Raw genomic sequence first — 57,477 nt, forward strand, 5'->3', positions numbered from 1 at the left:
TTCTTCGTCGTCGTCCGCATGCGGATTGAAGCCGAATTTGGCGAGGACGTCGGCGACGCTGGTCTGCGAAGCTTGCGGCTGCGGCGCGACCGGTTCTTCCGGTTCGGCTTCTTCCTCAGGCTCTTCTTCGTATTGGTTTTCGCTGTGGCTAGGAGCGTAGCTCGCCTGCGGTTCGCTGAGCTGCTGCGACATGCTCTCCAACTCTTCGATTCGACGGGTCAGCTCTTCTTCACGCTGCGACCAGCCGCGCGACAAAACTTGCAGACGCTCGTTGGCGTCAGCCACGTCGCGCTGCGCTTTTTCCTGCGCTTCGATCGCTTCGGTCGAGGCGGACCCGCCGTTGGCCGCGAGATCGCGATTTTCTTGTTCGAGCGTTTCCAACTGCTGTTGCAACTCCGCGATCTTCGCTTCGTTCGACTCGCTGGACTGTTGCAGTTCGTGCCGCAGTTGTTCGATCTCAGCGTGTTGTTCGGCGTTTGAGGTCGAATGCTGATTCATCGTCTCCGCAGCCGAAACGCTATGGGCCTGCAGGTTGCGGTTTTCTTGTTCGAGAGACTCTAGCTGTTGCTGCAACGCAGCAATCTTCGCTTCGCTTGCCTCAAGCGTCTGCTGCAATTCGTGTCGCAGTCGTTCGGTCTCTTCGTCGTCGTGCGTTTCGGCGGGGTCGGATTTGGTCGTCGGAACTGCGGCCTCAGGATTCATCGACTGACGGACGATTTCGACCAGGCGATGCATCCGGCGACGATTCCGTCCGCGGATTTCTCCCAGCTGTTTTTCCAGCGACAGTACGCGACGTTCGTTGTGGGGAGCGGCTTCGAGATTGGGATCGGGATCGATGCGGAAGCTGACCGCGCCGATCGTGATCAGGTCGCCGGAGACCAAGGGCGACTCGACGACGCTTTGGCCATTGACGAAGACTTCGCCGTCGATGCGCTGCAGGGCCATGCCGGCCGATCCACGCCAAATGACGCAGTGACGCGGACGAATCCCGGCGGCGGCCAGGCGAAGCGAACAGCTAGCTGCCGAACCAATCACGCATTTGGTCCGCTCCAGGCGGACAGTCTGACCATCACGTTCGGTCCCCTCGACGCGGAGGACGAGCGGGCTCAGCGGTTTGCCAAGTAAGGGAGATTGGTGCAGATCGACTTGCGTGACCATGACGGCGCCTATCGCTTCGACTAAGGCTCTGGAGGGTCGCTGTCCGCTTGAATTGGGAAGTAAATCAAGCAGCGACAAGGGGATATAGCTCACACCAGGGGGCTGGTCAAAGAACCGGGCGAATCAGGGCAGGGGAGTCGCCCCAAGAAAACAGGGGGAATTCGAAAAAACGGCTCGAATCGGTTTCTCCGATTGGCCGATTACGGTTACACGCTGCGGCGAAAGTGTCCTCAGAAAAAAATGAGAGAGATTCGCAAGCAAAATTTCTCGTTGAAATCAACGAGAATCAATGAACAGAACCCCTTTCTGCCGCGTAATTTAATATGGTTAAGAGATTTTAAGGCAAGACCTGGAAGAATTTGGAATTTGAAGACTTCCCCTGTTCCGAACCGGTACTATATTTTCGTTACGCATGAAACCGTGAGTTCGACCCCCTCGATAGGATGGTTAATCAGCGGCAACGAGAATGGGCAAGTCCAAATACGGAAGCTGGCGGCCAGGAACAGTCGAAGTAAATCCTCCTGACCGGTTTCCGCCACATGAAGGTGACCACAATGGGTAAATCTCGAACGGACTTCATTGATAAGACCAAGGAGATCTTGTTGAAGCGCCGTGACGCGCTCCGCAAGGCCCTGGCGGGCGACTTGAGCATGCTGAAAGAGCTCGAGCAAACCGCTGGCGACGTGGTCGATTTCGCTCTTGATAGCGCTCAGGACGAATTGAGTTCGCAACTAGCGGAAGTAGAAAGCCGCGAATTGGCTCAAATCGATAAGGCGCTCGAGCGGATTCGCAGCGGTTCGTTTGGCGAATGCGAAGGTTGCGGCTGCAAGATCCCGGTCGCTCGGTTGCAGGCTCTGCCGTATGCGACGCTCTGCATCAAATGCCAACGCGAATTGGAAGAGTTGGGCGAAGACGGCGTCAGCTGGCGTCAAAACTCGCAGGACGAAGTCTCGATTTAAGCGAGTTTCGCCTCATTTTCCCGATCAACGAAAAGGCGGACGCCCACTGCGGCGGACCGCCTTTTTCTATGCGCTGATTGGCTTTACGTCGAAATCGCAGTTTATGAAAGACTTGCGTTCACCTGAGTACAGCCTAGAATTCGACGAGGATACTCTGTTTTCAGCGGTACTGGGCGTAGGACGGCAGACATGAACGCACGCAAATCCGGAAATCGACTCGCGGTACTCGCGTTGTTGCTGTTATGCGGTGGGCTAGTTAGCCCGGCTTTCGCCCAAGAGCAGCCGGTTCCTTCGCCGCGCGAACAGCTTCGCCAGGACATCTTGAGCGAAGTCGCTGCGATCGAAGTCCACGGCAACCTACTCAAGAAGGTATGTCGCTACGTACGTCCTTCGGTCGTGCATATCGAAGCGCGGAAGAAGGAAGGGGAGTCGCTCGCTTACGGCGGCAGCATTGTCGACGAAGCCGGCTCGGGCGTGATCATTCATCACCATGACAAAGATTACGTGCTGACCAATCGCCACGTCATCAGTCAGGCCGCCAATCAAGACATCAAGATTCATCTCGACGACGGCCGCATCTTGCGACCGACGCAAGTCTGGACCGACCGCGAAACCGACGTCGCCGTGATGGCGGTTGAAGCGGAACGACTGATCCCGGCCCAAGTCGCCGACAGCTCGGCGGTGGAGATCGGCGAGTTCGTCTTGGCCGTCGGCAGTCCCTTCGGGCTCAGCCAATCGGTCACCTATGGCATCATCAGCGCCAAAGGGCGCCGGGATCTGCAGTTGGGACGCCAAGGTTTGAAGTTCCAGAACTTCATGCAAACCGACGCCGCGATCAATCCCGGCAATAGCGGCGGTCCGCTGTTGAACATGCGCGGCGAAGTGATCGGCATCAATACGGCGATCGCCAGCAACTCGGGCGGCAACGACGGCATCGGGTTTACGATTCCGATTAACTCGGCGCTCAACATCGCTTGTCAGATGATTGACGACGGCAAGGTTTCTCGCGCCTTTCTGGGAGTCGTCCTCGATTCGCAGTACGACAGCAAAGCGGCGGAGAAGCTCGGATTGCCGATGGCGAAGGGAACCCGCGTTAACGGCGTAACCGAAGATTCGCCTGCCGATGCGGCCGGCATTTTGGTCGGCGACGTCATCGTCCGTTTCAACAACCAGGATATCGAAGACGATTCGCACCTGGTGAATGTCGTCAGCCTATCGCCGCTGCACGTCAAGTTGCCGGTCGATCTTTACCGCGAAGGAAAGCTAATGGTCGTCGAACTGGAACTGGCGGTCCGCGACGCGTCGGTGAAGTAATCGCCGCATGGTTGCCGCTTCGTGTGCCACTGCTGGCTTGTCCAGCAGTGGGTAGTGGGTACCAAGTTCGCACTGCTGGACAAGCCAGCAGTGGCACACTTGGGTTTTTTCTACAGCGCGCCTCGAATCGCGGCGCGCAATCCTTGGACGACGCAGTCCTGCACGCGCGGTACGTTGATCTTGGTCGCCACTTCCATGTTGGTCGCCCAGCTGCGATGTTCGCGGCGATCAAAGATCGTGGCGCCCAGGGTGATCTCGCCTGAGGTTTCGACGTCGCCGGCCATTTCTTCCATCTCGAACAGCTCGGGATGCAGCACCGCCGCCACCGCGATTGCGTCGTGCAGATAGATCCCTTCGATCCCCAGCTCTTGCCGATGGCTCCGGTAAACGAACGGGAGCAATTGGTGCAGCAGCTGCGAAGCGGGGGACGATTCGATGTTCGGCAATTGATCGAGCAGATCGAGACCGAACGCCGCCTGACGCGTCACGTCGAGCGGAATCAGCGTCTTGGTCGTCCGCGACTTGAAAACGGTCCGGGCCGCCATCGCGTCAAAGTGAAAATTGAACTCGGCGGCCGGGGTGACGTTGCCGATGCAGTTGATCGCGCCCCCCATGATGACGATGCGGCCGATCTGGGCGGCGATCATCGGGTCGCGCTGCAGCGCCCGAGCAATGTTGGTCATCGGGCCCAGGGCGACGAGGGTCACTTCCTCGGGCGCGGCTCGAATCTCGTCGCAGATCAGCTTTTCGGCCGGATGTCGTTGATGGAGCGAAGAGACGACCAACTGCAGATTCGCCAGGCCGTCGGCGCCGTTGAGGTCGGTTCCATCGACTGGAGGAGCGGAGTTGGGCCCCGATCCGACCCCAATTCGCGGTCGACGCGGCGGATCGAGCCGTTCGATCAGACCCTGCAAATTGCGGCCCGCCTGATCGGCGGGAACGTTGCCCGCGGTCGACGTAACCGCCACAACATCCAAATCGGAATGGAAAAGCGCGACCATCAGGGCGACGGCGTCGTCGATTCCCGGATCGCAGTCAATGATAACCTTCCTGGCCATAGTCGATCTTCGACCTCGCTCGCAGCGGTGGTTATGTCGTGAATTGCCTCGCAAGACGATCTTGTCCTGCTACGGTTGAGGCTTGCCCTCCCTATTTATAGCAAAAGGCCGCCGAGAGGTGGAGTCGAACGCGGGTGGGAGCGGAGCCGACGACTCGGTAAAATCAGCGGCAACCGATTGTTTGTCTAGGAAACGAATTGTGAACGACGCCATCTGGGAAAAACTAGAAGCGGGCCAAGATCTGACGCTGGACGAAATGTCCGGGGCGATCGACGAGATCATGCATGGCGCCTGGCCGGATGAGCAGATCGCTCGGCTGCTGACCGGGATTAACGCCAAGGGACCGGCCGTCGACGAGTTGGCTGGCGCCGCGATCGCGATGCGGCGGAACATGGCGGCGATCCGCACCGACCGGACCGACGTGATCGACACCTGCGGCACCGGGGGCGATGGAAGCGGCACGTTCAATATCAGCACCGCCGCGGCCATTGTGACCGCTGCGGCCGGAGTTCCGGTCGCCAAGCACGGCAATCGGAGCGTCACCAGCAAGACGGGGAGCGCCGACGTCCTTGCGCAGCTGGGCGTGAACATCGAAGCGACCGTTCCTCAAATCGAACGTTGCTTGAACGAGATCGGCATCTGCTTTTGTTTCGCACCGCTGGCGCATCAGTCGATGCGACACGTCTCGGCCGTTCGCAAGAGCCTAGGCGTGCCGACGATATTCAATCTGCTGGGGCCGCTTTGTAATCCGGCCAAGGCGCAGTATCAGTTGCTCGGCGTTGGTCGCCCTGGCATGCGCGATTTGATGGCGGCTGCGGTTTTGAAGTTGGGCGTTCGTCGCGCGGTGCTCGTCACCGGCGAAGATGGTTTGGATGAAGTGACGCTGACCGGCAAGACGCATGCGACGATGGCGGCCGGCGGTGAGCTGCAGAAATGGGATTGGAGCCCGACTGATTTTGGCCTCGCGGTCGCGGGACTCGAATCGATGCAGGTGAGCAATCCCGAAGAAAGCGCCGCGATGATTCGTCGCGTTCTGACCAAAGAAAAATGCCCGTCGCGCGACATCGTCGTCTTGAACGCCGCCGCCGCAATTTGGACCGCCGAGAAAGCGGCCAGCCCCAACGAAGCGGCCGCGATGGCGGCGGAAGCGATCGACAGCGGCGCGGCGCAAGCGAAGTTGGAGCAGTTGGCGTCGTTATCGCACACGGCGTAAATCGCCGGCGTTGGAGATCGTCCGACCGGCGCTGGCGTGGCGACGCATTTCCCTCGCTGGCGCTTCGGGCTACCAATAGCGCGACTAGCGTTGGCGCTGGTTGGCCATTTGCGTGGCTAACAGATCTAGTTGCCCTTTCACGTCGGCGAGCAGGACGTGCGGGCTGGCGCCTTCGGCCATGTGCAAGTAGAAGTTTTGGCTGGGGGATGCGTGCGTGGTGTTGGCCAGACGCGTCGTCGCTTGCAGGTCGTGCAATTCTTCTTCCACCAGTTGCACATGTCGATGCAGGCGGCGGTTGTATTGCATGACGCTGTCGAGCTGGAAGACGACGCCGACCAGCATCGCGGCAAGTCCCAGCGCCGTGAGCGGTTGACCGACGATGGTCAGAATCGGACGTGGTTCAAACAGCGCCCAGCCGAGCAACACCAGTCCGCAGACCATCATGATCGAGCCGAGCGAGGTCGCCAGCCACGAAAAGATCGGCGTCTGCGGCCCGTGGATCTTCTTTTTCGGCGTCGCAGGCGTCGCAGGCGGACGTGGCGGGGCCGATTCGCGGAGCGGGGAAGGTGAGGGGGGCGTCAGCATCTTGTCCGGCGCGGCGTCTCGTCCCATCATCGCGACGATTCGATCAATCGTCTGCAAATCTTCCTGCAAGCGGAGCGTATCGATCCGCAGGGAAGGGGGCTCTTCCGGCTTCGCTTCCAACGTGTTCTGACATCGCCCGCAGATGATGCGCGCATCTTCCGCAGCAGCGATTGCAGGAACGTCTTGGCGGCAGTGTTCGCACCACATGGGGAGCCGGATTCGCAGGAGAGATCGAAGGATGGCTAGCAATCGCCAGCCGCGCCATGGTTGGCGTCTTCTCTTGAATCGGCTAGCGGAGCGGCTCGACCTGAACGATTCTGCCGGTTTCTCCGGCAAAGCGAACCTGCCGGGCGACGGCGTTGCTAGCGAGGTCGTTCGATATAGGTGTTGGCGTGCCACTGCTGGCTTGTCCAGCAGTGCGAACCTTTTACCCGCTACACACTGCTGGGCAAGCCAGCAGTGGCACACGGCTGACTACTGCAATCCTTTTTCCATCGCTGGCAGAACCGCGGACATCGCTTCTTTCAGCGACTTCGAGATGGTAGCGCCGGCCGCCGCTTTGTGACCGCCGCCCCCAAACTTGCCGGCAACTTGCGAGACGTCGAGCGAAGATCGGCTACGGAAGCTGGCTTTCACGCCGCCGTCAGGTAATTCGATAAAGAGAACCGCCGCTTGCACCCCTTGGATGACGAGCATCATGTTGATCGCATCTTCGGTATCGCTCGTGGTTGAACCAGTCGCTTCAAAGTCTTCCAGCACGGCGGTGCTATAGGCGAGTCGACCGCAATCGGTGACGACTACCTTCGACAAGATTCGCCCCCGCAACAACACGCGAGCCAACCGGTCTCGTTCGTACAAGTCGGCGTAAACGGCCGCCGGCGAAGCGTCTGCATCGACCAGCCCGGCGATGGCGCGATAGGTTCCGCTGGTAACCGAGCTAAAGCGAAACCAGCCGGTATCGGTGGCGATCGCCGTGAACAACTGCGAAGCGGTTTGCGGATCGAGCGAAAGTCCCCACGCCTGAGCCGCTTCGTAGACCAAGCGTCCGGTCGCTTCGGCGGTTGAGTCTTTGAAGACTTGGGCGCCGAGATCGTCTTCGCTGACATGATGATCGAGAACGAACTTCGGACCAGCGAACGCTTTCAGCACTTCCCCCATCTCAGCCAACTGAATCCAAGCGCCGGTATCGACCACCATCAATGCGTCGAACGTGCCGACTAACGCCGCGGCCGTGACGTCGCGACCGAGGACCCGGACCTCGCCGGTTGGATCGATGAAGCCGAGATGCGGCGGGGTTTCGGAAGCGTTGACGATCGTCGCTTCTTTCCCCATCTGCCGCAGCAGTGCGGCCATGGCGAGTTCGCTGCCGAGCGCGTCGCAGTCAGGACGAACGTGGCTGGTCAGCAGGAACCGCTGATACGGCGCGATGGCGTCGGCCAGTTTTTTCCAGTCGATGTTCATGGCGTTTATCTCGTTTCTCCGGCGACGCGCGTCGTCAGCCAATCGCTGTAAGCGAGTTTTACCGCTTCGACGTCTTGATGAATCTGGCTGGTCAACTGCTGCGGATCGCTAAAGGCGCGCACGTCCCGCAGCCGCGCCAGAAAGGCCAACTCCAACGGTTCGCCATACAGCGAACCAGCAAAATCTATCAGATGAGCTTCGACCTTGGGGTGTCCTTCGCCAAAAGTTGGATTGGGGCCGATATGGATCGCGGCGGCGTGCGTCAGTTCCTGGCGAACGACATAGCCGGCGTAGACGCCATGTGCGGGAACGATGGTGTCGATCGCTTCCAGGTTCGCCGTGGCGAAACCGAGCGTGTTGCCGCGGCCGGCGCCATGCGTCACCATGCCGCGCAGGCGATACGGTTCGGTCAGCATGCGACGCGCGGTTTCGACATCGCCGCCGGCAATCGACTGGCGGACGCGACTGCTCGAAATGATTTCGGCGTCGCTGGGGAGCTGGAGCGGGTGCACGATTTCGAGCGTCAGCGAGTGCTGCTCGCAAAGCTCTCCCAGCAATTTTGTATCGCCGCGGCGGTCTCGACCGAAATAAAAGTTCGGCCCTTCGACCATCGCTTTGGCTTGCAGCTTGTCGACGACGATCTGCTGAAAGAAATCTTCGGCCGAGAGCTCCAAAAGAGCCATGTCGGTCGGATAGGCGATCATCGCATCGACCCCCAGTTGCGCCAGAAGCTGCGCTTTGCGGCGCGTCCAGGTCAGCGGCGGCGGAGTTTGCTCGGGACGGAGCAACCGGACCGGGTGCGGGTCGAACGTGAAGACGATGGTCGGACCATGCACGGCGCGCGCTTGCCGACGGATCGCTTCCACGATCCGGGCATGTCCGAGATGGACGCCGTCAAAGTTTCCGATGGCGAGCGCGCCCCCGAGAATCTCTGGGGGAACGTGCTCTAAATCGTGCAACAGTCGCACGCGATTTCCTGGTTGGAAATAGGGGTTGGTAGCCGAAACTACTTATTTTTGTACGTCTTACGGCTTCCGACAAGCGACATCGCACATTCCTGGGACGTTTCTGCGAAATATGGCGCACTTTCGGGCGAAAAACAGTCGTAAATGCGTCAATCGGTTTAAGATTGAAGCGCCAGGGGCGCTTCGCCGCGTACTCCCTTGGGCGGTAGACTTGAGTAACCGGGCTGGCTCGATATGGTAGAGCGGACCTCTCTGATTCGGCACTAGATGGCGCGATGTCGAGACTAGTTATGGAAATCCTGAAATTCGCCTGTAAATCCTGCAATGCACAACTGCAAGCGTCCGCATCGGCCGCGGGGGATTCGTTTACATGTCCCCACTGCGAACATGCGATGCGCGTTCCGCAGCCCGACGCGGTCGGCGTGATTCGATCGGGCGGACGCGATAAAGAAGCGACCGAAGCGGTCGTCTGCCCTCTCTGCAACACGCGCGTCACCGTTCAAGCGACCGACTTGGGCAAGCGGGTGATGTGTCCCGATTGCGAAACGGCGTTCGTCGCCAAGTTGTCGGCCAAAAAGTTGCCGCCTAAACCGAAGACGGACTTGGCGGACGACGACGGCTACTCGCTGAAGGATTCGGTTCACGACGATACGGCGGCCAAAGAGATGGCGGCTCGCTACTTTCAAGAGGCGGAACGCCGATCGAAAGAAGAACGCGAGCGACATAATCTGTCGGACAAACCGTATCAGAAAATGGCCGAAGATCGCGCACTTGCCGCGCATGACGACGAGCCGCATCCCGAAAAGAAACGAGAGAGTTTGACGCCGGAGGATTACGATCCGCGGTCGACGCGCGTCCGTTACCCGATTTCCCTCTCTGCGGAAGCGATTGCGACCGACTTCAAATTTTTCGCCGACGTGCAATTTCTGTCGCGGTGGATCGTCACGTCGCTTGGGATGGCGGTCGTGCAGTACATGGCGATCAATGCGGTCATCATGGGCTCCGGCGCGAAAGTGGGAGTCAGCGGCTTTGGAGCTTACTTCAATAGCTTCGTGTTGTCGGCGCTGACGGTCGTCGTCGGCGCGATCGTGATGGTTTTTCTCGCTTCGGCGTTTATGAATATCTCGACGTCGATCGCCAGCGGCGTAGCGAATTTGGAATGGCCAGAGACGCCGGCGTTCGAGCGGATCATGGAAACGATCTTCTTTGTCATCGCGCTGATGCTGGCGATCCTGCCGGCCGGTCTGGTCAGTGCGCTGGTCAGTCCCTATCTGGGCGTTCCGGTGGGGGGGCTTAGCTTCTTGCTGTTTCCTTATTTCTATCTCTCGCTGCTCGATTCCGGGACGCCGCTGATCCCATTCAGTGCGTCGATTTTGGCGGCGGTCGGACGCAAACTTCACAAATGGATTTTGTTCTACATCGTGACCGGCGCCGTCCTGGCGGTCATCCTGGTTCTGGGTGGAATCGCCTATTATTTTTCCGGCGAAGAGTATGAATACGTGAAATATATCGTCCTGCCGGCCGGGGTTTTGACGACCGGGTACCTCCTGTTTTACGCCATTTGGCTCGGAAAACTGGGGTGGGAATGCTCGCAGGACGTTGGTGAAACGCCCGAGAAGCCAGGCGTCGTCTGATACCGCCCTCAACGCGGAACCCTCTCTGCGGTATTATGTTGGCCATGAACCGCAGCGAAATGGAAAAACTGGCGAAATCGCTCCGTGCTGGACGCGTTTCGCTTCCCGAATTTATCGACCAAGTCGCCCAATTGGCGACGCCGGAGCCGGCTGTCAAAACGGCGAAGTTGGCCGGCGCTTCGCTTGACCTCGACCGCTCTGCGCGATGCGGATTTCCGGAGGTCGTCTACGGCGAAGGCAAAACGGCCGAAACGATCATCGAGATCTTTCAGCGTCAACGAGCCGCTGGGCAATCGTGCTTGGCGACGCGCGTTGACGCGGAGAAGGGAGCGGTCGTCGCTGCGGAGTTTGCGGACGCTCATTACAACCCGGTCGGGCGAACCGTACGGCTTGGACATGCGAAGGAAAAGTCGAAGGGGAAAGTCGGTCTGATCACGGCCGGCTCCAGCGATTTGCCGGTTGCGGAAGAGGCGCGCGAAACGTTGTTGTGGATGAACGTCGATGTGACGACGATCCATGACGTCGGCGTGGCGGGCCCGCATCGTCTACCGGAACGGATCGGTGAATTCGCCGATTGCGACGCCGTCATCGTGGTCGCCGGCATGGAAGGTGCGCTTCCGAGCGTAGTCGGCGGCTATCTCGCTTGTCCCGTGATTGCGACTCCCACCAGCGTCGGCTACGGCGCTAGTTTCGGCGGAGTCGCGGCTCTTCTCGGGATGCTGAACAGTTGCGCCTCGAACGTCACGGTAGTAAACATCGACGCCGGATTTCGAGCCGCCTACAACGCAGGAATCATCGCGACGCGTCGGCGTCGTTAACGCAAAGGAATTCAAGGATGGAACGGACTCACCGCAAAGAAGAAGGCGGCGTCGCTTTGCCGCGCTTGCAACAGCGCAAAACGAACAGCCACAAGGGAGATTACGGTCGTGTTCTGGCGGTCGGCGGATCGCCCGGCATGTCAGGCTCGATCTCACTGACCGGCGTCGCTTCGCTCCGCTGCGGCGCTGGACTGACGACGATTGCGTCTCCAAAGAGCGTCCAACCGCTCGTCGCGCAGGTCGAACCTTCCTGCATGACGCTGGCCCTGCCGGAAGATCGCCATGGCTTGTTGCCGATGCATTCTCGCGACGCAATCACCAAAGCGGCGAAAAATTCTGACGTCGTCGCGATTGGTCCTGGACTGGGGCGATCGCATGGTTTGGATCTCTTGATCCAAGATCTCTATTGCGATCTTTCGACGCCGATGGTGGTCGACGCCGATGCGCTGAACGCGCTCGGATCGCGCGAAAATCCGCTCGCCGGACCGGGCGGACCGCGCGTGTTGACGCCGCATCCCGGCGAGTTCCGTCGTTTGGCGCATGATCGCGAATTGCCGAAGGGACGCTGGACCGACGTCGCCGCCGATATGGCCAAACGAAACGGCGTCGTTTTGGTGTTAAAGGGGCATCGTACCACGGTGACCGATGGAGAACGCGTTTACTCCAACGAAACCGGCAATCCCGGCATGGCGACTGCCGGCGCAGGTGACGTGCTGACCGGCGTCATTGCAGCGCTTTTAGGGCAAGGGATTCCCGCATTCGAAGCCGCGCAACTCGGCGTTTACCTACATGGTTTGGCAGGCGATCTCGCCGCCAAAGCGATTGGTAGCGATGGGCTGATTGCATCGGATTTGCTGGACTATTTAGAGTCGGCATTTCAGCAACATCGCCGTCGTCGCTAGACGCCAGGTCCTATCTTGACGATTGGCTTCGCATCGCGTGTGGGAAGCCGTACGCAAAATGCGCTTGGATTGCCCAGATGCCGGGAGTATTCTTTCAGTGCGACCCAGAGGGGGCTCCCCTCCGTTTTTCCCGCTCTGGTGCGAGTCGTTTCAAGGATATGAAGCGATGGCAAAGTTGAAACATTCGCTGGACCGATCCGCTGATGTTTCCTGAATGTCAGAGAGTCAGAGGCGAATCAGGTTTCACGCCAGGGAGGACATGGCGCCATGAATCAAGCGGTTAATGCAGTCGTCTACGAAAAGGACGGCGAAACGTACATCTGGACTTTTTCGGCGGAGAATGAACGAGCCGCTCTCGGTTCGATCTGCGAATTCGCTCACCGAAATGATCTTTCGTTGGATTGGGAAGACGCCAATCTGATCTGGCAGCGTATGGGCCAGCAACCAGAGGCGATCCACGTCCGCGATCTGGCGCGGATGCTGACCCACCGGCTTCCCTAGCAGGGCGGGGTATTCTCTTGCGACCCTATCTCAAATAGGGGAGAAAAGCCCCGCGACTCGCTCGGTCACTGTCGTTTTTGCGTCGATCCAGGTAAGATCGAGGAAATCGAACTCTTACCTTTTCGAGGCGATAGTCAGGACTCAGATATGCTGCCGCGGCGCGAGATTTTTCCAAATGTCATTGAGATGAACTTTCAGGCAGGCCACCTCTTGGGCTGCAACGTTTATCTCATCTTCGACGAGAATCAGTGGATCTTGATCGACATCGGCTACGAGGATGTCGTGGATGAGATCATTGAGCTCGTCCGCCAGCTTGATTTTCCGCTATCGCATTGCAAGACGCTGATCGCAACCCACGCCGACGTCGATCACATTCAGGGTCTGGCCAAAGCGAAGCAGACCCTCAGCACGACCGTCACGTCTCATCCGCTGGCGGTCGAACCGCTGCAGCAAGGGGACACGCTGATCACCTTCGCCGAAATCGCCGCACAGAACATCCACCTCGAGATGCCTCCGGTGCAGATCGAGCATCAGGTCAACGACGGCGACGTCATCACCGTCGGCAAGTTGAAGTTGGAAGTCTGGCACACGCCGGGTCATACCGACAGCCAGCTCAGTTTCCGGATGGGGGATTTGCTCTTCTCCGGCGACAACATCTATCGCGACGGATGCGTCGGCGCGATCGACGCGCATCACGGGAGCGACATCCCGGCCTTCATTGAATCGCTGAAGCGAATTCGCGAAAGCGACGTGAAGTGGCTTCTCCCCAGCCATGGTCCGATCTTCAAGAAGGATAATGCGCTGCTCGATAAGACGATCGCTCGTCTCGAGATGTATCAGCATATGGCCGATTTCGGCACTTGCGCCGTCGACTGGCCGCTGATGGATGAATGGGAAGACGAGATCATTGAAGGGAAGGGGCCTCAGTAAGGTTTCCAGCCAGTTGTCGGGGCCGCACAGCGGACCCGACATCGCCACCTCCCATATTCTCTAAGTTGCCGTCTTCGTGATTCGGTCGTATTGTGCCGGTTCTAGCGGATTTTCGTTAAAAGACGGCGCACCCGATTGCCGAAACATACTCCAAGCGGAACCGTCGTCGAGCGTCGGCCGCGCTACGGTTTCGTGGAAGCATATATAGATTTTGGGGGGAAACGATGTTGAAGCGCATCGTCTTGGGACTTATTGTCGCGACAGCATTGCTATCGGCGACCCAATCGGTCGAAGCTCAAGAACGCGCCTTCGGTCGCGTCTGGGGCGGTACCTACGGCACGTATGACTGGGAACGTTTCTATCACTATCCCTACGTCTACTACCCGCAGAACTTCTACGGCGAAGAGTACTACAAGAGCAGCGACAGCCTCTACTATCGCTATCCGGCCGAAATGCGAATCCCGGTCTACAACAAGGGCTGGCAGAACTACTACCCGAACGATCGCTTGTACCACAACGGGCACCACTTCGAGCTCGACGTCTTTTAATCGACGCTCGACGCAACTCGCACAATCGAAAAACGGACGGTCGAAAAGGCTGTCCGTTTTTTTGTGCGCTCGTGGGTCCGCTGTGCGGATCAAGCTGGTTAAAACTTCCGGCAGTACGCTTCGTAGACTTCCACGCTCTTCTCGAGTTGATCGATCGCCAGCCATTCGTCATGCGTATGAGCTTGGGCGATGTCTCCCGGCCCGCATACGACAGTCGGCACGTCTCCTTGGCTGAGGATCGCCCCATCGGTTCCATACGGCACGCCGATCGTCTTAGCGCTGACGCCGCACTTGGCGAGCGTTTCAAGCAAGGAAGAGGCCAGCTCTTGATTATGCGAAGGCGCCAGGCCCGGCGAGATGATGAACGGCGGATTATGTTGGATCCAATCGGGATTGCCAAGCTCTTTCGCGACGAAGTCGATCGCCGCTTGTTGCGCTTCGAGCGGATTGTCGCCGGGCGCCAAGCGACGATCAATCTCGATTACGCAGTGGTCCGGGACCGTGTTCACGCTCACCCCGCCGCTGATGATGCCGACGCTGAGCGTAGGACCGCCGATCAGCGGCGCGACCGTGCCTGGTAAGTTCTCGGCGTGCTTTTCGAGCGCCGTCACGATCCGCGACATTCGGTAGATCGCGTTGGCGCCGATTTTCGGATTGCTGCTATGGGCGGCGACTCCTTGGGCGTGGCACTTCCAGCGAGCGACTCCTTTGTGCGAGACGACGACGTCGAGCAGCGTCGGCTCCGAAACCAGCACCGCCGCCGGCGGTCGCGTGAGCAGTTTCGATTCCCCTTCGCTCCAGCAGCGAGTGATCCGCTTGGCGCCGGAGAATCCATGCTCTTCGTTCACTGCGAGCGCCAAAACGACGGCAGGGCGTTTCTCAGCCGGTAAGTCGCGAAATTTGGAGATCGCCATGAGCATCGCCGCCATCCCCCCTTTGATATCGCACGAGCCGCGGCCGTAGATGCGGCCGTTTTTGATCTCGCCAGCGAAGGGATCGATCGACATGCCGTCGACCGGAACGGTGTCTTGGTGCGCTTCGAGCATCAAAATCGGGCGGTCCGGGGGCAACTTCGCCAGGTCGACGGTCGCGATCAGCAGGTTTTCGCGCTGAGGAGAAACGTGTTGCCGCTCACAGAAAAAGCCCCAGTCGGCGACGTACTGCTGCAGAAACGAGGTCAGGCGCGCCTCGAAATAGATTTCTCCCGCAACGTCGCGTCCCATCGGATTAACGCTCGGGATGCGAACCAATTCTTGCAGTAGCGAGACGACGTCAGACGCCATGGGGGATTCTCTTGAACAAATCGACCGGAAACCATGCGCCTTCATCATATCGAAGCGGCAAGAGAGGGCCAGCCGAGTTGCCGCCGCCGCGTCTATAATGGCGGACGTAACGCGAACCCTTGGACCTGGTTTTTTTTCATGGCGCGACCACGTACCCGACCCGCCAGTTTGTTGGCGCAAATCTTGAACGATCATGCGTATCCAGTCTACGCGATCGATCAAAACCAGCAGTTGGCCTACATCAACGACGCGTGTCGCGCTGCGCTTGGGGAAGAGGCGGACGAATTGCTCGGCATGAAATGTCGCTATCACGCGGCGGGGCAGTTGCCTCCTCGCGACCAGTTGGCGGCCGATCTGGCGCCGCCCCCGGACGTTTTTGCGGGGGGGCGAGCCGAAGTTCCGCTGACGTTGCCGGCCGGCGAAGGGCAAAGCGGCCAGTACAGCGTTCAATTTTCGCCGCTCCAATATGAGGGGGGCGCGTTTGGCGCCCTCGCGATTTGCTATCCGCGAGCCGGGGCAGGGGAGGGGAGTCAGGCCGATCGCCGCCATGATCAGTTGCGCATTTGGCGAAGGAGTTGGCGACAGCGATTCTCGACCAGTCGTCTTGTGGGGGAGAGCGCGGCGATCCGGCGCGTTCGTCGTCAAATCGCCTTGTCCTCGACCTCGCGGTTACCGGTGGTGATCTTCGGGCCGGTCGGCAGCGGGCGTGAGCATACGGCGCGGACCGTTTGTTACGCGCGACATGGCGAAGGAAGCGGGCCGGTGATTTCGATCCGCAGCGAGTTGATGGACGCCGAAATGATTCAAAGCACGGTCCGTTCCTTCGTGCGGCGGTGCGAAGAGGCGGATGACGCTTCGAACGCGTCGTTGATTCTGCTCGACGCCGATCAGTTGCCCGGCGACGCGCAGTCGGAGTTGTTCCATCTGCTCCGTTTGATCGACATGGATTTGCGAATCGTCTCGACCGCGCGGCATTCGTTGTTGGAGCGGGCCGAGCATGGAAAGTTTCGTGAAGACCTCGCCTATCAACTCTCCACGATTGAAATCTCGCTTCCCCCCCTTTGCGATCGACCGGAGGATATCCCGCTGTTGTCGCAGGCGCTGATTGAGCAGCTCAATCTGGAAGGGGCCAGGCAATTGCGCGGGCTGACTGAAGCGGCGGCCGACGCGCTACTCGATTATGACTGGCCTGGCAACATTGATGAGCTGGCCGCCGTGATCGCCGAAGCGGCGGCCGCGACTAGCTCGGTCTGGATCGACGCCGATCAATTGCCGAAAAAAATCCGACATGCGCTCGAAGCGAAGCGTTTTGCCGCAAAGCCGGCCGAGCCGATCGAGTTGGATGCGTTTCTGGCTCAGGTCGAAGAAGAGCTGATCCGCCGCGCCTTAGAGCAGACCAAAGGGAACAAATCGAAGGCGGCTGAGCTGCTGGGGGTCTCCCGAGCACGACTTCATCGCCGACTGGAATCGACCGATTCCGCAGAACCGACCGATGACTGACCGGCGGTCCGGTTGTCATCCCAATCGCCCGAACTTACCATAACTTCCAGTAGTCGAATGACGCCACGATCGACATGCGTGCTGTACGAGACCGATGGTCGTTGGGCCGTCGCCTTACGAAAGGCGGCCGCCGATTTGCCCATTCGGGAAACTCGTAGCCCTGAGCGTTGGCTCGTTCATTTTCGCGAGAGTCCCGCGTCAATCTTGGCGGTTGCGGCGCCGGACGGTTGCGACGCCGTGCGATTTGCCCGCTTGCTCGAAGCGTCGGCACAGCTGCAGCGCAAGTTTCCTGACATGTGCTTGGTGGTGCTGTTGACGGAAGCGGATCGCAGCCTGGCGACCGCCGCCTACGAGGCAGGCGCCGCTTGGGTGCAGGTTGGTCGTTGGCGTCTTGATCCACTTGTTCGGCTGGTGCGACGTCGCCAGGCCATGTTTCCGGATCTCCCTGCGGAAACGCCGATCGAATCGATCTGGCGCAAGCTTCCGTGGGCCGATCCTCCCGAATAATAGAAGAGAGGCTGGAGTTCATTCCTATGTCCGATTCGCAACCGCAAGTCGCCGACGTCATTCGCGCGTTGGAGAAGTTGACCGATCCGCTCTCGGGTCGCCCCGTCACCAAGACCGACCAAGTCAAAGAGATTGATCTGCGCGACGGCGCGTTGACCTTCACGCTCGAACTGACGACCCACTCGGCGCCGTTGTGGGAAGAGACGAAACAAAAGGCGATCGACTTGCTGAAGGCCGAGTTGCCGAGCCTGAAAGAGATCCAAGTCAATCTCGCCGAGTACAAGAGCAAGATTGAAGCGATCGGCCAGGTTGGTTTGACCGTACGCAGCGTGATCGCCGTTGGGTCAGGGAAGGGGGGCGTCGGCAAGAGCACCGTCGCGACGAGTCTCGCGTTCGCGCTGAAAGACGCCGGCGCAAAGGTTGGTTTGCTCGACGCCGACGTCTATGGTCCCAGCGTCCCTCACTTGCTCGGTTTGTCGGGACGTCCGGAACTGATCGCCGAGAAGAAGATCGCGCCGATGGAGCGTGACGGCGTCAAAGTGATGTCGATGGGCTTCCTGGTCGAACCCGATCGCGCCGTCATTTGGCGCGGTCCGATGTTGCATGGCGCGATCACGCAGTTCTTGCGCGATACCGCATGGGGCGAACTCGATTATTTGATCATCGACATGCCTCCCGGTACCGGCGACATCGCGCTGACCCTCAGTCAACTGCTGCCGCTGACCGGGGCGGTCGTCGTCTGCACGCCGCAAGATGTGGCGCTCTTGGATGCGGTCAAAGCGATCGCGATGTTCAACACGGTGAAGATCCCGGTCTTGGGAGTCGTCGAGAACATGAGCGGCTTCATCTGCCCTGACACCGGCAAAGAGTGGGACATCTTTGGCAAAGGGGGGGCGAAGAAGAAAGCGGAAGAGATGAACGTCCCCTTCCTGGGAGACGTGCCGATTACGATCTCGATCCGCGAGAAGGGAGATCAAGGCGCCGCGCCGCAGGTGGTGAAGGACGAATTGACAGCGCCCCACTTTCAGAAGATCTGCCAAAACCTGGTGCGGGGCCTGGCCGAAACCGCCGCCGCGAACCCGCCGATGCCGACGTTGACCGTTTTGTAAGGCCGGTTAGGCAAGATAGGCGAACAAGAAAAGGATAGAGCCGCCATTTGGCGGCTCTTTCTCGTTGTATCGCTTGTGAAAAGCAAGCGATCGACAAATCAGAGAGACTGCGTGGTCCGAGGACTACGTGGTCTTCTTCTTGGCGACCTTCTTCTTCTTCACGGTCTTCTTCGGCGAAGCTTTCTTCGCGACCTTCTTCTTGGCGACCTTTTTCTTAACGGTCTTCTTCGGCGAAGCCTTCTTGGCAACCTTTTTCTTGGTTACCTTTTTGGCGACCTTCTTCTTGGGCGACTTCTTCGCCACTTTCTTGACGGCCTTCTTCGCAACTTTCTTCTTGGTGGCCACGATACGTCCTCCGTTCGTTAGCGCCGTCAGCGTGATTCGTTCATCCGACTTCCTACCATGGAAGAACGGCAATGAACAAAAGCGCCTTCGGCAAAACAAAAATTCCTACGAAGCGTTCTCGTCGCCGTGCAGCTAAGTGAATCGCTTCGCTCTAGCAATTGGCCCATGCTAGACAAAGTTGTTTTAAGTTGTACGCATAATCGGATTTTTTGCAACACGTTTTCCACACAAATTGTTACGCGCTTGAAAGAACTTGAAACTTTTTTACGTCGCGCGACCAAACAATTGAATCGCACGAAGCGCTGCGCAGCGCGCTTGATGAAGAGAAGAATCGCACAAGCGCGCTATCGATCAACGCACATGCGCGCTCGCGCAGCGCATCGTTTAGTAAAGCGAAACGACGCTGCCGCTCTTTAACTGAATCGATGGTTGCGCGCGCTGTTGACGACGTCCCATGATCCAACGTTCATGCGGCGTAATTGCTTGATAGTAAAGGGAATTCGACACTTTCGGTCTCTCTGCAAACGCTTGCGCAGCGCCGCTTAAGTAACAGCGCCACGCCTCTTGCGCATGCGCGCTGCGCAAGTGAATCGGATCAAGTCCGTACCACGTTGGATGCGGTTCAACGAACGCCGCGCCGCACTCTTGCGCTGCCGCGCGCAAGCGCTCATCGACCTCTTCGGCACGCTTCAAAGTGGTCTGCAAATCCATCCGACTGCGCGGGATCAGGAAAGTGCGAAAAAAATAAAACGCGCGAGCATTTAGTCGCCGAACGCGCGCCAAGGGAAGCCCAACCAGCGTGATCTTGGCTTGGAATCCGCATAACCGCGCCAGACATTCATGCACCCAAGCGTTGATCGTATCGACGCTGCGACCATAAAGAATGTCGTTGCCGACGTCGGTCACGACGGCGGTGGTCGTTTGCATCGGCTGCGCTGCGGCGGCGTTCCAAAGTTCGCAGTGCAAGATGCTGGGCAAGCGCCGCATCGCGAAGTAGCTGCTTGATCCAAACGAACGGCCGCGACCGCCGGCGATCATCAGATTCATCCGCGGGCCGAACGATTGATCGGCCAGTTGGATGACGCGGCCAAGCGACTGAGCGACGTTACTCGCGCCGATCACGATCGTGCGATGCGACGTCGGGTCGAGGGTAGGGGAGGGAAGTGCGCTACCAGGGACGTCCGCCAAACGAATTCCCTCCGGAGAGTTGCTGGTAATTCCCCATCGCCATCATCGCGAACATGATCGCCAGAAACGGCGACCGCGTTTGGAGGCCATACAAAACGAGGAGGCCGGCGAATCCGATCGATACGTAAAGCGAATAACGGACGCCGTTGTAAGGAGTAAACCACAGAAAAAGTTCGCGCGCGATCTGTCCGCCGTCGAGCGGGTAGACCGGGACCAGATTCAAGATGCCCCACCAGATGTTGACGTACAAGATGATCATGACGAGCGCACGAACGCCGAAGGTGGCGGCGCCCAAAACTTCTCCTTGACCGGTGAGCAGTTCAAACGCCAACGGCGGACGACCAGAGATGTAACCGGCGCCAATCAAAATCGCGATCGTGAGACCGGCGAACAAGAAGTCGGCGCCAGGTCCAGCGAACGAAATGGCGATTTGCGCCCAGGTCGAATTGTTGACGCGTCGATAGGAATTGCGCGGAGCGAAGCCTTCCGCTTGATAGTGGGCCAGGCCGCCCAGGTGATAGAGCGTGATGCTCGGCGAGTGGCCGAAGTAGCGCATCAGAACTGCGTGCCCCAATTCATGAAGCAGGATCGACAAAAAGATCACCACGACCGCAATGCCAAAGACGCGCGGATCGGCGCTGCCGTAACCTTCTTCGTTGAAGGCCTGGCCGAATTGATAACCGATCAGGCCTGCCATGATCCAAAAGTAAGCGCTGACCCGCACCGGAATTCCGAATGCGTCAAAGTGAATGTCGAAGCTGGTCGGTTGCGGAGCGGTGAGGTTCACGTTGGATCCTGAAGTAACGCGTAAGTGGCTGCTGCCGGAATTTTAGCACGAAGCGAAGAACGACTCGATCCGAAACGAAAAAACGCCGCACATTTCTATGCGGCGTTTCTTTACGTTCAGCTGCGAAAGAGCGTTAGTCGAGCTCTTTGATCATGATGTTCTTCCAGCGAACCTGGGTTCCGTTTTTCGACTTGTCGTTGCCGATCCCGTGAACTTGCAGCGCGATCAGGCCCTTCGGAGTCAGGCCGTCTTTCAGGTCCGCGGCCGGAACGCCGTTGATCCAGGTCTTGATCGAATCGCCGCGGCATTCGATGCGGTAGTGATTCCAGTCGTCCTGCTTGAACGCCTTTTGCGCTTCCGGGTTGTTCTTCAGGTCGTTCAACCAGCCGCGACGCGCTTCGTCGTAGATGCCGCCGCTCCAAGCGCGAGCCGACGGATCGATTTCAACTTGATAACCATGGACGCGATCCTTGGCCATCTTCTTCATTTGACCGCCGCCGAAGTCGACTTCTTTTTCTTCGGCGAAAACCTGGCTGCGGATCTGGATGCCTGAGTTCAGCTTCGGATCGACCTTGAAATCGACTTCCATGATGAAGTCGCCATATTCTTTGTCGGTGCAGAGGAAGGTGTTCGGCGTGTTGAGCGTCGAAGTGCCGACGATTTCGTCTCCTTCGATCGTGTAAGTCGCTTTGCCGCCGTGCTGGGTAAAGCCTTCCAGGTTCTTGCCGTTGAAGAGCGGCTTGAAGCCATCTTTGTCATCGGCCAGCGAGAAAGAGCAGAGAGCCAGGCCAAGCAGGATGGCCGGAACGATTCGCTTCAACATATTGGTTTCCAGAGTAGGGCAGGGGGGTGAATGGGTTGGTGGCTAAAAACTCAGAATAGTTGAGAATCTGTGCATTGTCGATCAGTCCTCTGGTTTTGTACCCCATGATTGACGGTAGGGTCCGTGCCAACCGAAAATAGTCCCCATTTCTTGTGAAACGCCATTTTGCACTTTTGGCAACTATAATGGCCGATTCCCGCCAAATGGACCCCACCACTCATTCACCTCTAGATGGGAGATTCTCGATGAAGCTTCGATTTCGCCAGATTGCCGCCGCGGCGCTTGGACTGTCGGCGTTGTTCGCTGCCGGCCGCCTGCAGGCAGAAGTAAAAGTGCCCGCTTTGTTTACCGATCACATGGTGCTGCAGCGCGATCTGCCGATCGTCGTCTGGGGAAAAGCGGCCAAGGGAGAAGAGGTTACCGTTTCGGTCGCTTCGCTCGAAGGGAAAACGACGGCCGATGATGACGGTCATTGGTCAGTGAAGCTGGGCGAGCTCCCGGCCGGCGGTCCGCATCGCCTGGTGATCAAAGGTCAGAACGAAATCGCGATCGAAGACGTGCTGGTCGGCGAAGTCTGGGTTTGCTCCGGACAATCGAACATGCAGTGGCCTCTCTCGCGCGCCAACGATCATGAGTTGGAAGCGATGACCGCCAAGTTGCCGCAGCTCCGTTTGATCACCGTTCCCAACGTCGCCGCCCAGGCGCCGAAGGATGACTTCAACGGCAAGTGGGAAGTTTGCACGCCGGAAACGGTTCGCGAATTCTCCGCTGTCGGTTACTTCTTCGGTCGTCAGTTGCAACAGACGCTCGACGTGCCGGTCGGTTTGATCGACAACGCGTGGGGCGGTTCGGCCGCTGAAGCGTGGGTTCGTCGCGACCTGCTCGAAGCCGATCCGCGTTACGCCGATATGCTCAAAGGTTGGGACGCTCGCGTCGTCGACTACGAAGCGAAGCTGGCCGAATACAAAACGGCTGCCGCCGCTGCGAAGGGGACTGACAAGAAGCCGGAGCCGCCGAAAGATCCCGGCGTCAACGGTAACCATCGCCCGGCCAACCTTTACAACGGCTGCTTGGCGCCGGTGATCGGTTACGGCATTCGTGGCGCGATCTGGTACCAAGGGGAATCGAACTCGGGTCGTCCCGAAGAGTATGGTCATCTCTTCCCGCTGATGATTCAGAATTGGCGCGACGTCTGGAAGCAGGGAGACTTCCCGTTCTACTGGGTGCAGTTGGCCGACTTCATGGGCGAAAAGCCGGAACCGGCCGAAAGCAACTGGGCCGCTCTGCGCGAATCGCAAACCTTCACGATGGACAAGCTGCCGAACACCGGCGAAGCGGTCATCATCGACATCGGCGAAGGTCGCGACATTCACCCGCGTAACAAGCAAGCCGTTGGCATGCGTTTGGCTCGCATCGCGCTGGCTCGCGACTACGGCATTGACGTTCCGTATCGCAGCCCCCGTTTCAAGAGTTTGGAAGTGAAGGGGGACAAGGCGATCGTCACCTTCGACACCTTCGGCACGCCGCTTTACTCGTTCGACGCTCCGCAGCCGAAAGGTTTTGCGATTGCCGGCGCCGACGGCAAGTATGTCTGGGCCGAAGCCAAATTGGTCGGCGACGACAAGGTCGAGGTCTCGAGCAAAGAGGTCAAGGAGCCGGTCAGCGTTCGTTACGCTTGGGCCGACAACCCGGTCAACACGCTGCAAAACAAAGCGGGCCTGCCGGCCACGCCGTTCCGCAGCGACAAGCCGGCCGAGTAAGCGGCTCGCTGAATGTTGAAATCAGAAACGCTCGCGTCGATCCGACGCGAGCGTTTTTTTATGCGCTCACACTAGCCCGCAGCGCAAGCGAGGGAATGAGTATGGCTAAATGACGAATGTCGAAGCCAGAATGACGAACCCGTCTTCCTTCGTCATTCGAGCTTCGACATTCGTCATTTCATAGAGACCGCATTCCCTCGCTTGCGCTGCGGGCTAGTGTTTGCGTTCCTGCTATAATCGGCCGTTTCCAATTTTGGGCGTCGATTAGGAGCCGCAAGCAGTGAGAGCCGTCGTTCAGCGAGTTTCCTCGGCCAGCGTGCGCGTCGAGGGAGAAGTGGTTGGCCAGATCGACAGGGGGCTGCTCGTCCTGTTAGGCGTTGAGCCTGAAGATGGCGCCGCCGACATCGCTTACATGGCCGACAAGACGGCGAACCTGCGAATCTTTGAAGATGACGCCGGCAAGATGAATCTTTCGGTCGTCGACATCGGCGGTGCGGTCCTGGCCGTCAGTCAGTTCACGCTGCTCGGCGATTGTCGCAAAGGGCGTCGTCCAGGATTCACCGGCGCAGCGCCGCCGGAGTTGGCCAACGCGCTCTATCAAGAATATGTCGCGGCCGTTCGTCAGTTGGGACCGAAGGTCGAAACCGGCATCTTTCGCGCCGACATGAAAGTGTCGCTGGTGAATGATGGACCGGTCACGCTGTTGCTCGATAGCCGCAAGCAGTTCTAACCTGCGTCGGTCGGCGATGGGTTCCGCAGGAAGTGGTCGCGGTATTCGTTCAGCAGTTTCGCGAGCGACTCGGCGCTGCGGCCGTAGTTGTTCGGCAACAGTTCGTCCAAACGGTTCGGCTTTCTCTCGTCTAGCGGCGTCGATGGACGATTAAAGCCGACCATCTCTTGTCCCCACATGCCGGAGTGGCTGACCAGCTCGATCTCGAAGCTCTCGGTCTCGTTCCACGCGACATGGTGCGACGTGAACAAGTAGCAGTAGCGAATCCCGGTCTCATCGATTCGAAGCCAACTGCTGCCGGGCCAGATCTCCATCGTCCCGAGCACGCCGCAGCCGACGAAGAACGCCGCAGCGATATAGCCGATATCTTTGCCGGTCGCGCCCAGTCCAACGCAAAAGAGCGCCAGAACGGTGCTGGCGCTGGTGATCAATATGGCGCGGCGGCCGCTGGGATAAAGCGTAAGCGGGATTTCCATCAGCGCGTGATCGGGAAGGTCAGCGGCTCGGTGGCGATTGCCGGCGTCGGATTGGCCGTTGGCGTTTCTTCCGGCGTCGGATGCAGATGGTAATGCTGCATGAGGAGCGGATCGCCGACCGCCGCCATGATTAGGACCGCCAGCTTCGAGTACGTCGAAATGTTCGACCACATGCTATTGGGGTTCCAGAACTTGATCGCGGTCCCGAATGACTTTTTGAAGTGAGGCGTGATCCCATGCCATTCGACGCTCCATATCTCGTCGAGGATCAAGTGGACCATGAAGCCAAGGAAGACGGCGCTCGCCTTCAATAGTCGCACGTCGAGTCGTTCGCTAGAGACGACCAGGAACGCAAGTAGCGCGACGCTGATCGCAGCCGGGATGCTATGCCACATGCCGCGATGCTTGGTGTATTTTTTGAAGACCTCGGCGACGCCGAAGCGGATCACCATATACATGATGGCGCCGGCCAGCGCGATCTCTTCCGGACCCATGCCGAAGCGACGAAAGCGGTCGATCATCAGCATCGGCGCCATCGCCGCGACGAACGCCGAGATTTCTTTCACCGGGCGACCCGATCCGCTGTCGAGGTCGGGCAAAATGCCGGCGATGCTGCAGAGCCCCGCGGTCAGCATGCAAGTGGTGATCGTCACCGTCTCGCCATTGGCGATTTCCGGCATAAAGACGTAGGCCGCGGCGCCATAACCAATGCCGACGATGGTGCTGGTCGTGATGTGGGTGTTGAAACCGGCCATGAGTCCCCTGCTTCGATCCTTCGAAATCGGTATGCGTCGTCTGGTGATTGGTCGAGTGGCGGTTGTACGCGAAACGGGCGACGCGACGCCAGTCCAATACGTCGACGCTGCTAGCAGCGATGGGAAACTGACCTTCGGACCAGTCCTTTGGCTCGATATACTGCTTCGCCGCGGTGCGCATGTCCGCACCGCAACTGGAACCAATTGAAGTAAGAAGGCGCCGAGCGATGGCGAACGGATACGACGTGTTGATGGTGATTGTGCTGCTCGGGGCGACTGCCTGGGGTTTGTACAAAGGAATGGCGTGGCAATTGGCCTCGTTCGCGTCGATCTTCGCCAGCTACGTTCTGTCGGTGCAGCTGCGCGAGCCGGTCGCTGCGCTCTTTCCGCTCGAAGCTCCCTGGAACAAGCTGGCGGCGATGCTCGCGCTCTACGTCGGCTGCTCGCTGGTCGTCTGGGTTGGTTTTCGACTGATCTCCAAGTCGATCGAAAGCATGAAGCTGAAAGATTTTGATCGTCAGGTCGGCGCTTTGTTGGGCGCGGCCAAAGGCGCGCTGCTTTGCATCATCATTACGATGTTCGCCGTCGCGTTCGCCACCGGTGATCGCCGTCAGGAAATTGTGACTTCCAAGTCGGGCTACTATATCTCCCGCGTCATTGATAAAGCGCAGGCGATCATGCCGCAGGAAGTTCACGCTGCCGTGAAGCCGTACATCGACAACTTCCAGCAGCAGATCGGCGATCAGCCCCCGATTACCACGGCGAATATCCTGCCTGGCGTCGGCCAGGAGCAAACGGCGACGACTGGCGCTCCGGCGACTGGCCAGCAGCCGACCCAGTTCCAGCCGGTCCCGCAAGAGTGGCAACAGACCTGGCAGCAAACCTATGGCCAGCTGAAAGCGGACTACGGTCAGATCCAAGGCGCCGTCGATCAGGCGCTTCAGAATCCGCAGCAATCGGCCCAGCCGTATGTGAACCAGTTCCAGCAGAACCTCCGCGATCAGGTCCAGCGCGAAATCGATCAGCGCTGGGGCGCGGCGTCGCAAGGCTATCAGCAGCAGCCGACGTACTCGCCGCAGCCTGGCTATCAGCAGCCGTATCCTTATCAGCAACAAAACTACGCACCGCAGCCAACCTATCCGCAACAGCCGCAGCAAGGCTACTATCCCCAAGGCTATCTGCCGCAGCCCAATGGCACGCAGTATCCGCGGTACTAATCGCTGGCCATTTTCCTTCTGGGATAGGCCGTTTGAGTCTGCTGAAAATCGCTCGAGTTCTTGGGCGATTTTCCGGTTTCTTGAGGCCTGGGATTTGACGTTCAGAAACCGCTGAAAATCGGTCGGAGCGAGGCAGGGGAGTTGGCCCGGAATTTGGGGGTCAGCGAGGCACGCATTTCGCGCGATTTTTCGACGCGAAATGGCTCTGAAAATCGCGTCGCGAATCTCGCGTGCTCAGCGGCGAATCGCTCGTCGAATTTGTCTGTCGCCCTGGGCGGGTCGGACGCTGCGGAAGCTCGTCTGGCTGACTAGATTCGCGGCCCATTTTTGATCGCGAGACCTTGCCGCGATGCGGTCTCGCGGCCGCTTTAATCTCGATGCAAAAATTGTCCATCCAGGCTCTCAGGGCAGGGAATCGCCGTTTTGGCCCAAATACGTAAAACCCGGTAAAAACAGGCCCTCAACCAAACATAAGAAACATTATCGGACGTTGCGGTGGGGTTCTGGCTGGGGCCGGCTTGGCTGCGAATTGGCTGGGTTCCGGAGGCTTTGCCTGGGCTCCCCTAGCGTCTTGGGGCGGTAGTGGTGAATCTCTTGGCACGCCGCCAGGCGGATCGGAAATGCGGATGCATTTTGGGTGCGCGTCGGCTTCCGTCGCGGGCGGCAAGCGACCGCGCGAGAGCGACGGCTGCGCGATCGAAAATTGGTCTCGGCGAGATTCGTTTTGGGGTCATGTCGGGGATCGATTTTGGGTTCCCAAATCAGTTCGGTTTTGGGGATCGATCTTGTTCGATTTGGGGCGCCCAAGTCGGACCTAATTTGGATCACGTTTGGCTGCCGGAGCCGAGGCTCTGGATGCGGCTTTGGGGGTGACCTTTGAGCGGCCGAAAATTGGGTGCTACTCCCCTGCTCTGTCTTTGGTCTGATCGCCTAGGGTGGAATCGCGTTTCGGTTTCGGGTGGTCTCGCCGTACGTGTTGTTTGCAAGCCGGGCTGGCCGGTTTGCGATTCGTCGTTGACGCTGCGGCAAGCGGTTCTTCTGGCGGAATGCTCTTCGGTGCGCGGATGCCGTGCTGTCGAAATGTCTCTTCATTCGACGTGTGGGCGGCGGATCATTGCAGCTTGGCGTCGCCGCCTGGACGGCGTGAGGTCGCATGGAAAGTTGTGCGGAATAGGCAGGGGGCCGCGGTCCGAAATTTCGTGACGGATTTCGTGGTTGGAAGCCAGGTTCCCGGCGTGACGATCGAGGTGATCTCTTGGGTTGGGAAAGGGGCGCCGGAGAGTTGGAAGGGGGCGGAAATCCGGGGCGGGTTGTCCGTCTGGCGGGAGAGTTGCCAGAGGCGCCGATTGGCCAGATAAAAAATGGGCCCGGCCTGTAGGTTTCAGGCCGGACCCTGGAAGTTGTTGTATTGTGGAAGCTTGCCGGGTTAGGCGGTCGCTTCGGCTGCTTCCCGTTCCAGGAACTCGCCCATCTTGCGGAACTTGTCGTAACGCTGCTGGACCAGCTGGTCAGGCTCGATGCCGTTCAGCTCTTTGAGGGTCTTCAGCAGGTACATCTTCAAGCGAGCCGCCATTTGGCGATGATCGCGATGGGCGCCGCCGAGCGGTTCTTCGATCACGTCGTCGACCACGCCGAACTTCGGCAGGTACTTCGAGGTGAACCGCAGCGCGTCGGCCGCTTTCTCTTTGAACTGGTGGCTCTTCCAGAGAATGCCGGCACAGCCTTCCGGCGAGATGACCGAGTAGTAGGAGTGCTGCAGCATTGCGACGCGATCGCCGACGCCGATGCCAAGCGCGCCGCCGGAGCCGCCTTCGCCGATGACGACGCAGATGACCGGGGTGCGGAGTCGCGACATGGCGAACATCGCATCGGCCACGGCCATCGCCTGGCCGCGTTCTTCAGCGCCGACGCCGGGATAGGCGCCAGGGGTGTCGATGAACGAGATGACCGGGATCTGGTACTTCTCAGCCATCTGCATCTTGGTGATCGCTTTGCGATAACCTTCGGGGTGGGCGCAACCGAAGTAGCACTCGCTCCGTTCCTTCAAGTTGCGACCCTTGAAGTGCCCCATGAACATCACTTTGAAGGCGTCGAGCTTGGCGAAGCCGGTTCGCAGCGCGCGGTCGTCGCCGAACTTCCGGTCGCCGTGCAGTTCGACGAACTCATCGAAGACGAGGTTCAAATAGTCGGCCGACTGCGGGCGCTGTTGATGGCGCGCGACTTCGACCGTTTGCCAGGCCGAGAGGTTCTCGTAGATCGACTTCGTCTTGTCGGCGATTTCGCGCTTCAGCGAACGAATCTCTTCCTGCGTTTCGGCGCTGTCGTCTTTCTTCGCTTCGAGTTCGTGCAGTTGCTTCTCGAGGCGTTCGATCGGCTCTTCAAAGCCGAGGTAAATTCTGGCGGCCATGCGTGGAGTTAACTCCCGTAGGATTGCGTGATTTCAGAACGACGCAGGTGCGCGTTCTTATTTGGTTTCTTCTTCTACCGGAGGGATTTCTTCCGGAGCTTTACGGTCTTTTTCCGCCACCGAAGCCGGCTTCTTGGGCGGAATCTTGTAAATCTTGGTTTGTTGAAACAGTCGCAGCAGCGTCGACATGTCGTCGGGGCGATCTTCTTTCTTCTTCGCCATCATGCGGCCGACCAACGTCGAAAACTCGTCGGTCACGTTGGGATTGGCGGCGAGCAGCGACGGAATCTGTCCGCGGAGGTGTTTGTCGAGCAAGTGGTCGGCGCTGGTCGCCGTGTAGGGGAGCTTGCCGCTCATCAGCTCGAAGATGGTGCAGCCGAGGCTGTACAAGTCGGCGCGACCGTCGAGCGCTTCGCCCTTGATCTGCTCCGGCGACATGTAGCTGCGCGTTCCTTGGATCTTCGAGCCGCCAAACCACTTGGAGATGCCGGATCGTTTCTTCTCGGCGATCGAGAAGTCGATCAGCTTGATGTTTCCTTCGTAGTCGAGCAGGAAGTTGTCTGGCTTCACGTCGCGATGGATCCACCCCAGTTTGTGAATGTAGCCGAGAGCGGTGGCCGCATCCTCAATGATCTTGGGGGTCCAATAAGCGAGGTTGTCTCCATCTTCTCGCAGCGCCATTTTCATATTGCGCGAGATGCCGCATTCCATGGTGATGTAAGGAATGTCGCGATGGATGTTGAATTCGTAAATGTGAATGACCAGCGGATGGTCAAAGTTGTGGCCGACGTCGTATTCGTGCTTGAGCGCCTGGATCTGCTCTTTGTCTTTGCAGAACTTATCGTGCAGCGCTTTGAGCGCCACGCGGCGTCGGTCCAAGTCGTTGATCGCTTCCCACACTTGGCATGTCTGGCTAGCGCGTAGCATTCGCACTAAGCGATAAGAGCCAATGTAGTTACGGCCTGCTGTAGCCACTCGCAGTCACCTAACGTCGACGGGGCGACGATCTTCTATGTTCCGGGGGCAGAGCGCAACTGGCCGCGCTCCACACGAAAAGTCCGTCAATTCTACCCTAATCGCTACAATTTCAAAAGAGCGAGCTGGGGTGCGGCTTTCGCGGTCAGAAAAAGACAAGTCGTTGTCGGAAAAGCCTTTAGGGCTTATCGGCCAACACCTGCTCGTAGGTCTTGCGAATCTCGGCCGTCATGTGCCGATGGGGAAAAACCTGGGCGGCACGGCGGCGACCTTCTTCTCCCAGGCGCTGTCGCAGCGCGGCGTCGCTGGCCAGGCGAATCAGCGCGTCGGCCAGTCGGTCGACATCTTTGGGGGGGATTAGCTCGCCGGTTTCGTCCGTGACGACCACTTCCCGGGCTCCATCGACGTCAAAACTGACCGCCGGTTTGCCGGAAAGAAGGGCCTGCGGCAACGCCCGGGCGAGTCCTTCCCGTAGGCTGGCATGCACCAGAATATCCATCGCGCCGCAGTACCGCGGGATCTCGGTCGGCGGGACGAGGCCGACCAACTGGAAGTAGTCGGTCAGTCCGGCCGCATTAATCTCTTCCACATACTTGTCGTGCAGTAGTCCGTCGCCGATCCAGAGAAAGCGGACATTGGGGACCGCATCGATCACCCGCCGCGCGGCGGCCAGGACATACTCGTGCCCTTTCAGGTGAAACAGTCGCGCGATCTTGCCGATGACTACATGCTCGTCGCTGTAGCCCAGCTTCTGGCGCATCTCGTCGCGCCACTGGCCTGACTCGAGAAACGGCTCGACTTCCATGCCGCTATAGATGGTGACGAACTTCTCGCGCGGCGCGACTTTGGCGTCGACCATCAGGTCGGTCATCGCATCGGCGACGCAGATCATTTTGTGACAACGCTTCGCGGCGTAACGCTCGCAAGCGATGAAAAAGTTACGCGCCGCCGCCGACTGGTACGGATGGAAAGGGGCGCCATGGACGGTGTGGATCACCGCCGGCACGCGTAACGATGTCGCTGCAATCCGGCCGAGCATGCCCCCCTTCGCGCTATGCGTATGCACGACGTCAGGGCGAAAGTCGCGGAGGATCTTTTTGATCTCGTAGTAGCCGCGGAGGTCGTCCCACGGGTAGATGTTGCGAACCAGGTGCGGCGCGAGTGCGACCGGAACCTGGTGTTCGGTTCGATCGAGGAGCGTCCCTTCTCGTCCCGGCGAAGGACCGGTGATCAGCAGAACGTCATCCCCAAAATCGCGGATCAGGTCCTGGCAGTTGTAGAGCGTGTTCTCTTGCGCGCCGCCGACGATCATGCGCGTAATGACGTGCGCGATGCGCATGGAACTGGTCGCTTTCGTTAATCGAGCCAACAACTTTCGGGATAATCGACGCGCAGCAAGTATAGCCCATGCGCCGGCGCCGTCATCCCGCCGATGGTGCGGTCTTTGGCGGCCAGCACTTCGGCGACCCACTCCGGCGGGCGCTTCCCCTTGCCCACCTCGACCAGCGTCCCGACGATGATCCGGACCATGTTGTACAAGAAGCCGTTCGCTTCGACTTCGATCGCAATCTTGTCGAACTCGTGCCGCTCGCTTTTCAAGACTTCCAGGTCGTAGACGTGGCGAACGGTCGAAACTCGCTCGGAACCGGCCGCTTCAAAGCTGGCGAAGTCATGCTCGCCAATCAGATGCTGGGCGGCGGCCTGCATCGCGTCGAAGTCGAGTTCCTTCTTCACGAACCAGGCGTACTGCCGCGAGAAAACGTCGTTGACCCGCCCTTCCTGCACCAGGTAGCGATAGCGTTTTTTGATGGCGCAGTCGATCGCGTTGAAATGGGACGCGGCGTTCCGCGAGCTGCGAACGACAATGTCGGCCGGCAGTTCCGCATTGAGCGCTCTTCGCAACACGTCGGCCGACAACTTCGACTCGGTCCGAAAGCTGACGACCTGGCCGATGGCGTGAACGCCGGAGTCGGTTCGCCCGCTGCCGGTGACGCGGATCTTCTCGCCGGTGATCGAAAGGAGCGCCGTTTCGATCGACTCTTGAATCGTCGGCTGGTCGTTTTGAATTTGCCAGCCGGCGTAGTTGGTCCCGTCATAAGAGACGACCAGTTGCACGGTTCGCTCAGACATCTGCGTCTCCCAATTGGAGACGCATGACACTAGCCCGCAGCGCAAGCGAGGGAATGTGCCTGGCTACTTCGAACCACGTAAGCGACGCCAACCGCTTTCCCTCGCTTGCGCTGCGGGCTAGTGTTGGACTGGATTGCGGCCGTGAGGCAGCCACCGCGTTACACCGCGGCGGCCGAGTTGACCAGCAGTTCGGCGATTTGCACGGCGTTGGTCGCGGCGCCCTTGCGGAGGTTGTCGCTGACGCACCAGAAAGCGATGCCGTTTTCGCACGACAGGTCTTTGCGGATGCGACCGACGAAAACCCCGTCGTCTCCGCTGCAGCCGAGCGGCATCGGGTACTGACTGTTGGCCAGATCGTCGATCACCGTGATCCCCGGGAAGTCGCGGAAGAGTTGCGTCGCTTCGGCGGCGGTCAGCGGCTTTTCGGTTTCGACCAGGATGCTTTCGCTGTGGCAGTTGGTGACCGGAACGCGAACGCAGGTCGGACAGACCTGGATCGATTCGTCGCCGAAGATCTTGCGGGTCTCGTAGACCATCTTCATTTCTTCGGAGGTGTACCCTTCATGCTTCAAGCTGCCGATCTGCGGGATCAGGTTGAACGCGATCGGGTGGGCAAACGCCTTGCGGCTGTATTCATGACCGTCGAGCGAAGCCCGCGAGCTGTCGATCAGTTCAGCCTGGCCGGCGACCCCTGCTCCGCTGGTCGCTTGATAGGTCGAGACGACGACGCGGCGAATTTTGGCGGCTGCATGCAGCGGCTTCATCGCAACGACCATCTGGGTGGTCGAGCAGTTGGGGCTCGAGATCAAGCCCTTGTGGTTCTTGATCGCTTCCGGGTTCACTTCCGGCACGATCAGCGGGACGGTTTCGTCCATGCGCCAGTAGCCGCTTTCGTCGATGACGACGCAGCCCCGCTCAATCGCCCAGGGAGCGAATTCCTTGGCGGTTTCGTCCGGGGTGCTGCCGATCACCAGATCGAGACCGGTGAACGCATCCGGAGTCAGTTCGACGACGGTGTGCTCTTCGCCTTTGAACGTCAGCTTCGTGCCTGCCGAACGTTTGGATGCGAGGAACGTGATCGTCTTGTAGGGAAAGTTTCGTTCTTCCAATAGCTGGCGAATGATACTACCTACGGCCCCGGTGGCCCCGACGATTCCAATGTTCTCGTACACCATCAACTCCTGTGGCGAAATTGTTTTGTTTCAGTCCCCTACCGCGGCACGTGCGGACAGGACAAACCCGCATTATAGCGAGTTTTCAACTGACAGTTCAATCCTGCCCAGGGTTCGCAGACCGAACCCTGGGGGGAGGAATTCGTAGAAAGGAGCGGCGAAAAAACGCCTATCCGCTTACTCCGTAACGAGATCCCCCAACAGCTGAATCTGGCCGACCCAGATGTTGGTCCCAGTGTACTTGGGAGATTTCAGCTCGGTTTCGGGGTCTTTCAGGCGGAAAGCGACCGGCTGGCGGTCGGGCTGCTCGGCATCGAGCTTGATCGTGACCGTGTGAACGGCGGTCGGATCGAGGTCGTTGGCCACCTTCAGCAGGGCGAGCCGATGGTAGGTGCAATAGCTGTCGAACCGGGCGACCAGCTTGTCGCGGGTCTTGCCGTCGACGGTGACGCTGACCTGGCCCCCGTTGGGGCCAAGCAGGTCGTACAGTTGGGCCAGCGAACCGCGGAACTTGAAGGTCAGCTCGCTCCCCGGCTCGCTCGCGTGCCAGATTTGGCCGAGCCGATTGCCGAAGCTCTTTTGCAGCTGTTCCGTATTGGCCAGTTTCTCCCAGTTCCCTTTCAGCATCGACGGCTGCAGCGGAATCATCTTGGCCGCTTCCCAGTTGTCGGCGACGAACGGAGTCGCGAGCTTCGCCGCATGATCGACCGGCGGCAGGTCTATCATCTGTTCGACCGCGGCGGCGACGTCGCCGGCGTACAGGTCATGCCCGCCATCGAGCGGGTGAACGCCGTCGGTCGAAAACTGGATCACGCCGTCGGCCGGCTTTTCGGCCGATTGGAAAACGAGGGTCCCCTCCCCTTCCCGCTTCACGACGTCAACGCAGAAGTTGACCGACGGGATGCCGTAATGCTCGGCCAGCATTTCATCGGCCGCAGCGGCTCGCGAGCACATGCCGCGGCGGGTCGGTTCTTCGTAGCCGACCTTGAAGGTGTAGACGAAGCAGATGTCGGTTTCGGGGTTCGCTTTCCAAGTCTGGCGAACGATCCCTTCCATCGCTTTCCAGATTTGCTCCGGCTGCGCGCCGCCGTCGTTGACCGAAAACTCCACGAACAGCAGGTCGGGCTGGTACTGCAGGGCGTCATGCTGAACGCGGAAGACCCCCAGATCGCTGCCGGTGCCGCCGATCGCCGCATGGATTTCCTCGACCTTGGCTTTCGGGAATTCCTTTTGGAACCACTCGCGGGTTTTGACGCGCCAGCCATTGGCCGCGGTGATCGAACCGCCGAGATAGGCGATCTTCACCGGTTGACCGGCGTTCAGCTTCTTCAGGACGTTCCCCAGTCCGTCGCGCGGGACGACCTTCTTGGCCGGCTGTTCTTCGTAGATCGGTTCGACCGCAGCGTACTTCACGACGAAGTTGACGATCGGCGTCGGATCTTCCAGGCCGTGCGGGTGATGGCCGATTCCCGGTTTGGCGATCAGCTCGATGGCGCCGCCGAGCTTCTTATAACGTTCGGCGATCACGCCGGTGTTTTCGTCCCACGGGACGACGTCGTCGGCGTCTCCGTAGACGTGCAGCAAAGGAATGCCGGCCTTGGCGAGCGGCTCCAGCTTGTCGACCGGGTTCTGGTCGTAGGCGAGCGCTTCCGCTTCGTCGGCAAAGCCATAGACTTCCAGCGTCCGCTTCCATTCGCCGGCGCTCCCCTTCCCTTTTCCTTTGCCGCCGGGCCAGCTTTTGAAGTCGCAGACCGGCGCGTCGCCATAGATGCAGGCAACCTTCTCTGGATTAGCGGCGGCCCAGTTGTAGGCGTACAAGCCGCCGCGGCTCAGTCCAGTCAGGGCCGGCTTTTTCGCCAAGCCGTACTTCTCGGTCAGCTCTTTGTAGAGCGCGTTCCAGTGGGCGACCGCGGTGGGCGAGCCGAGCATGTTCGGCACGTGCATGTAGACGATGTGGAAGCCCTTGTTGAGGAGCATGACGTCCGGTTCGGTCTTGTGGCCGAAGAACTCGCCGTGCCAGAGCCACGGATTGCCCGCCGCCGCTTCTTTCGGCGTGACGACGGTCACCTGCTTGCCGTCGACTTCAAAGTCGTAGCGGTCGAAGCCTTGGTATTGGCTCTTCTTTCCAGAGAACTGCGGCGCGGCGATCGCTGATGTCGCAAAGAGAACGAGCAGCGCAAACGAGCAGAGTGCGTTTCGGATCATGTCGGATGTTTTCAGGGGGGAAGTAACGGCGGGGCGAACAAGCATTCAGACCTTCTATCATGGTCGACCCGCGGTGGGGTCGCAATCAGCGGTCTAAAGGAGCCATCGTAAGCCGGGAGCCGACTTATTCTCCCCCCCTCCCCTGCCCCGCCGTTGTTTCGCCTATGGCCAAACTAACGGGGAAATCGCTCGCCTAAGTTGGCCGCGCCTTAGGCGAGAATCTCGTTCACGACGCGGCCATGGACGTCGGTTAGGCGGAAATCGCGTCCCTGATGGCGGAAGGTGAGCTTCTCGTGGTTGATCCCCAAGAGGTGCAGCATCGTCGCATGGAAGTCATGGACGTGCATGACGTCTTCGACCGCGTTGTACCCCAGCTCGTCGGTCTTGCCGTATTTGAGACCCCCTTGGATTCCGCCGCCGGCCATCCAGATCGAAAACCCTTTGATGTGATGGTCGCGGCCGTTCCCTTGCGCCATCGGAGTTCGCCCGAACTCTCCACCCCAGACGACCAGCGTGTCGTCGAGCATGCCGCGGTTCTTCAGGTCGGTCACCAAGGCGGCTGACGCTTGATCGACTTCCGAGGCGCAAATCTGCATGCTTCGTTCGATGCCGCCGTGATGGTCCCAGCCGCGATGATAAAGCTGGATGAACCGGACGCCGCGCTCGGCCAAACGCCGCGCCAGCAAGCAGTTCGCAGCGAACGTGCCGTCGGCGCCCTTGGTACCGTACATGTCGAGAATATGTTGCGGCTCGCCAGAGACGTCCATCAAGCTCGGGACGCTCGTCTGCATCTTGAACGCCAGTTCGTACTGCGCGATCCGAGTTGCGATCTCGGGATCGTCGAGGGTTGGTTGCCGCAGCGCGTTCATCTGGTTCACCGCGTCGACCACGTCCCGCTGGCGTCCCGCGGTAATCCCTGGCGGGTTGTTCACATACAGAACCGGATCGCCGGCCGAGCGGAACTCGACCCCTTGATAACGGCTCGGCAAGAAGCCGCTGTGCCACTGCCGAGCGGCGATCGGTTGAGCCTGGCCCCCTTTGCCGATTGACGTGAGGACGACGAAGCCGGGCAAATCGTCCGCTTCGCTTCCCAGGCCATACTGCACCCATGATCCCATCGATGGACGCCCGGAGATCGACGTTCCGGTGTTCATGAAGGTGTGGGCTGGATCATGATTGATCTGTTCGGTCACCATCGAATTGACGATGCAGAGCTGATCGGCGATTGCTCCCATTTTCGGGAAGAGGGAGACAATCGATTGGCCCGACTCGCCGTAACGATTGAAGTCGAATCGCGGCGCAAAGCACTTCAGCTTTTGTCCTTGCAGCTGGGCGATCGGCTGTCCCTTGGTGAACGATTCCGGCATCGGCTGACCGTCGAGACGTTTCAGCTCCGGCTTTTCGTCGAAGGTCTCCAGGTGCGATGGTCCGCCTGCCTGGCAAAGGACGATCACCCGCTTCGCCTTCGGGGCGAAGTTGGGAAACGCGCCCGATGCGACTTCCGCCTGGGCCGCCGGCGAGTTTAGCAGCGACGCGAGCGCGACTGAACCGAGTCCAGCCATTCCTTGCCCTAGAAAGGTGCGTCTCGTTTGTCGCAAGGCCGCTTCGTCGTGGAAAAACATAGGAAATCGCCTAATGGGAATGATTCGAACGTAGCTTCGAGCTGGTTGGCGTTAGTAACGCGTGATGGTCTCGTGCAAATTCAACAAGACGCGACTGACCGAAATCCAAGCGGCCAGCGCCACTGGATCGGTTCCTTCAGGCGGTTGGAACTCGCCAACCGAGAGCAACTCTTTGGCCGACTCGGGATTGTCCGCATACTGCTGCAAATGTTTCTCATAAACGCCGAGCAGAATCTTCGCTTCTTCTTCCGTCGCATCGCGCTGCTGGACGGCCTGCATGCCGAAATTGATTTTGGCTTGCGGCGAATCGCCCCCTTCCTGCAGCAGGCGGACGGCTAATGCCCTGGCCGCTTCCACGTAAGTGGGATCATTCATCAGCACGAGCGCCTGCTGCGGCGTGTTGGAGATGTTACGGCGCACGGTGCATTCTTCCCGCGTCGGCGCGTCGAACGCGGCCAAACTCGGATGAAGGTAGGTGCGCTGCCAATGCGTATAGAGCCCGCGACGGTAGAGACTATCTCCTTTGTCGCGTTGGTATTCCCGTTTCGGGAAATTAAGGTGCGACCAATACCCGGCCGGCTGGTAAGGACGGACGCTTTCGCCCCCGATCGTTTCGACCAGCAGTCCGCTCGCCGCGAGCGCGTTGTCGCGAATCATCTCGGCCGGAAGTCGCCGCGCCGACTGGGCTTCGAGCAGCGCGTTGGCGTGGTCTTTCTCTTTTTGGCCGGCGGTGCGGACCGAAGAGCGCTGATACGCTTCCGACTCGGCGATCAGTTGCATCATATGCTTCACATCCCAGCCGCTCTCGATGAACTCGGTCGCGAGCCAATCAAGCAGTTCCGGGTGACTCGGGAACGCTCCCTGCGAGCCAAAGTCGTCGGCCGTCGCGACCAGGCCGCGGCCGAACATCAGTTGCCAAAGGCGATTGACGAAGACGCGGGCCACCAGCGGATTGCGGCGATCGATCAGCCAGTTGGCCAAGTCACGACGCGTCGCTCGCTGGCCGTTGGTTTCCAGGTCGTAGCCGAGGAAGCCGGGGATTCCTGGCTCCACCTCTTCGCCGCTATCGTCGAGCCAATTCCCACGCGGCAAGACGCGCATCGTGCGAGGTTGCGTCGATACGGAGACGAGCGTCGTCGTGATCGCGTCGGCCAGCTCTTGGCGTCGCTTCGTTTTGTCGGCGAGTTCCTTGCGAACGTCATTCAGCCGAGGAGCGATGGTGCGATAGAAGGTCGCTAACTCTTGCCGCTGCTGGTCGCTCCGTTTTTCATTGGGGAGCGCGACGATCTCGCGAATCTGGTGAGGAACGCCGGAGTCTTGGCCGGCGACGATTGGCCGCGGAGCGTCGATCAGCGAAATGCGAAAACGTCCGATCGCGTGACTGCTGCCGTAGGTGTGCTTCATCGTCAGCGTGAGCTTGCTCTCCGGCGTCAGCGCCAGATCATCCTTCAGTTCAAAGACCGCTTCGTTCGCTTTGCCGATCGCCGGCAAGGCGGCCCAGCCATCTTTCTCATCCTTCGAGAGCAAGCCAGCGACCGGCCAACCATCTTGCGAATGTGTCGCCGTCGCCGCTTGGAACTCTACCGGCTTGCCGTCGAGTTGGAGGTCGAAACCATTCAGCACGAAGTTGCCGTTCCCCGCTCGCCCTGGACCTTTGACCGGTAGCGAATCGTCCGGCATCACTTCCAGGCGAATCGCCGTCACCTTCGGAACCTCCAGTGAGAATTCCAGTTCATACGTCGGTTTGTCAGGATTGGCGCCGGTCGCCAAGACCGAACCACCCTCCAGCTTCCGCCACGTGACTTGGGGATTTGATTTCAGATTGGTCGGTTCGACAACTCGCCATGATGCAGCGGCCGGAAGTTCCGCTTCCCATTTGCTCTGATCGCTCGCGAGTTCCGGCGTCGGCGTCTCCAGCGTTTGCTTGAGCTTCGCGATCTCGTCGTCAAGCTTCTGCAAATCGCTCGTTTGCGACGGTGTGGGGACGGCGATCTTCGGTCCCCAATCGCTGGTCCGGCTGCTGCCGCTGTAGACCCCCTTCTCCGTCAGATCGGCGAAGAAGGCGGCGAATTGGTAGAACTCTTTGATGGTGTAGGGATCGAACTTGTGATCATGGCACTCGCAGCACCCCATCGTAGCGCCGAGCCAGACGACGCTTGTCGTCCGGACGCGATCGGCGGCGTACTTGGCGAGATACTCCTTCGCCTGAGCGCCCCCTTCGGCGGTGATCATATTCAAGCGGTTGTAGCCAGAGGCGATCTGTTGCTCTTGCGTGGCGTTGGGAAGCAAGTCGCCGGCGAGTTGTTCGATTGTGAACTGATCGAACGGCTTGTTCTCGTTGAACGATTGGATCACGTAGTCCCGATACGGCGACATGCTCCATTCCTGGTCGCCATGAATCCCGACCGAGTCGGCGTAACGAACCAGATCTAACCAATGGATCGCCATCCGTTCGCCGAAACGCGGCGACGCGAGCAGCTTCTCCACCAGTTTGGCGTAAGCCTCCTCCGACGGATCGGCTTCAAACGCGGCGACTTCCTGGGGAGTTGGCGGCAGGCCGGTCAAATCGAAGTAGAGGCGGCGGATCAGCGCCCGCGGCGTCGCTTTCGCCGCCGGTTCGATTCCTTGCTCAGCAAGTCGCCGGTCAATAAAGTAGTCGATCGGCGTGGCGCTCTGGACTTCGGGCACGGCGGCGTGCTGGGCCGGTTTGAACGACCAATGTTCGTCGTACTTGGCGCCCTGGGCGATCCACTTCCGTACCAGGTCGACCTCTTGCGGCGAAAGCCGCGGCCGGTTTGATGCGGCCGGCGGCATTTGTACATCCGCGTCGTCGCTTGTGAGGCGAGCGATCAGTTCGCTCTCGTCCGGTTTCCCGGGGACGATCACGCTGTCGATCGCCGACTCGCGTGCGTCCAACCGGAAGTCGGCTTTGCGCGTGTGTTCGTCCGGGCCGTGGCACGTATAGCAACTGTTCGACAGCAGCGGCTTGATGTCGCGGGTGTAGTCGATCGCGGCCGAAGCGGGATCGGCGCCGCTGGCCCACGTCACTGGGAAGAGGGACGCAATCAACGCGATCAGTAGGCTGGCAAAGCGATTCATGCGGGGCGCGATCATGCTGGAAGGTGGGGTGGGCGAAGAGGATGCCGGCGGGGGAAAAGTACCGGATTGGCCCAGTGGGGTTCGGGCTGACTCCTTGCCTCAAATTAATGGGAGAAGACGGCTCAGGCAAGCGAAAAAGGGAGGCCGTCAACGTTCGTTCGCACGGTCAGTCGCGGCCCAGAAGCAGGCGATCCTCACTACAATGATCCGTAGCGAGCTAGAAAGTTTGTTCGCCGCAAAGTCGAATCGCTAGGTTGGTGAAAACCGGGCAATCTAGTTTTTGGGCCGGGAACCAACCGGCCGAATCGAGCGGTTTGACCTACCCCCCGAGAAAAGAGTAGGCTGTTTAGTTCGATTCCGAAGAATCGCCGGCCCTTCCCTGCTGCTGGCGATTCCTTTTTGATGGATCGCAGGGTGCTAGCTAGTTACGGATGGTGTCGGGGCGCCGGTAATGGAAACGACTTCAAAGGGAACGCGCGAGCAGCTCCTCGCCACGATGCGGCAATATTGGGGCTACGAGGGATTCCGCCCGCTCCAGCTCGAAGCGATGGAGTCGGTGCTGGAAGATCGGGACTCGGTCGTCGTCATGCCGACCGGCGGCGGGAAGTCGCTCTGCTACCAGGTCCCTGCCCTCTGCAAGCCGGGCTTGGCGGTCGTCGCTTCGCCGCTGATCTCGCTGATGAAAGACCAGGTCGACGCACTTACCGCGTGCGGCATTCCAGCGGCTTGTCTGAATAGCACGATCACCGCCGAAGAACGCCGGCAGATCGCCGCCGACGTCCGCAGCGGCGCCATCCGAATCTTGTACCTGGCGCCGGAACGGCTTCTAAGCGAGCGGATGCTCGAATTCCTCTCCGGCGTCGAAGTCTCTTTCTTTGCGATCGACGAATCGCACTGCATCAGCGAATGGGGACACGATTTCCGCCCTGAGTATCGCATGATGAACATGCTGAAAGAAACCTTCCCCGGCGTCGGCGTGCATGCCTACACCGCGACGGCGACCGAGCGCGTTCGCGACGATATCGCGCAGCAGCTCGGCCTGATCAATCCCGAGATGTTGGTCGGCTCGTTTGATCGGCCGAACCTCAACTATCGCATCGTCCGTCGCGGCGATCGCTTCTCCCAGATCCACGAGGTGATCGCGCGGCATCCGAACGAGTCAGGCGTCGTCTACTGCATTCGCCGCGCTGACGTCGAATCGATCGCCGAACAACTTAACTCGGTCGGCGTCAAAGCCCTTCCCTACCATGCCGGCCTGAGCGACGAAGAGCGGCAAGCCAATCAAGACGCGTTCATCCAGGAGCGGACCGATGTGATTGTCGCGACGGTCGCCTTCGGGATGGGGATCGACAAGTCGAACGTCCGCTACGTCGTACACGCCGGCATGCCGAAGTCGCTCGAAAGTTATCAGCAGGAAAGCGGTCGCGCCGGCCGTGATGGGCTGGAGGCGGAATGCGTCATGCTCTATTCGAGCGGCGACCTGGTGACCTGGAAGCGGATGCTGGGCGACTTGCCCGATACCGCCCAGCAAGCGGCGATGCATTCGCTCGATGCGCTCGATCACTTTTGCATTGGGACCGAATGTCGCCACCGGATGCTCGTCAGCTACTTCGGCCAAGAGCTGGAAGCGGAAGAGTGCGAAGCGTGCGACGTTTGTCTCGGCACGGTCGACCTGGTCGAAGATGCGACCGTATTGGGACAAAAGATCCTGAGCTGCATCTTACGCACCGGCGAACGCTTTGGCGCCGATCACAACGCGAAGGTCCTCTGCGGGTCGCGCGATAAACGCGTGCTGGAGCTTGATCATGACAAGCTCAGCACCTATGGCCTGCTGCAAAGCGAGAACCTGCGCAGCGTTCGGATGTGGATCGAACAACTGGTCGGTCAACGTTTTCTGGCCAAGGTGGGCGAGTACAACGTGCTGAAGGTGACCGAATCGGGACGCGTGTTGTTGCGCGGCGAAGCGTTGCCGAAGTTGACCAAGCCGGACGCCGCCGAGCGCGCCGAGAGTCCGAAGCGAGCTCGCAAGCTCGACGACTGGGAAGGCGTCGATCGCGGGCTGTTCGAGTCGCTGCGAACGCTCCGTCGCGAAAAGGCGGAAGCGGCCGGCATTCCCGCCTACATCGTCTTCGGCGACAGCTCGCTCCGTGAAATGGCCCGTCATCGCCCCTCATCGCTTGAGCGTTTCCGTTTGATCAAAGGGGTCGGCGAAAAGAAGTGCCAGGATTACGGCGAAGCGTTCACGCAGCACATCGCCGACTATTGCAGCCAGGAAGGGCTGACCGTCGACGCGATGGATACCGAAGTGATCGTCGCTCCGAGACGCGAGCCGCCAAAGAATCAGGCGCCGGCCCTGAAGGACGCCTTCGCTCTCTTCTCAAAAGGGCAAACCGTACTGGAAGTCGCCAACATCATCGGCCGCGCCGAGTCGACAGTGCAAGGTTACTTGGAGCAATTCATCCGCGAAGAAAAGCTGGAAGATCCCACCGCCTGGGTCACCGGCGAAACGTCGCGCCGCGTGGAAGAAGCGATCGAAGAGTGCGGCGCCCGAGCTTTGCGCCCTATTTACGAATACCTAAACGAAGAAGTCTCGTACGAAGAAATTCGGATCGTCGCGGCATGTTTGCAGAATCGCTCTCTGTAATTTCTCCGCAGGTTTTCCCGCTTCTTGCATCGTCCTCCGCGAGACCCGATCATGGTAAGGTCCGCCGATACGCCGGATTCCAGTATCGGAAGATCTAGCCTTTCTACGGAACTTGGGGAGTAGCATGCAAACGAGAGTCGACCGAAACGCCCCACTTTTTTTCGCTTTGTTCGCGCTCTGCGTGGTTCTCTCGTTAAACGTTTCTGCCGTAAACGCTGCTGACTACGAGTTGGCGTTCTCAACGTATCTGGGTGGGAAGAACTGGGAGCACGCTCGCGACATTTGCGTCGATCAGGCCGGAAACGTTTATGTTGTCGGTGGGACCGTGTCGGATGATTTTCCTACGACCGAACAGGCGTTTCAACGTAAGCAAGACAAGACGGGAGACAAGGTCAGCAGCGGCGGGTATTGTGACGCGTTCGTCTGCAAGTTTAGTCCAGAAGGACGCTTGCTCTGGTCAACGCTGCTCGGCGGTCCAAACTATGATCGGGCGTATGCGGTCGAAGTTGGCGTCGATGGTTCTGTTTATGTCGCGGAGCGCGGCGGGCCAGGCTTTCCTGTCACCGAAGGAGCGTTTCAAACGACGTTCCAGGGGGCGAAGCAAAGCATCTACGGCATGCAGAATGGCTTTGTTGTGAAGCTGAAACCGGATGGCAGCGACCTTGATTGGGCCGCCTATGTGGGAACGAACTGGCTATGTCGCGATTTGGCGATCGATGAGACCGGCGACGTTTACTTGCCGCTCGACTTTATAGGAAGCGGTCCTATGCCGCCAGCTTCCTGGTTTGGCAGCGCGTATCAAAAGCAGCCTTCCGGCGGCGCTGAGGTTGGCGCTTTAAAAGTAGCCGGCGATGGCAAATCGGTTCTCTGGGCTACTTGGTTTGGAGGGTCAAAAGATGAAGTCGCCAATTGCGGTATTCGCGTTGATCCTGAGAAGAATGTCTTCTTAAACTTTACGACCGATTCACCCGATGTGCCGACGACCGACGGAGCGCACGATCGCACGCACCATGGAAAGCATGATGCGTTCATCGCGAAACTTTCCCCGGATGGGAGGAAGTTGATCTACGGAACCTATTTTGGCGGCAGTGGTGAAGAAGAAGGAAACAGTACTCACAATCTTGCCGTCGATTCCTCGGGTAACGCCTATCTGGCGACGTCAACGACTAGTCATGACTTGCCGGTAACGAGGGGAGCGTTTCAGGCGAAACACGCCGGCGGAGAACGGGATGTCGTCGTGGCGAAGTTTTCCCCTGCCGGCGCGCTGATTGGATGTACGTATATCGGCGGTACTGCGAATGATGGGATCGATGGCGTCGATTCCGACGATCAGGGGAACGTCTTTTTTACTGGCAGCACTTCGTCTCGCGACTTCCCCACGACGGACGGCGCATTGCAAGCGGAACTAAGCGTTCCAGACGATGCAATCCTGGTCGTCTTGTCCGCGGATTTCGCTCAGTTGAACTTCAGTACTTTGATGGGAGGATCAAACTACGACAGTGGTCGTTGCGGATGTCTCGATCAGCAAGGAAATCTCTACGTTTCTGGATCGGTCAACGGGCCAGGCTGGCCGCTGAAGAACGCCTATCAACCGCAATTCGCCGGCGGCGGTGGTGGTCAAGAGTTGTGTTACAAAGGAGGCTGTTACGCTGGCGATGTGATTATCGCTAAGTTTCAAAAACGAAGCGAATAGCTCGATCAAGTCAACGCGGAAATGTTTGCTCGCACCGCATCGGCCGAACGCTGAAACGCCGCTTGCTCCTCTTCCGATAGCTTGGGCCGTAACACTCGGGTCACCCCTCCCCTGCCGATCACGGCCGGCAAGGATAGGCAAACGTCGCGCACTTCTAAAAAGCCGTCGATCAATACGCTCACCGGCATTGTATGTTTCAGGTCATAGACGATGCTGTCGACGATCGACATCGTCGCCAGCGCAATGCCGTAACTGGTGTGCCCTTTCAGCGTCGAGACGTCGTAGCCCATCGAGACTGTTTGGCGGAAGAGCTTGGCCGACATGTCGCTAGGGTAGAACCGCTCGCCGCCGGTCATCGCCAGCGAGTGGGCGGCGAACTGGGTGTCGCCATGTTCTCCCAGGATGTAGGCCCGGATGTCGTCAGGATGAATGCCGAGTTCTGCGGATAGTAGAGCGCGGTAGCGGACGCTGTCGAGGAGCGTGCCGGTGCCGATCACCCGCTCCGGCGGATAGCCCGTCAGCTTGATCGCCGCATAGGTCAGTGCGTCGACCGGATTGCTGACCATGATCAGAATCGCGTCGGGACTGACGGTGGCCAGTTGCGGGAGCCAATCTTGGAGGATCGCGTAGTTTTCGATCGCCAGTTCGGTCCGCTTCCGCGTCGGGGAACCGTAGGGAACCGAGGCGGTGAAGATCAGGATGTCGGACCCGCCGGAGTCGGCGATCTGACCGGCCCGGATCCGCATGTTGCTGTTTTGCAGGGCGCTGGCGTTCGCCAAGTCGATCGCTTCCCCTTCGGCCTTCGCCAAATTGCGGTTCACCAACAGCAGTTCCGCGGCGAGCGGATTGATGGTCGCGGCGAAGGCGATCGCCGAACCGACATGGCCTGTACCGACGATGGTGATTTTCATGGGTGCGATCCTTCTGACGGAAACAGCTTAAGCGGGCGCCTCCGGGGCTACGGTCGATTGTCGAGTCGGCGCGGTCATTCGCCAACCTGCAAGAAAGAAAAAGCCGATGATCGGCAGGAAAATGTCGGCCCAGAACATCGTGCCGGCGTTGCCAGGGGCGAAGTTGTGATTTGCGACCATCTGGTAAACGTGCCCCGCGGCCGCGCCCCACATGAAACAGGCCGGCCCCAAGTTGGCCGCCAATCGAAGACCGAAGTCAGGGCAAAACGCGAGCAACCCCACCAGGCCGAACCCCAGACTCGCAAAACCAACCTCCAGCTGAAACGGACTATCGGCCCAGCCGATGAATCTGGCCGCGAACTCACCAAAGAAGACGTGCATCACGAAGTTGTAGATGTAGAAGAAGCCGACCGCACTGAGGCAGTAATAGGCGAGCAGCTTTTCAAAAACGACGTGCTTGGTCAGCGGTTTCGGCTGCCGGGAAAGCGAGATGGCCGAACAGATCAGCCCGACCACAAGGAACGTGATCGGGTAGTTGCTCAGCACCAGCCGCAGAATCGTTTCAATCATGTGCTCGATCCATTTCGCTTCACGAGAAATGTCCCTGAGGGGCGGGAAGTTGCATTTTGATTTCGGAAATGGCGGATTGACGCTCAGTTTCCGAGGTTGTCGAGGCAATTAAAGATACGACGCCCTTGAAGCGAACGTCGGACATATTAAGGAGCTGTGATGGGTATTCCGCGGTACCCCAAATTAGGAGCGTATACTTGTTGCGTCGGATCGCTCGCCAAGTAATCTCAAACGCCAGATCGCTCTCTCCGCCCATGAAGACCAACTATCTCTTGATCGACTACGAAAATGTGCAGCCGAGGACGTTGGCGCTATTGAATGGAGTATCGCCGCTGAAGGTCCGCATATTTCTCGGCGAGCAGCAGTCGAAAGTGCCGCTGGAATTCGCGAAGGAACTTCAGCAGCTTGGCCCTGACGCAGAATACGTTCAGATTTCGGGCAGTGGCGCCAACGCCGTGGATTTCCATATCGCATTCACCATTGGCGAGCTCTCACAGGTCGATCCCGAGGGACGCTTTTATGTGATCTCGAAGGACACCGGATACGATCCCCTGATCCCGTTCGCGAGGAAGAAAGGGATCCACGTCCATCGCAGCTGCGACATCGAGGATCTGCCAATGCTGAAGCAAGCCAGCGCGAAGGCTCGCTCTGATAAGATCGCGGTGATCGTCGAAAACTTGACCCCGCGCGGCGAATCTCGCCCGAAGAAGGTCAAAACGCTCTCCAGCACGATCAACTCGCTGTTTGAAAAGCGGCTGTCGAATACGGATCTCGTGAAGCTGATCGCGTCGCTCGAAAAAGAGGGACACATCTCCGTCGATGGGGAAAGCGTCAGCTACCCCGCGCAGCCGACGACCTAGTGCATCGACCGTTAAGCGGCGCATCGGCTGGCCCACCGCCAACGCGCCGCGATTGGCTAAATCAGGTCGACCTTCCGCTTTTGCCGGCGCGACTTGCGTTGGCATTCCAGGCACGTGCCGTTGACGATGAACTTGTGCCCGCTGACGCGGAAGCCATGTTCACGCGCGACGGCGTCACGCAAGCGGATCAGCTCTTCGCTGTGAAATTCCGACAGGTCGCCGCACTGGGTGCAGTAGAGGTGGTCGTGGTCGGGGTAGCCGTAATCGTGTTCGTAGACCGCCCGGCCGCCGATGTCCATCTTCCGCAGCAGTCCGGCTTCGACCAGTTCGTTCAACGTGCGATAGACGGTCGGCCGGCTCACCCGTTTGGGGCCGGCGTCACGCTGGGCGAGTTCTTCGATCAGCGCGTCGGCGTCGAAGTGTTCGTGCTTGGAGAAGACATGCTCAACCAGAATGCGACGAGGCTGCGTAATCCGCTTCCCTTTGGCCTGAAGATACTCTTCAAAGCGTTCCATCGGGGGAAGCGCGACGTCTACGCTGGTCAAAGCGTACGATTCGCTGGTGGGGGACTGCGACATGATGGTCTCGATTTGCGGTGGCGTTGCTAGCGAGCTTGTTGAGACAGTTTCACAACAAGCAATCTCGTTTAGCAGCACATAGTTACGTGAACGGGGTCTATGGGTAGTCTCAATAACGATTGTAGACCTGCGGCCGAGTTTTGCAAAGGCAACTCAGGCCCTGAGCGCGCAAAAAAACCGGCGTGACTTCCAAGTCGCGCCGGTCAGGAGACGTTAAGCGAGCGGTCCGGGGGGGACCGAAAGTTCAGCGATTTGCTGCGGATTAGCCGAATTCGTCCAGCAGACGTTCCAGAGCGATGTCGAGCTTGTCATCACTAAAGTACGTGCCGTCGGCGATTTGCGCCTTGATCTGGGCGACTTTGTCGGCGCGGATATCGGGCGTTTCCCGAACGCGGCTGACAATGTCGGCTTCGGCCGAAATGTCGAGCGAATCGACCGTGTCGAAGCGCGACGTCGGTTCCAGCGTCTGCGTAGCGCCACCGGCTCGGTGGGGACCGCTGATCGACTGAGCACCGTGCAAACTAGTTGGGCCGTTGATGTACATATAGCTTTTCCTACTCCCTTTTGGGCGCTGTGGAACCATAGGCCGCGTTTGCGGGCGACGGCTTCAAGTCCCGTTTCGTCCAGGCGATATTGACCGGAAAGTTGGAGGCCCCAGCTGGTCATTTGCCTGGGGAGCCAGGCAGTGACTGCTTCCGTACCTCAAAAATATAGTTCAAAGCTTGCCGCTGAGCGCCGCTTTCCGTGTCTAGCCGACAATCCGTGCGAAGCATCTGACTTCGCGGCTCGAGAATAGCGTAAGCACTACTCTCATCGACATGCTAGCACCGGCGTTTCATTGCAAATGGTTGGATTCTTGTTGTAACAGCTCGCGGGGAGGCTGCCGGCTGGCGAAAGTTTGTCGCCTTTCGGCATCACGTCGAACAAACGCCGCACCAGGTGCGGTTTCGCGGCGACGTCGCCGCTTGTTCATTTGTTCAGTTGCCCTGTCGTAACTGTTACGTCCCGACCCCAAACCCTGTTCGCGAATTTGGCGCCAAACGCTTTGAACCGATTATGCCGGTCGCCGTTTATAGGAAATGCCGCTCCGCGAATCAACGTCAACTGCGACCGACGCTCGGGAGGACTTGAGACGATTCTGCCGGCTATGACGAAAAAGTTTTCACGTCGTAGAGAATCTGCGTAAGTTGCGGTCTGTCGGGATATCTCCGGCCTTCCCAAGTGTCACGCGGCTAGCTTGCGCGCAGCCAGCAAAAAAACTTTCCAAAATTCTCGACCCTGTGTAGCAGTTGGGGATGCCGAGCCCCAATTTTTTCTGCAATCGCTTCCAACGCGATTGTCAACTTTACAATGACCCGTCTACACGAAGGTCGATTGCAGCTGGGGGTGTGGTTCGCCGCAAAGGCGGCGGCCAAAACGGAAAGGTCGAACCCTTTTCGTCTGCGAAACGTCCAATAGTTAGATGCGGACGTTAACCATTCAGCGGTGAAGGATCATCGCCTCCCAAGCTACAGGGATTCGTAGCGGACTTCCTTTGTTGAGGAGTTCGCAACATGGACGAACCTCTTATTGATCAGCTTCAGATTCGTCTTCTCGATAACCGGACGGGTGAAGAGCTTTTGGTTGGACTAGGTCCATACCTGGAGTTCGTGCACGATCTGGACGCCGAGTTGAACGAACTACGCCACGCATGGCGTCATTTTGAAACCGAACGGTCGCTATCGCGTCCTTTCGAACGCCGCTCCGCCGCCTTGGGCGAAGCGACCAACGATACCTTCTAAACCTAACCAAGAAACTCTGCGTCTAACGCGGAGCCGTCAGATAGGGGACGATCGAACTTCGATCGTCCCCATTTTTTTGCGCTTCCGCCGCTCCGCGAGCCGCATAGGCCCCTTTCACCAGCGGCAACCCTTCGGCCGGCTCTCCCAGGACCAGCGCCGATTGCGGCGCCGCCAAAGCCAGCAGCGCCGGCAAATCGCCATATTTGGCTCCGCCGGGGATGAACGACGCATCGCGGAAATCGAGCAGCTTGGCGAAACGGAAGCCGCCGGTCGCGATCACCGCGCGATCGAAGAGGGCCGGGTCTTCGGCCCGAGCCGCCGCCGCGATCACGCCGCAGTTGCCGACGCCGACCAGGTCGACATACTTGGCCGCGCGCTCATGCCCTCGCAAAAAGGCGCCGACCGCCAGCACATCGGCGACTCGATCGGCGAACAGCGTCCGGTTGTAACCATAGGTATAGCCGGCGAACTCCCGCGGGTTCTCCACGATCGGATTCAACTCCTCAACGCCGAATTCTCCTTGTCCCAGCAGATCGACGCCGACGACCGACGTTCCCTTCTCAACCAGCTGTTTCACCATCGGCGTCAGGTTGCCGTCGGCGCCATAGAGGCCCCCCTTCCCTGCCGGCGATAGCCACAGAACCGCCTGGCTGTTCCATTTCTCCGGATAGAGGAAGACGATCGGCAACTCGGTCTGCTGATCGCTGCCGGCGTTCTTCCGTAACAGTCCAGTGATCTGCAGGTAACCCTCCTTCGCCGTCTTGTCGGTCACTTCCAGTTGCAGCGCGTCGAAGGTCGGCGTCTTCGCGCCGATCAGCGACTTCCAGGCCCCGCCGACCACTTCCTGGAACTTGGCGAAGCTCGCTTCGTCGGTCGGCGTGAGCGCGGCGATCGCCTTGTCTGATTCGGTCTTCATGTCGTGCAGTAGCTTCCGCTCGTAGTCTTCCGAGCCAGCCTCCGGACGTGGATGCTGATCGTCCCAGACGGTCAGCTGGTCTTTCGTCAGCAGCGTGTAGTCGTGCTCGACGATCGGCGCTTTGATTCCGAGTCCAAAGGCGCGGCTGAAGATGTCGTACATCGGCGCTCGAGCGACGTTGTTGTAGTTGTGCGGAAAGTGGACGGCCGCGTGCAGCGAGACGTTCTTCGGAGCGCCGAGCTCTTCGTACAGCTTCTTCAGTTCGGGGAATCCCTTCGTCGCCATCTCCTTCGTCCAGTCGTCGGCCGCAGTCATCCCTTGCAGCTTCGGAGCGAACAGCGCCGCGAACTCGACGTTGCCGGTATCGATCCGCAGCATCGAGCAGTTCTCGCAGGTGCAGCCGCCTTGCATCGACGTCGAGACCATCACCGCCGGATACGAGGTAACAATGCGCGGATCGAGGGCCGCCAAGATCATGGTCTGCGTGCCGCCGCCGCTGGAACCGGTGACGCCGAGACGCTTCTGATCGACGTCGGGGAGCGACTCGAGGAAGTCGAGCGCACGGATCGAGTTCCAGGTTTGCAGTCCCATGATCGACTGCAGGTTCGCTTCGGCTTGCGGGCTGAACATCCCCCAGTTCTCGGTCGTGTTCATCTCAGGTCGCTGCTTGGCGAAGCCATGGGCCAGTTCACGCGAGAGCTGCACGCTGTCGGCGTAGCCGATCATGTCATACAGGAAGGCGACGCAACCCATGCGAGCTAATTGCACGCAGCGAGCTTGCAGCGGCGATCGGCCCCCTTCTTCAAAGCGTTCGCTGCCGCCGACCAGATCCTGCAGGATTCCCTCGGCGCCGCGGTCGTAGAAGCGACCGTCAGGCCAATGTCCGTGCGGACAGAGAACGGCCGGCACTGGGCCTTTGGCGTTCTTCGGGCGATAGAGACTGCCGGTAACGTAGAAGCCCGGCAGACTTTCAAAGTAAACCTTCTCGACCGTGTAGTCGTCGAACTCCAACTTGCCATGGACGACCGCGTTGAGCGGAGTCTTCGCCGGTTGCGGCCAGATGCCCAGGGCGACGCTCAGTTGCCGTTTCACCTCTTCGGCGCGAGCAGGCCACTGATCTTTCGCCGGAGGATTGAACGGAAAGTAGCCGTTCAGGTCTTTCGGCGGAGCGAGCCGATAATCGGCCGGCTTCGCCTCGGGGGCGAGCGCCTTGGGGGTTTGCGGCTCTTTCGGTGAGTCAGCCCACAAATTCGTGGCGATCGACAGCAACGATAGCGATACAATTACGGCGGAGAATCGAAACATGCGGCGAATCCTGGCGAAGTCGAAAAGCGGTGGGAGTCGATAAGAGAGAGGAAGGACGCGCGACGCAGATGGTCGCACGCGGAGGCTAACTAACAAGATGACCGACGGCGACCCTAAGATGCAAGCAGAATTTTGTACAATTGGCTCCCCTGCCCCGCCGGCGAAACGTAATTCGTGGGACAATTGGCCGACTTGTCCCGGGTGCGGCAAGCGACGAATGACCCACTGCCCTGCGTGCGGGGAAGCGTCCGAAGAGTTCTCCTTGGCGGCGTATCAATCGCAAGGGGCCGAACCCCCTCCGTCATCGCTGCCGATTCTCGATCTCAGCGACGTGCACGAATACCCGCTCTTGGTCTGCCCAACGTGCGACGATCATTTTCATCCGCAGTTCTATCAACAGTGCGCCTGGTGCGGACATGAGTTCGACGACGGTAAACGGGTCACGGTGACCCCGCCGATGCAGGCAATGTCGCGCCGCGAATGGTGGACGATCTTCGCTCTGGGAGCGATCGCGATTGGAACCTTGATCTGGTTTGCGATCGTGCTGCGCAGGTAAACGTCGCGAGGCGACTTCGACCGGCTACGAACTGAGTAGCGTCGCCTTGGTCTCGGCGATTTCCTCAGAAAGCGGTACGGGCGACGGGACATAGTCCCAGGTCTGCCGCAACAACGTCGTCGCAGGATGTTCGCCGCGGAACTGTTCCTGCCACGACTCGGTGACCAGCAGGCAGATCAACATCAGCGTCGTGTGACGCGGACGTCGGCAAAACTGCCTCACAAGATTGCCAAAGATTCGCGGTCCGTTCTTCAGCGACATCATCTGGCGACGGACGTGGGCGAACCACTGTTCCGAGGTCAGGTGATAGTCTTCCGTTCCGTCGACTTCGCCCGATAGTCGAAAGTAGTCCTGTGCGCAACGTTCGAGTTGCTGGGGTTCGGGATAGAAGCCGCCAAACGTCTGTTGAATCATCGCATAGTGGAACTTTGGCGATCGCCATGCGAAGGCGAACGGAGACTTTTTCAGTTCCGCGAACGTTGGGACAGGCGTACGGTCATTGCAGTGAATAATGGTCGTCGCAAATCGCCGCGACGGCGATGCAGGATCGATCAGGCGATGGCAAATGCGAAACAGCTCGCGATAGATTTGATCCGCCCGGCCGGCGATGATGTCGTCAGGATGGACGAAGTGTTCGGCCGATCCGTTGGCGATCACCGCGTCAAACTGTTCGTTCCACTCTTCGCCCATGTTGCGATAGTTGAGCAAGCGGACGTCCAGGCCGTTAGCAAGCCCGCGCTCGACCTGCGGTGGCGAGACCGAGATCCCAACGCCATGGGCGCCGCGATCACGCGCCGCTTCCAGCAGCGTTCCGTAGCCAAACCCAATGTCGAGAATTCGGGACCCTGCCTGACAGTGGACCTGGTCCAATAGCCACTCGACCTGGTTACGCTGCGCCTGCTGGTAAGAACCCGTCGGATCGCCGTGGTACATTCCCTCGGTCAGATCCCGCAGTCCACAAGCGGGAAAGACGCAGTCAAAGAAATCGTAACATTCCTTGACCGTTTTCCGCGTTTTCGCCGGCGCGCTCGCCGATGTCTCGTCGACGTTTGGTGACATAAGACGCCTCCGAATGAGATGCTGCGATCCCGGAGTACTACGCGCATTCTAACGCCGCCAATGGTCGCCAACAAAGCGCCGAGCGAATCGTTTTTTTCACATCACGGCAGGCGAATGAATAGCGCCAAGGTTGGAATTGCGCCGGGAGGGGCGAGGAATTTGAAGCTCGCGTGGCCGCTACGCGCCAGGGCGATTCGCCAGCGCCGTCCACACTTCTTCAAACTGGCGATTGAAGTCGGCGTCGACTTCGATCGACTTTTGCAGCACTTTCGCGTCGACGGCGATTTCGCGGGCTCGCTTGTAATCTTCCATGCGATACAAGCAGATTGCCTGGCCGGCGGCGCCAAACGCGCGAGCTTCCGTTTCTGAGCTGTCCTGCGAAGCGAGTTCGCGAAAGATGCGAAGCGCTTTGGCGTAGTTCTCGGCGCCACCGCGGTTCATCAGGATCGTCGCTTCCTGTTTCATCGCTTTCAGCGTCCAAGCTTTGGCGTCGGCGCTCGACTCGAGCGGAAAGTATTGGCCGACGCTATGAAACGCTTCCGGGGAACCGTCCATCATGGCGCGATAGAACTGCTCTTCGGCCGAGCCATGATTGGGGAACTCTTCGCTGGCGAGCGGACGATCCGGCTGCAGCAGCGGCGCTTCGCGACTCGACCAGGCGAGCGCCGCTCCCAGCCCAAAGCAGAGGAGCACCAAGGCGATCGCCCCAATCCACATGCGAGCCGCAGCGAAGTGCTTGCCCGAGCGGCCGGCGATCTTCATCAACCGATCCAGTTCCCGCGTGGCAGCGGAGCGATCGCCGATTGCGGCCAGTTCCGGCATCGACCAGTCGTGGACGCCGCCCCCTAGCTTGTCAGGACCAACCGCCTCCAAAACCTCACGCAACTCTTGCAGCAGTTCCGAGGCGTTCTGTTGACGTTTCTCCGGCTTCTTGGCGAGCATCTTGTGAATGACGCGCGTCAATTGCGGCGGTAGGTCTTTGCGAAGCGTTTCGAGCCGCGGCGGTTCGGTCTGCAGATGTTGCACCGCAACCGCTAGCGCCGTGTCGCCGTCGAACGGCGGACGACCGGCGAGCAGATGGTAAATCGTCACGCCGAGCGAGTAGATGTCGCTGCGGGCGTCGACCTGCTTCCCTTCGACCTGTTCGGGACTCATATAAAGCGGCGTACCAAGCGTCACGCCGATCTCGGTCAGGTTCAGCCCTTCGCCGTTCTGGCTGACGACGCGCGAGAGGCCGAAGTCGGCGACCTTCACTTCGCCCGAAGCGGTGATCAGGACGTTCTCAGGCTTGATGTCGCGATGGACGATCCCCTGCTCCGCCGCTTTGATCAGCGCGGCGGCGACCTGCCGTAGAATGGCGAAGCCCGCTTTGGCGTCGACCGAGCCGGTCTTGCCGGTCAGTTGCTTCAGCGTCTGACCGGGAACGTACTCTTGTGCGATGAAGTGAATGCCGTCGATGCAGCCGACTTCAAAAATCTGGACGATGTTGGCGTGCGTCAGCGCCGCGGCCGCTTGGGCTTCGCGGTGAAACCGTTTGACGTACGACTCCTGCTGCGCCAGCGACGGCAGCAAGATCTTCAGCGCGACCTGCCGTTTCAGGCTGGTCTGTTGGGCCAGATAGACCTCAGCCATCGCTCCACGACCCAGCCGCCGCAGCACTTGATAATCGCCCAGCGACTTACCTGTAAGGTCATTCGTCGTGGCGAAGGCGGATGGTGAGGAATCGGCCATGAGGGGTCCGGGTGGTGAGTTGACGGCAACCTAGATTCAGTATGGGCGGCGTTGTCCGGTTAGGCAACCAACGGGCAAATCCGTTGCGGGGAAGCGGCCAGCTACAAGTGTGCCTCTGGCGGAGGGGTTTTGCGCGAATCTTCCGGTTTCTCCGGCGGCATTCGCTGACGGAGCCATTCGTCCGAGACGAACCGCCGCAAGAGGGATCGCAAACTGACCCGCAGCGCCGAATTCACCTCTTCATTCACTTCGCCGGCGACCCCAACGAACTCGACTTGGCTAAAGCCGTTCCAGGTCAGCCACAGCCCCCATTGATATCGTGACGCGGAGGCGTTGATTCGTTCAGCGACGCGCAGCGCCCAAAACGCGCCGAAGCTGTCTCGAAAGTCGAGCCAGACGCGGTCTTCGGGGCGAGTTGCGTGACTCTTGGGAGGCCAAGCGATCACCGTCAGGAAGATCGCTGTCAGGAGGAGCAGTATCGCCAGGCAAGCTCCGCCGGCCGCAAGCCCGACGCCAATCCCCGGCAGATGTTTCGCCAACAGGAGCGTTTGCGACGTCCCGAGCAGAATCGCCGTCATGCAAAACCGCGTTGGTCCGTTGTTCAGCAAGCCGGCGACAATCAGAACGAACAGCAGCCAACTGCGGACCCAATGAAGCGACAATTCGCCGCCGCGTCCCAGGGCGAGCTGTTCGCCGACCGGCATCATCAGCACCGCCCATAGCGTGACGACGACCCATTGCCAGGCGACGTTCTGCGGGCGTTTGGCGCCGAGCTGGGCGATCTGCGGGCAGAAGAGGGTCATGCCGGCGGCGAAGCGGAGCGAATCGCGAAACGGAACGGGATAGCCGGCCGAGACCGCCAGCCCGATCCAGGTTTCGACCCCGGTCACCGCCAGCCAGGCGATCAGCACCCACCACCAAGGCGCAACCAGGGTCGTACCGTCGAGCACGCGACGACGCGAAGCCAACAGCAAGACGCCGACGATACCGGACAGCATCGCCGTCAGGCCGGTAACGACGCCTGGCTGAATATCCCCGAGAGTCTGCAAAATCGGCATATTGCGGTCCCGCACACGGCTGCCTGTCGCCGCCGCATTGCGACCGCGAGCCCATCTGATCGTAGCACCAACTGCTTCTGCGAACAAAGGATAGAACGATTCTCAGGTCGCCGCCAATTCGCAATTTCTCCAAAAATCAACGTGATGCGTTTGCACAACGCAAGTCGTGAGCAATGTTTCTCCTGAGCGACGCTCTCGCCTGCCTGTTTCCCAACTTGGGATCGCGGCGATATCGATGCGATTCGCTGCGATGCACTGAATTGAATGGAGATTGATCAATGAACGGTAAAGCCTGGAGCTCGCTGCTCGGCGTCATGATCTTCGCCTCGCTCGGTTACGCCGGCGGCTGGGGCGAAATGTCCGGATCTGCCGGCGCCGATTGCGGCTGTGCGACTTCGCCCGCGTGCGGTCATGGTTGCGGTCTGAACTGCGCCAACGTCTGGGACGGCTACTGTGCCCCGCCGGCTTGCGGTACGCGGATTCATAGCCGTTATCACTGGTTCGCTCGTCCGTCGACTTGCGGCTGCGGTTCGACCTGTGCGACCGGAACCTGCTGCGATCAGTATCCGATGTGCGATTGCAATGGTCCCCACTTTGAACGCGTCTGCGAGAAGTGCCCGAGCTGCCTGAAGATGTTCCGCGGCTACAACAGCTACAGTTCGCAAGGTTGCTCGACCTGCGGTCAGTCGGGGACCCGCATGATTCAGCTCGGCTATCCGACCGGTTACGAAGTCGAAATGATGCCGGCCTCCCAGGTGATGCCAACCAAAGAAGCGAAGCTGATCTCGCCGGGTTACCGCGCGACGCTGCCGAACTAGGTCGAAGCCGCTTTCAGGCGAATTCGCCGCAACAACTCAGAGCAACGTGAAGGGGGCGTCTTCTCTCCAAGGCGCCCCCTTCTCTGTTTCTTGGCGCCTCAAAGTTCCGACTCCCTTGGTGGAGGCTTTGTCGCTACAGACGTTGCTAGCACTATTTTCCGAAAATTCGACTTCAGAAGCGATCGTTTTATCGCCGATGATTAAAAGCAGAAATAAGCCGGGAGGACGAAATGCAAGACGCGTTTCGTTTGAATTGGGTCATGGGGATCGACGGACCGACCAACCATGACCTTTTTTTATGCGCCCTCCTCGCCGCATCGGCTCACCTCTCAAGGGCCTCCCTAAAAAAGAGGGATTTCTCTCCCCTATCTGGATTGCGGGGCCCCCTCTCTGGGTATAAGCTCCTACGTATTGGATAGTAGTTTTTGGCACGGAAGCTTCCATCTCATTTGAGTAGGAGAATTTCCTATGCCTTGTTTTCGATCGATTTCTGCTTGGATGGCGTTGTTGGGACTCTGCGTCGCTGGCTTGGCGACGACGCCAGCGACCGCGGCGGAAGAAGCTGCGGTAGCGGCGGAGCAAAAGATGGAGGCGAAACCGCGGAGCGAGCCGCGGGGGCGATTGCCGAACTTCTATGGGCAAGTCGTCAGCGAAAAGCAAAAGGAAGAGATCTACGAGATCCAGAGTTCGTACCAAGCCAAATTGGACGAACTGATTCGGCAGATCGTCGCGATTAAGGCGGAACGAGACGCCAAAATCAACCAGACGTTGACGCCCGAGCAGCTAAAAGAGGTCGCGAGCCTGCGAGCCGAATCGGAGAAACGGCAGACCGAGCGTCGAGCGGCGGCCACAAAATCGGAA

General features: G+C 59.3%; 50 protein-coding genes (2 of these 50 cut by a window edge). 22 read left to right on the forward strand and 28 right to left on the reverse strand.

From position 1 onward, the window contains the following. A protein-coding gene (locus tag LOC68_RS24330) for an FHA domain-containing protein (RefSeq protein WP_230223665.1) crosses the window boundary here: on the reverse strand, positions 1-1,158 show its 5' portion. The gene continues 642 nt to the left of window position 1, outside the view; 1,158 of the gene's 1,800 nt are visible here — the first part of the coding sequence; the start codon lies at positions 1,156-1,158; the stop codon falls past the left edge of the window. A gap of 554 nt (positions 1,159-1,712) precedes the next feature. Here LOC68_RS24330 and LOC68_RS24335 point away from each other — a divergent pair. Both LOC68_RS24335 and LOC68_RS24340 read left to right on the forward strand, forming a co-directional pair. Beyond that, a complete protein-coding gene (locus LOC68_RS24335; protein WP_230223667.1) occupies positions 1,713-2,117 on the forward strand; it encodes a TraR/DksA family transcriptional regulator in 405 nt (134 codons plus the stop codon). Positions 2,118-2,306: 189 nt separating this feature from the next. After that, positions 2,307-3,431 (forward strand): S1C family serine protease, encoded by a 1,125-nt coding sequence (locus tag LOC68_RS24340; RefSeq protein ID WP_230223669.1) that lies wholly within the window; start codon positions 2,307-2,309, stop codon positions 3,429-3,431. 110 nt (positions 3,432-3,541) lie between these two features. Here the strand turns inward: LOC68_RS24340 and LOC68_RS24345 are convergent, their stop codons facing one another. Next, the gene (locus LOC68_RS24345; protein ID WP_230223671.1) at positions 3,542-4,489 is read right to left on the reverse strand and encodes a nucleoside hydrolase; all 948 of its coding nucleotides are present in this window, start codon (positions 4,487-4,489) and stop codon (positions 3,542-3,544) included. A 199-nt stretch (positions 4,490-4,688) separates the two neighbouring features. Between LOC68_RS24345 and trpD the strand changes: the two genes are divergently transcribed. Further along, entirely contained in the window at positions 4,689-5,702 is a 1,014-nt protein-coding gene (trpD, locus tag LOC68_RS24350; RefSeq protein WP_230223673.1) for an anthranilate phosphoribosyltransferase, read from the forward strand. A gap of 84 nt (positions 5,703-5,786) precedes the next feature. On the opposite strand, the gene LOC68_RS24355 is transcribed toward trpD, so the two are convergent. The 3 genes from LOC68_RS24355 to LOC68_RS24365 all read right to left on the reverse strand — a co-directional run bounded on the left by LOC68_RS24355 (position 5,787) and on the right by LOC68_RS24365 (position 8,716). After that, positions 5,787-6,494, reverse strand: coding sequence for a hypothetical protein (locus tag LOC68_RS24355; protein ID WP_230223675.1), 708 nt, complete (start codon positions 6,492-6,494; stop codon positions 5,787-5,789). 267 nt (positions 6,495-6,761) lie between these two features. After that, positions 6,762-7,748 carry a DHH family phosphoesterase gene (locus LOC68_RS24360; RefSeq protein ID WP_230223683.1) on the reverse strand — a complete coding sequence of 329 codons (987 nt, stop codon included), beginning with the start codon at positions 7,746-7,748 and terminating at the stop codon, positions 6,762-6,764. Between the two features lie 5 nt (positions 7,749-7,753). After that, positions 7,754-8,716, reverse strand: coding sequence for a bifunctional riboflavin kinase/FAD synthetase (locus tag LOC68_RS24365; protein WP_230223685.1), 963 nt, complete (start codon positions 8,714-8,716; stop codon positions 7,754-7,756). A 272-nt stretch (positions 8,717-8,988) separates the two neighbouring features. Here LOC68_RS24365 and LOC68_RS24370 point away from each other — a divergent pair, with 272 nt between their 5' ends. The 6 genes from LOC68_RS24370 to LOC68_RS24395 all read left to right on the forward strand — a co-directional run bounded on the left by LOC68_RS24370 (position 8,989) and on the right by LOC68_RS24395 (position 14,046). Then, positions 8,989-10,347 carry a DUF973 family protein gene (locus LOC68_RS24370; RefSeq protein ID WP_230223686.1) on the forward strand — a complete coding sequence of 453 codons (1,359 nt, stop codon included), beginning with the start codon at positions 8,989-8,991 and terminating at the stop codon, positions 10,345-10,347. Between the two features lie 44 nt (positions 10,348-10,391). Further along, on the forward strand, positions 10,392-11,165 hold the full coding sequence (gene larB / locus LOC68_RS24375; protein WP_230223694.1) for a nickel pincer cofactor biosynthesis protein LarB: 774 nt from the start codon (positions 10,392-10,394) through the stop codon (positions 11,163-11,165). Positions 11,166-11,182: 17 nt separating this feature from the next. Next, positions 11,183-12,067 (forward strand): NAD(P)H-hydrate dehydratase, encoded by an 885-nt coding sequence (locus tag LOC68_RS24380; RefSeq protein ID WP_230223696.1) that lies wholly within the window; start codon positions 11,183-11,185, stop codon positions 12,065-12,067. 267 nt (positions 12,068-12,334) lie between these two features. Beyond that, positions 12,335-12,568, forward strand: coding sequence for a hypothetical protein (locus LOC68_RS24385; RefSeq protein WP_230223704.1), 234 nt, complete (start codon positions 12,335-12,337; stop codon positions 12,566-12,568). 147 nt (positions 12,569-12,715) lie between these two features. Beyond that, positions 12,716-13,498 carry an MBL fold metallo-hydrolase gene (locus tag LOC68_RS24390; RefSeq protein ID WP_230223712.1) on the forward strand — a complete coding sequence of 261 codons (783 nt, stop codon included), beginning with the start codon at positions 12,716-12,718 and terminating at the stop codon, positions 13,496-13,498. A 224-nt stretch (positions 13,499-13,722) separates the two neighbouring features. Further along, on the forward strand, positions 13,723-14,046 hold the full coding sequence (locus LOC68_RS24395) for a calmodulin-binding protein (RefSeq protein WP_230223714.1): 324 nt from the start codon (positions 13,723-13,725) through the stop codon (positions 14,044-14,046). Positions 14,047-14,144: 98 nt separating this feature from the next. Here LOC68_RS24395 and LOC68_RS24400 read toward each other — a convergent pair whose 3' ends face one another. Further along, positions 14,145-15,329, reverse strand: coding sequence for a M20 family metallopeptidase (locus LOC68_RS24400; RefSeq protein ID WP_230223716.1), 1,185 nt, complete (start codon positions 15,327-15,329; stop codon positions 14,145-14,147). Between the two features lie 183 nt (positions 15,330-15,512). On the opposite strand from LOC68_RS24400, the gene LOC68_RS24405 reads away from it, so the two are divergent. The 3 genes from LOC68_RS24405 to LOC68_RS24415 are packed head-to-tail and all read left to right on the forward strand — an operon-like array spanning position 15,513 to position 18,445. Continuing rightward, positions 15,513-16,829 carry a helix-turn-helix domain-containing protein gene (locus LOC68_RS24405; protein WP_230223724.1) on the forward strand — a complete coding sequence of 439 codons (1,317 nt, stop codon included), beginning with the start codon at positions 15,513-15,515 and terminating at the stop codon, positions 16,827-16,829. Between the two features lie 57 nt (positions 16,830-16,886). Then, positions 16,887-17,336: a hypothetical protein gene (locus LOC68_RS24410; RefSeq protein WP_230223726.1), complete on the forward strand. Its 450-nt coding sequence runs from the start codon at positions 16,887-16,889 to the stop codon at positions 17,334-17,336. 26 nt (positions 17,337-17,362) lie between these two features. After that, positions 17,363-18,445 carry an Mrp/NBP35 family ATP-binding protein gene (locus LOC68_RS24415; protein WP_230223728.1) on the forward strand — a complete coding sequence of 361 codons (1,083 nt, stop codon included), beginning with the start codon at positions 17,363-17,365 and terminating at the stop codon, positions 18,443-18,445. 123 nt (positions 18,446-18,568) lie between these two features. On the opposite strand, the gene LOC68_RS24420 is transcribed toward LOC68_RS24415, so the two are convergent. From LOC68_RS24420 to LOC68_RS24435, 4 genes are all read right to left on the reverse strand, one after another. Next, positions 18,569-18,790: a hypothetical protein gene (locus tag LOC68_RS24420; protein WP_230223730.1), complete on the reverse strand. Its 222-nt coding sequence runs from the start codon at positions 18,788-18,790 to the stop codon at positions 18,569-18,571. A gap of 384 nt (positions 18,791-19,174) precedes the next feature. Beyond that, positions 19,175-19,978, reverse strand: a complete 804-nt coding sequence (locus LOC68_RS24425) for a hypothetical protein (protein ID WP_230223732.1) — start codon at positions 19,976-19,978, stop codon at positions 19,175-19,177. Continuing rightward, a complete protein-coding gene (locus LOC68_RS24430; RefSeq protein WP_230223735.1) occupies positions 19,959-20,765 on the reverse strand; it encodes a site-2 protease family protein in 807 nt (268 codons plus the stop codon). Before LOC68_RS24430 ends, LOC68_RS24425 begins: the two co-directional genes overlap by 20 nt. A gap of 133 nt (positions 20,766-20,898) precedes the next feature. Continuing rightward, positions 20,899-21,588, reverse strand: a complete 690-nt coding sequence (locus LOC68_RS24435) for a 3-keto-disaccharide hydrolase (RefSeq protein WP_230223737.1) — start codon at positions 21,586-21,588, stop codon at positions 20,899-20,901. Between the two features lie 245 nt (positions 21,589-21,833). On the opposite strand from LOC68_RS24435, the gene LOC68_RS24440 reads away from it, so the two are divergent. Together LOC68_RS24440 and dtd are read left to right on the forward strand one after the other, a co-directional pair. Further along, positions 21,834-23,348 (forward strand): sialate O-acetylesterase, encoded by a 1,515-nt coding sequence (locus tag LOC68_RS24440; RefSeq protein ID WP_230223738.1) that lies wholly within the window; start codon positions 21,834-21,836, stop codon positions 23,346-23,348. Positions 23,349-23,628: 280 nt separating this feature from the next. Continuing rightward, entirely contained in the window at positions 23,629-24,078 is a 450-nt protein-coding gene (gene dtd / locus LOC68_RS24445) for a D-aminoacyl-tRNA deacylase (protein ID WP_230223740.1), read from the forward strand. Here the strand turns inward: dtd and LOC68_RS24450 are convergent. Continuing rightward, a complete protein-coding gene (locus LOC68_RS24450; protein WP_230223741.1) occupies positions 24,075-24,554 on the reverse strand; it encodes a hypothetical protein in 480 nt (159 codons plus the stop codon). The two genes, dtd and LOC68_RS24450, sit on opposite strands and share 4 nt — an antisense overlap. Further along, on the reverse strand, positions 24,554-25,309 hold the full coding sequence (locus LOC68_RS24455; RefSeq protein WP_230223743.1) for a metal-dependent hydrolase: 756 nt from the start codon (positions 25,307-25,309) through the stop codon (positions 24,554-24,556). Before LOC68_RS24455 ends, LOC68_RS24450 begins: the two co-directional genes overlap by 1 nt. A gap of 227 nt (positions 25,310-25,536) precedes the next feature. On the opposite strand from LOC68_RS24455, the gene LOC68_RS24460 reads away from it, so the two are divergent. Further along, positions 25,537-26,526 carry a CvpA family protein gene (locus LOC68_RS24460; protein ID WP_230223745.1) on the forward strand — a complete coding sequence of 330 codons (990 nt, stop codon included), beginning with the start codon at positions 25,537-25,539 and terminating at the stop codon, positions 26,524-26,526. A 1,426-nt stretch (positions 26,527-27,952) separates the two neighbouring features. On the opposite strand, the gene LOC68_RS24465 is transcribed toward LOC68_RS24460, so the two are convergent. The 8 genes from LOC68_RS24465 to LOC68_RS24500 all read right to left on the reverse strand — a co-directional run bounded on the left by LOC68_RS24465 (position 27,953) and on the right by LOC68_RS24500 (position 40,136). Beyond that, the gene (locus LOC68_RS24465) at positions 27,953-28,933 is read right to left on the reverse strand and encodes an acetyl-CoA carboxylase carboxyltransferase subunit alpha (RefSeq protein ID WP_230223746.1); all 981 of its coding nucleotides are present in this window, start codon (positions 28,931-28,933) and stop codon (positions 27,953-27,955) included. A 57-nt stretch (positions 28,934-28,990) separates the two neighbouring features. Further along, positions 28,991-29,860, reverse strand: coding sequence for a serine/threonine protein kinase (locus LOC68_RS24470; protein WP_230223748.1), 870 nt, complete (start codon positions 29,858-29,860; stop codon positions 28,991-28,993). Between the two features lie 226 nt (positions 29,861-30,086). Beyond that, positions 30,087-31,247 (reverse strand): glycosyltransferase family 4 protein, encoded by a 1,161-nt coding sequence (locus tag LOC68_RS24475; protein WP_230223750.1) that lies wholly within the window; start codon positions 31,245-31,247, stop codon positions 30,087-30,089. A gap of 17 nt (positions 31,248-31,264) precedes the next feature. Beyond that, positions 31,265-32,038: a tRNA pseudouridine(38-40) synthase TruA gene (gene truA / locus LOC68_RS24480; protein WP_230223752.1), complete on the reverse strand. Its 774-nt coding sequence runs from the start codon at positions 32,036-32,038 to the stop codon at positions 31,265-31,267. Between the two features lie 158 nt (positions 32,039-32,196). Beyond that, positions 32,197-33,210: an aspartate-semialdehyde dehydrogenase gene (locus LOC68_RS24485; RefSeq protein ID WP_230223753.1), complete on the reverse strand. Its 1,014-nt coding sequence runs from the start codon at positions 33,208-33,210 to the stop codon at positions 32,197-32,199. 177 nt (positions 33,211-33,387) lie between these two features. Continuing rightward, complete coding sequence (locus LOC68_RS24490; protein ID WP_230223761.1) at positions 33,388-35,415, reverse strand: GDSL-type esterase/lipase family protein; 2,028 nt, start codon at positions 35,413-35,415, stop codon at positions 33,388-33,390. Positions 35,416-35,624: 209 nt separating this feature from the next. Next, positions 35,625-37,037, reverse strand: a complete 1,413-nt coding sequence (locus tag LOC68_RS24495; protein ID WP_230223762.1) for a DUF1501 domain-containing protein — start codon at positions 37,035-37,037, stop codon at positions 35,625-35,627. 51 nt (positions 37,038-37,088) lie between these two features. Further along, a complete protein-coding gene (locus tag LOC68_RS24500; protein WP_230223764.1) occupies positions 37,089-40,136 on the reverse strand; it encodes a PSD1 and planctomycete cytochrome C domain-containing protein in 3,048 nt (1,015 codons plus the stop codon). A 451-nt stretch (positions 40,137-40,587) separates the two neighbouring features. Between LOC68_RS24500 and recQ the strand changes: the two genes are divergently transcribed. Then, entirely contained in the window at positions 40,588-42,780 is a 2,193-nt protein-coding gene (gene recQ / locus LOC68_RS24505) for a DNA helicase RecQ (RefSeq protein WP_230223766.1), read from the forward strand. Positions 42,781-42,961: 181 nt separating this feature from the next. Next, positions 42,962-44,473 carry an S-layer protein gene (locus LOC68_RS24510; RefSeq protein ID WP_230223768.1) on the forward strand — a complete coding sequence of 504 codons (1,512 nt, stop codon included), beginning with the start codon at positions 42,962-42,964 and terminating at the stop codon, positions 44,471-44,473. A gap of 5 nt (positions 44,474-44,478) precedes the next feature. Here LOC68_RS24510 and LOC68_RS24515 read toward each other — a convergent pair whose 3' ends face one another. Both LOC68_RS24515 and LOC68_RS24520 read right to left on the reverse strand, forming a co-directional pair. Beyond that, entirely contained in the window at positions 44,479-45,384 is a 906-nt protein-coding gene (locus LOC68_RS24515; protein ID WP_230223776.1) for a lactate/malate dehydrogenase family protein, read from the reverse strand. Between the two features lie 27 nt (positions 45,385-45,411). After that, complete coding sequence (locus LOC68_RS24520) at positions 45,412-45,954, reverse strand: DUF6790 family protein (RefSeq protein WP_230223780.1); 543 nt, start codon at positions 45,952-45,954, stop codon at positions 45,412-45,414. 254 nt (positions 45,955-46,208) lie between these two features. Between LOC68_RS24520 and LOC68_RS24525 the strand changes: the two genes are divergently transcribed. After that, complete coding sequence (locus LOC68_RS24525; protein ID WP_230223782.1) at positions 46,209-46,814, forward strand: PIN domain-containing protein; 606 nt, start codon at positions 46,209-46,211, stop codon at positions 46,812-46,814. Between the two features lie 56 nt (positions 46,815-46,870). On the opposite strand, the gene LOC68_RS24530 is transcribed toward LOC68_RS24525, so the two are convergent. Continuing rightward, the gene (locus tag LOC68_RS24530; protein ID WP_230223784.1) at positions 46,871-47,392 is read right to left on the reverse strand and encodes a Fur family transcriptional regulator; all 522 of its coding nucleotides are present in this window, start codon (positions 47,390-47,392) and stop codon (positions 46,871-46,873) included. Between the two features lie 262 nt (positions 47,393-47,654). Continuing rightward, positions 47,655-47,936 (reverse strand): flagellar biosynthesis anti-sigma factor FlgM, encoded by a 282-nt coding sequence (locus LOC68_RS24535; RefSeq protein ID WP_230223792.1) that lies wholly within the window; start codon positions 47,934-47,936, stop codon positions 47,655-47,657. A gap of 1,009 nt (positions 47,937-48,945) precedes the next feature. On the opposite strand from LOC68_RS24535, the gene LOC68_RS24540 reads away from it, so the two are divergent. Then, positions 48,946-49,173, forward strand: a complete 228-nt coding sequence (locus LOC68_RS24540) for a hypothetical protein (RefSeq protein ID WP_230223794.1) — start codon at positions 48,946-48,948, stop codon at positions 49,171-49,173. 22 nt (positions 49,174-49,195) lie between these two features. Here LOC68_RS24540 and LOC68_RS24545 read toward each other — a convergent pair whose 3' ends face one another. After that, positions 49,196-51,394 carry an acetylxylan esterase gene (locus LOC68_RS24545; protein ID WP_230223796.1) on the reverse strand — a complete coding sequence of 733 codons (2,199 nt, stop codon included), beginning with the start codon at positions 51,392-51,394 and terminating at the stop codon, positions 49,196-49,198. Positions 51,395-51,611: 217 nt separating this feature from the next. Here LOC68_RS24545 and LOC68_RS24550 point away from each other — a divergent pair, with 217 nt between their 5' ends. After that, positions 51,612-51,950, forward strand: a complete 339-nt coding sequence (locus LOC68_RS24550) for a hypothetical protein (protein WP_230223798.1) — start codon at positions 51,612-51,614, stop codon at positions 51,948-51,950. Positions 51,951-51,974: 24 nt separating this feature from the next. Here LOC68_RS24550 and LOC68_RS24555 read toward each other — a convergent pair whose 3' ends face one another. The 3 genes from LOC68_RS24555 to LOC68_RS24565 all read right to left on the reverse strand — a co-directional run bounded on the left by LOC68_RS24555 (position 51,975) and on the right by LOC68_RS24565 (position 55,798). Beyond that, positions 51,975-53,009 (reverse strand): SAM-dependent methyltransferase, encoded by a 1,035-nt coding sequence (locus LOC68_RS24555; protein WP_230223800.1) that lies wholly within the window; start codon positions 53,007-53,009, stop codon positions 51,975-51,977. A 177-nt stretch (positions 53,010-53,186) separates the two neighbouring features. Then, positions 53,187-54,740, reverse strand: coding sequence for a serine/threonine-protein kinase (locus LOC68_RS24560; RefSeq protein WP_230223802.1), 1,554 nt, complete (start codon positions 54,738-54,740; stop codon positions 53,187-53,189). 101 nt (positions 54,741-54,841) lie between these two features. Then, a complete protein-coding gene (locus tag LOC68_RS24565) occupies positions 54,842-55,798 on the reverse strand; it encodes a hypothetical protein (protein ID WP_230223804.1) in 957 nt (318 codons plus the stop codon). A 278-nt stretch (positions 55,799-56,076) separates the two neighbouring features. Between LOC68_RS24565 and LOC68_RS24570 the strand changes: the two genes are divergently transcribed. Both LOC68_RS24570 and LOC68_RS24575 read left to right on the forward strand, forming a co-directional pair. Further along, entirely contained in the window at positions 56,077-56,616 is a 540-nt protein-coding gene (locus tag LOC68_RS24570) for a hypothetical protein (protein WP_230223812.1), read from the forward strand. A 468-nt stretch (positions 56,617-57,084) separates the two neighbouring features. Beyond that, on the forward strand, positions 57,085-57,477 hold the 5' portion of the coding sequence (locus tag LOC68_RS24575; protein ID WP_230223814.1) for a low affinity iron permease family protein. 12 nt of this gene lie beyond the right edge of the window; 393 of the gene's 405 nt are visible here — the first part of the coding sequence; the start codon lies at positions 57,085-57,087; its stop codon lies off the right edge, out of view.

It is taken from the genome of Blastopirellula sediminis (assembly GCF_020966755.1).
In the GTDB taxonomy this organism is placed as follows: Bacteria; Planctomycetota; Planctomycetia; order Pirellulales; family Pirellulaceae; genus Blastopirellula; species Blastopirellula sediminis.

Coding starts and splice junctions, on each gene's coding strand:
- LOC68_RS24335 (WP_230223667.1), top strand. CDS start 1,713: ATGGGTAAATCTCGAACGGACTTCATTGATAAGACCAAGGAGATCTTG.
- LOC68_RS24340 (WP_230223669.1), top strand. CDS start 2,307: ATGAACGCACGCAAATCCGGAAATCGACTCGCGGTACTCGCGTTGTTG.
- LOC68_RS24345 (WP_230223671.1), bottom strand. CDS start 4,489: ATGGCCAGGAAGGTTATCATTGACTGCGATCCGGGAATCGACGACGCC.
- LOC68_RS24355 (WP_230223675.1), bottom strand. CDS start 6,494: ATGTGGTGCGAACACTGCCGCCAAGACGTTCCTGCAATCGCTGCTGCG.
- LOC68_RS24360 (WP_230223683.1), bottom strand. CDS start 7,748: ATGAACATCGACTGGAAAAAACTGGCCGACGCCATCGCGCCGTATCAG.
- LOC68_RS24370 (WP_230223686.1), top strand. CDS start 8,989: ATGTCGAGACTAGTTATGGAAATCCTGAAATTCGCCTGTAAATCCTGC.
- larB (WP_230223694.1), top strand. CDS start 10,392: ATGAACCGCAGCGAAATGGAAAAACTGGCGAAATCGCTCCGTGCTGGA.
- LOC68_RS24380 (WP_230223696.1), top strand. CDS start 11,183: ATGGAACGGACTCACCGCAAAGAAGAAGGCGGCGTCGCTTTGCCGCGC.
- LOC68_RS24385 (WP_230223704.1), top strand. CDS start 12,335: ATGAATCAAGCGGTTAATGCAGTCGTCTACGAAAAGGACGGCGAAACG.
- LOC68_RS24390 (WP_230223712.1), top strand. CDS start 12,716: ATGCTGCCGCGGCGCGAGATTTTTCCAAATGTCATTGAGATGAACTTT.
- LOC68_RS24395 (WP_230223714.1), top strand. CDS start 13,723: ATGTTGAAGCGCATCGTCTTGGGACTTATTGTCGCGACAGCATTGCTA.
- LOC68_RS24400 (WP_230223716.1), bottom strand. CDS start 15,329: ATGGCGTCTGACGTCGTCTCGCTACTGCAAGAATTGGTTCGCATCCCG.
- LOC68_RS24410 (WP_230223726.1), top strand. CDS start 16,887: ATGACGCCACGATCGACATGCGTGCTGTACGAGACCGATGGTCGTTGG.
- LOC68_RS24415 (WP_230223728.1), top strand. CDS start 17,363: ATGTCCGATTCGCAACCGCAAGTCGCCGACGTCATTCGCGCGTTGGAG.
- LOC68_RS24435 (WP_230223737.1), bottom strand. CDS start 21,588: ATGTTGAAGCGAATCGTTCCGGCCATCCTGCTTGGCCTGGCTCTCTGC.
- LOC68_RS24440 (WP_230223738.1), top strand. CDS start 21,834: ATGAAGCTTCGATTTCGCCAGATTGCCGCCGCGGCGCTTGGACTGTCG.
- LOC68_RS24450 (WP_230223741.1), bottom strand. CDS start 24,554: ATGGAAATCCCGCTTACGCTTTATCCCAGCGGCCGCCGCGCCATATTG.
- LOC68_RS24455 (WP_230223743.1), bottom strand. CDS start 25,309: ATGGCCGGTTTCAACACCCACATCACGACCAGCACCATCGTCGGCATT.
- LOC68_RS24460 (WP_230223745.1), top strand. CDS start 25,537: ATGGCGAACGGATACGACGTGTTGATGGTGATTGTGCTGCTCGGGGCG.
- LOC68_RS24465 (WP_230223746.1), bottom strand. CDS start 28,933: ATGGCCGCCAGAATTTACCTCGGCTTTGAAGAGCCGATCGAACGCCTC.
- LOC68_RS24470 (WP_230223748.1), bottom strand. CDS start 29,860: ATGCTACGCGCTAGCCAGACATGCCAAGTGTGGGAAGCGATCAACGAC.
- LOC68_RS24475 (WP_230223750.1), bottom strand. CDS start 31,247: ATGCGCATCGCGCACGTCATTACGCGCATGATCGTCGGCGGCGCGCAA.
- truA (WP_230223752.1), bottom strand. CDS start 32,038: ATGTCTGAGCGAACCGTGCAACTGGTCGTCTCTTATGACGGGACCAAC.
- LOC68_RS24490 (WP_230223761.1), bottom strand. CDS start 35,415: ATGATCCGAAACGCACTCTGCTCGTTTGCGCTGCTCGTTCTCTTTGCG.
- LOC68_RS24495 (WP_230223762.1), bottom strand. CDS start 37,037: ATGTTTTTCCACGACGAAGCGGCCTTGCGACAAACGAGACGCACCTTT.
- LOC68_RS24500 (WP_230223764.1), bottom strand. CDS start 40,136: ATGAATCGCTTTGCCAGCCTACTGATCGCGTTGATTGCGTCCCTCTTC.
- recQ (WP_230223766.1), top strand. CDS start 40,588: ATGGAAACGACTTCAAAGGGAACGCGCGAGCAGCTCCTCGCCACGATG.
- LOC68_RS24515 (WP_230223776.1), bottom strand. CDS start 45,384: ATGAAAATCACCATCGTCGGTACAGGCCATGTCGGTTCGGCGATCGCC.
- LOC68_RS24520 (WP_230223780.1), bottom strand. CDS start 45,954: ATGATTGAAACGATTCTGCGGCTGGTGCTGAGCAACTACCCGATCACG.
- LOC68_RS24525 (WP_230223782.1), top strand. CDS start 46,209: ATGAAGACCAACTATCTCTTGATCGACTACGAAAATGTGCAGCCGAGG.
- LOC68_RS24530 (WP_230223784.1), bottom strand. CDS start 47,392: ATGTCGCAGTCCCCCACCAGCGAATCGTACGCTTTGACCAGCGTAGAC.
- LOC68_RS24535 (WP_230223792.1), bottom strand. CDS start 47,936: ATGTACATCAACGGCCCAACTAGTTTGCACGGTGCTCAGTCGATCAGC.
- LOC68_RS24540 (WP_230223794.1), top strand. CDS start 48,946: ATGGACGAACCTCTTATTGATCAGCTTCAGATTCGTCTTCTCGATAAC.
- LOC68_RS24545 (WP_230223796.1), bottom strand. CDS start 51,394: ATGTTTCGATTCTCCGCCGTAATTGTATCGCTATCGTTGCTGTCGATC.
- LOC68_RS24550 (WP_230223798.1), top strand. CDS start 51,612: ATGACCCACTGCCCTGCGTGCGGGGAAGCGTCCGAAGAGTTCTCCTTG.
- LOC68_RS24555 (WP_230223800.1), bottom strand. CDS start 53,009: ATGTCACCAAACGTCGACGAGACATCGGCGAGCGCGCCGGCGAAAACG.
- LOC68_RS24560 (WP_230223802.1), bottom strand. CDS start 54,740: ATGGCCGATTCCTCACCATCCGCCTTCGCCACGACGAATGACCTTACA.
- LOC68_RS24565 (WP_230223804.1), bottom strand. CDS start 55,798: ATGCCGATTTTGCAGACTCTCGGGGATATTCAGCCAGGCGTCGTTACC.
- LOC68_RS24570 (WP_230223812.1), top strand. CDS start 56,077: ATGAACGGTAAAGCCTGGAGCTCGCTGCTCGGCGTCATGATCTTCGCC.